We start from the raw sequence: 41119 nt of genomic DNA on the forward strand, positions 1-41119 counted from the left end.
ACGCACCCACCTGCTGAGCCCCGCAATGGCTGCCGCAGCGGCGATCACAGGACGTCTTACAGACGTCCGTGAATTGATGTAAGGTCCGCTCATATCTAGATATTTGAGGGATTGAAAACATGAGTGACTGGGTCAAATGGCTGCTGCTGGGGCTGCTGTCGATTGCGTTCGGCGTCTTTGCGCTGGGCAATGCGATTGCGGCGTCCGTGGCCGTAACGGTGATCACTGGCATATTGCTGCTGATCTCTGGCGCGTTGCAGGTCGTGGGCGGTTTCACCGTCGAAGGCACCGGCAACAAGATCCTGTCGCTCATCATGGGTGCGGTCATGCTGTTTCTGGGCTGGTCCTTTCTGGATCATCCGCTGCAGGGCACGCTGACGCTGGCGACCGTGATGCTGATCCTGTTCATGGCAGGGGGCATCGCGCGGGTCATTCTGTCGTTCCAGATGAAAGGAACGCAGTTTTTCTGGCCCACGATGATCTCGGGCATCTTGTCGATCGTCCTTGCCGGTATCATCTGGACATATGTCGGAAGTGACCCGCAGGTCTTGCTGAGCATTCTGGGGATCTTCCTGGGCATCGAGATGCTGTTCAACGGGCTCGGATTGGTCTTTATGGCGTTCTTCGTCAAGAACGCACCCACAGGCGAAACGAAAGAAGCTTAAACGCGAGGCACGGGCGCGGCCCTACCCCGCAGGAGTGTAGACATGGAAAAGTTCGACAAAGTCCACGGGGTGGCCGCCCCAATGCCGCTGATCAATATCGACACCGATATGATCATTCCGAAAGTGCACCTGAAAACCATCAAACGGTCCGGCCTAGGCGTCGTACTGTTTGACGAAATGCGCTATCACGATGACGGGCAGGAGAATGAAGAGTTCGTTCTGAACAAACCCGCCTATCGCCAGACCGAGATTCTGGTGGCCGGTGACAATTTCGGCTGTGGCTCATCGCGGGAACACGCGCCCTGGGCGATCAAGGATTTCGGCATCAAGGTCGTGATCTCGACCAGCTTTGCCGACATCTTCTTCAACAACTGCTTCAAGAACGGCATCCTGCCCATCGTGGTCGAGGAAGAGCATCACGCGATCCTGATGGATGACGCACACAAGGGTGAAAACGCCCGCATGACCGTGCATCTGGAAGATCAGCAGATCACCACCTCGGATGGCGTGGAAATCACCTTCGATATCGATCCGCACCGCAAGCACTGCCTGCTGAATGGTCTGGACGATATCGGCCTGACGATGGAAAAAGATCACCACATCGACAAATTCGAAGACCACGCAAGTCAAGCCCGCCCCTGGGTATGATTCTGGGGACGAATCTGTGGACACTCAACCTAACGGGGTCGCTTTGGCGGCCCCATTTTCGCTATTGGGTGTAAATCTGCTGAAACCACAATATCTTGATATTGCATTAACGCTCATGTTGGTTTTGCGTCAGAAATGATGCAATCCCGCACCAGTTGCGCCATCTTTTTGCCCGAAATTAAGTGTTTTCTGCGCCGTGGCTTGAGCGAAATGTCGCTTATGGCCAATGTTGGCGGAAACAGGCACCCGTCACCAAGACTTTGGGTATTTTTAGGCTTCCGCCAGAAATAGAATTGGCGGGCACAAGTTGGAAAGACGTCGGCGAAGAACCGATCGCTCCAGTTTGAAAGGGTTCGGATAGTGATTGCGCGCACAACAGGGGCGGCAATTCGGGGACTACTGGTCGCATTGATGGTGCTGACCCCCGCGTTGTACTTGCCCGTATCGTCAACAAACGGCACCGAGATTGTCGTCTTTCTCGCTATTCTCGCGTTTTTTCTGACGTTTGCCGAATACAACTCGGCCTTCCCCAGCTTTATCGAATTCCGCGACGCGCCGCCTGTGAACCGTCTGCGGTTTGTCGGGCTGATGTCGATGATCACGTTTCTGACGCTGATCTGCAAGAACATGTACACGCCGAATGAACTGACCGCTACGGCGTATCGTTTGGGTCTGGGCGTCGCGAATGTCGTCGATTTCCCCTATTCCCCGGTTCGTCTGGTCGTTCTGATGTTGCCGGCAGATGCCAGTGCACCTTTGGTTGAACTGGTGCGAATCGCGGCCGGGATCGCCTATGTCGCGGCGCTCGTGACCATCGCCAGCTTTGCCTATGCGGTGAAACTGCGCGGGTGGCCCACTGGAAACGGTGCATTCAACGTCTGGACCAACCTGCCCCTGTTCGACCCCACCAAGGGCGGAGATGTGGTCACGCGCCTGCAGCGGGACGGTCGTCTGAACATCTCGATCGGGGTGCTGCTGCCGTTTCTCATTCCTGCGCTGATCAAGCTTTTGACCGATTACGGCAATCCGATCTCGCTGAGTAACCCGCAAACCCTGATCTGGACGATGTGCGCCTGGGCGTTCCTGCCGGCCAGCATGATCATGCGCGGCATGGCGACCCTGCGGATTGCCAGCCTGATCGTCGAAAAGCGCCGGGCCTACTCGACTGCCGATTCCACTCAGGCCGCATGATCCGGCTCCTCCTTCTGGTGCTGCTGTTGCCGGTTTTGGCGCAGGCACAGACGGTTCGGATAGCCACCTACAACACTGAACTCAGCCGCGACGGGCCGGGCCTGCTGCTGCGGGATATCCAACGCGGTGACCCGCAGGTGCAGGCGGTGACCGAGGTATTGCTGACCACGCGTCCGGATATTGTCACCTTGCAGGGGATCGACTGGGACTTGAACGGTCAGGCTCTGGCCGCATTGGCCGAGACGTTGCGCGCTGCGGGTCTGGATTATCCTTACGGATTCGCCACGCAGCCCAATGCCGGGATCGAAACCTCGCTGGACCTGAACGGAGACGGGCGCGCCAATGGCCCCGCAGATGCGCAGGGCTGGGGGCGGTTTACAGGTCAGGGCGGGCTGGCCGTTCTGTCGCGCTATGAGATCGCAACCGACCGCGTACAGGATTTTACCGAGTTGCTATGGCGCGACCTGCCCGGTGCTCAGTTGCCCGTAACCGACAATGGCCCGTTCCCGTCCGAGGACGCCCAGCGCATTCAGCGGCTTTCAGCCGTGGCGCATTGGATCGTGCCGGTGGACACGCCCCTGGGCCCGCTTGACCTGCTGACCTTTCATGCCGCCCCACCCGTGTTTGACGGACCCGAGGATCGCAACGGCCTGCGCAACCGCGACGAAATTCGCCTGTGGTCGCTGGTTCTGGATGGCAAGCTGGGGCAAAGGCCAAACGGCCCCTTTGTGATCGCCGGAGATGCCAATCTGGACCCCGACCGGGGCGATGGCCGGACCGAGACGATCCGCGCCCTGTTGCGTGACCCCCGCCTGCAAGACCCGCGCCCCGCTGACGCGTTGGGGGCCGCAACCACTGTTGACTGGAAAGCGGTGGGGAAAATGCGGGTGGACTACGTCTTACCCTCAGCCGATCTGCAGGTGACGGGGTCCGGTGTTTTCTGGCCCGCGCCGGACAATGCTTTGCGCGCCGTCGCGGAAAAGGCCAGCCGGCACAGGTTGGTCTGGGTCGATGTGGCGGCACCCGATCAGCCGTCAAACTGACCTCATCGCTTTGTCACGGCGATTGCCGAAATTTCCGGAACGTGTATTCATTTTTGAATGGACAAAGCACTCACCCATGCCGACTGGTCCCTGATCCAAAGCTTTCTTGCCGTGGCCGAGACAGGGTCGCTGTCGGCGGCTGCGCGGCAGTTGGATCGCAGCCAGCCCACACTGGGGCGCCAGATTCATGCGCTGGAAGACGAACTGGGCGTATCCCTGTTCGACCGTCACGCGCGGGGCCTGAAACTCAGTTCGGTGGGTGCGCAATTGCTGCCGATGGCGCAGCAGATGCATCAGGCCATGACCTCATTCAGCCTTGCGGCGGCGGGGCAGTCGCAGCAATTGGAGGGGTCGGTGCGGATCACCGCCTCGGTCTTTGCGGCGCATCATCTGTTGCCGCCGGTACTGGCGCAGATCCGCGCACAGGAACCGGCCATTCAGCTGGAACTCGTGGCAACGGACGCCATCGAAAACCTGCTGTATCGCGAGGCTGACATCGCCGTGCGCACCCACCGCCCCGAACAACTGGACCTGATTTCGCGCCATCTGGGGGATGTACAGCTGTGTTTTTGTGCCGCCACGACCTATTTGGACCGCGCCGGACGGCCCGAGCGGCCCGAGCAACTACTGGAGCATGATCTGGTCGGCTTTGACGCCAATGAGCAGATGATCACCCGGATGCGGGCGCGGGGCTGGAATGTCAGCAAGGACAGCTTTGCCACACGGTGCGACCTGCAAAGCGCCTATTGGCAACTGGTGCGCGCGGGTTGTGGCATCGGTTTCAGCCAGCTTGAAGTGGCCGAGGCCGACCCCGAGATCGAAATCGTCATCCCCGATCTTGAGATGCTGCCGCTGCCCGTCTGGCTGGCCGCACCGCAGGCCATGCGCCAGACCCCACGCATCCGCCGGGTCTGGGATTTGCTTGTGAAAGGACTGAAAGCCAGCCTTTAGAGCGGGCCGGTATAGGTGCCACGCGCCGGGTAATTGTTGCCGAGTGTAAACTTCAGACCGCCCACAATATCGGACATGGCCGGGCGACCAAAAGGAGTGGTCTGCTGCCATGCGTAATAGAGCGTGCGATCCGGCGCGACATAGAAATGCCCGGGCTCGGCGAACATATCGGGCTCGGCGCTGCCGTCGCGCGCGGTCGAGATGTTCAGGCCCCAATCTTCACGCGCTGCGGCCATAGGCAGGCTGTGGCCCACGCGCACACGCGACACACCGGCTTTTTCGACAGTTTCTGCGGCGCGTTCGGCGGTGTCGGTGGTGATCATGATCACTTCGACACCCAGCGCGGCAAAGTCATCCAGCGCGGCTTCGACCTCGGACATCTGTTTGATACAGATCGGGCAATGCAACCCACGATACTGAATCACCAGCGTGCCGTTTTCGCCCTTGTCCGCGTCCAGATCAAAGGTTCCGTGGCCCACGGTTTCGATTTTCAGGCCTGGGACGGGATTTCCCGGTGTTAACATGTGTTTTCCTCATGATTTGGCGGGATCGTCTCATTGACCCGCTCGGGTGCAGACGCTAGGCCCTGTGCGACGAAACGCAAGGAGATCCTTCATGTCCAACCCCTCGCTCCTCATCCTGCCCGGAGACGGAATTGGCCCCGAAGTTATGGCCGAAGTGCGCAGAATCATCGACTGGTTCGGCGAAAAGCGTGGCCTTCACTTTGACGTGAGCGAGGATCTGGTCGGCGGTGCCGCCTATGACGCGCATGGCAAGCCCCTGTCGGACGAAACCATGGCCAAGGCGCAAGAGGTCGACGCGGTTCTTCTGGGCGCGGTGGGCGGTCCGAAATACGACGATCTGGATTTCAGCGTAAAGCCCGAGCGCGGCCTGCTGCGCCTGCGCAAGGAAATGGACCTGTTTTCCAACCTGCGCCCGGCCCAGTGCTTTGACGCGCTGGCCGACTTCTCGTCGCTGAAGCCGGAAATTGTGTCCGGCCTGGATATCATGATCGTGCGCGAACTGACCTCGGGCGTGTATTTCGGTGAGCCGCGCGGCATCTTCAACGAAGGCAACGAACGGGTCGGCATCAACACCCAGCGCTACACCGAATCCGAGATCGAACGCGCCGCACGCTCGGCCTTTGAACTGGCGATGCGCCGGAATAAGAAACTGTGCTCGATGGAAAAAGCCAACGTCATGGAATCGGGCATTCTGTGGCGCGAGGTCGTGGACCGTGTGGCACAAGACTATCCCGAGGTTGAGCTGACCCACATGTATGCCGACAACGGCGCGATGCAGCTGGTGCGCGCACCCAAACAGTTCGACGTGATCGTGACCGACAACCTGTTCGGAGACATCCTGTCGGATTGTGCCGCGATGCTGACCGGCTCGCTGGGCATGCTGCCCTCGGCGTCGTTGGGTGCACCCATGGCCAATGGCCGCCCCAAGGCGATGTACGAGCCCGTACATGGCTCGGCCCCCGACATTGCGGGTCAGGGCAAGGCGAACCCGATTGCCTGTATCCTCAGCTTTGCCATGGCGCTCCGCTATAGCTTTGAGCAGGGCGAGGAAGCAGGCCGTCTGGAAGCCGCGATCGAAAAGGTACTGGCCGACGGCGTCCGCACCGCCGATCTGCTGGCCGAAGAAGGGGTTGAGCCGGTCTCGACCACCGAAATGGGCGATGCCATCCTGACTGCACTGGATGACAGCCTGTAAGCAGGCACGCGTAATGACAGCAAAGGCGGTGCCCGGCGCACCGCCTTTTTTTGTGGCTCAGTTTCCGAAAATGTTTTTCAGCAGGTTGTTGATGGTGTCCTCGAACCCATTGCCCTGCCGACGCCGCTGTTGCCGGGGCTGGGCCGTCTGTACGGGCGGGTCAGGGGCCAGCATCGGCAGTGGCGTGGGTGTCATCCCTTCGGTCACGCGAACCATCGTCTCTTTCCAGATTTCCGCAGGCAGGCCACCGCCCGTCACGCCAGACAAGGGCGTGTTGTCGTCATACCCCATCCAGACACCTGTCACGTAATCTGCGGTAAAGCCAATGAACCACGCATCCCTCGCAGCCTGGGTCGTGCCGGTCTTGCCCGCCACCTGCCATCCTGGCAGTTGCGCCCGCGCGCCGGTGCCCTCGGACACCACACGCTCCATCATCCAGGTCAGCTGTTTGGCCGCCTTGTCGTTGATCACCCGCTCACCAATACCGGTGCTGGTCTGGATAACTGGCGTGTTATCCCCCAACAGCTTGAGTTCGGACAACCCAAAGGGTTCAACCGCCGAGCCGCCGTTCAGGATACCGGCATAGGCCCCCGTCATCTCGATCAGCGTGCTTTCGGATGCGCCCAGCGCCAGGGCCGGACCTTCGGCAAGGCTGCTTTCGATCCCGAACTCGCTGGCCACGGTGCGCACGTTGTCCAGCCCTACATACTCGGCCACTTTCACGGCTGGCACGTTCAATGAGTTCTTAAGCGCATCCGCCAGCGTCACACGGCCATAGTATTTCTTGGTATAGTTCTTGGGACACCACTGTCCCGAGCCGGGGATGTCCACGCAATAGGGCTCATCCATGACCGTATCCAGCGGCGAATGACCAAGTTCCAGTGCGGTGGCATAGACGAATGGCTTGAACGAGGACCCGGTCTGGCGCAACGCCTGCGTGGCGCGGTTGAACGCGCCCGAAACCCGCGTCTTGCGCCCGCCAACCATGGCCCGCACAGCCCCGTCCGCCGACATGACGACAATTGCGGCCTGCGCCTTGGAGCCTTCGCGCACCTTTTCCTCAAAAATGTATTTCAGCGCCTCTTCCGCCGATGTCTGCAGCCGTTGATCCAGCGTCGTGCGGATCACCACGTCATCGGTGGTATCGGTGCCAAAATAGCTGGGCAGTTCGGTGATCACCCAATCGGCGAAGTAGCCGCCCGCCCGCGCCGCGGCTGCCTCGGACAGCTGGGCCGGATTGCTGCGCGCACGGCTGGCCTGGGACGCGGTCAGATAGTCCTGCGCCTCCATCAGCCCGATCACCAGCTGCGCCCGGTCCTGCGAGCGTTGCAGGTTGTTTGTCGGCGCATAGCGTGTGGGGGCCACCAGCAGACCGGCCAGCATCGCCGCCTGCGCAGGATTCACCTCGGCCGCCGAGATGCCAAAATAGCGCTGGCTTGCGGCCTCAAACCCGCGCGCACCCGCACCCAGGAACGCACGGTTCAGATAGATGGTCAGGATTTCATCCTTGGAGTATTTCACCTCCATCGCCATCGCATAGACCGCTTCCTTGGCCTTGCGCCACAAGGAGCCCTGACGGCAATCGGATTCGTAGGCAGCCTCGGATTCCCACTCGCTGGGCACATAAGGCACGCCCAGACACAACAGTTTCGCGGTCTGCTGCGTGATGGTGGACCCGCCATGGCCGGATAGCGGCCCACGCCCTTCGCTCAGGTTGATGCGTACGGCGCTGGCGACACCGCGCGGGCTGACGCCGAAATGGCGATAGAATCGCTTATCCTCGGTGGCGACCACTGCGTTTTTCAGATGGGGTGAGACAGTATCAGCGGTGATCACCCCACCGAACTGATCGCCACGCCAGGCAAAAACCTTACCCTCGCGGTCCAACAGCGTGACAGACCCACGCGCCCGACCATCCAGCAATGCATTCACATCCGGAAGCGAGGTGTAGACAACCCCAATCGCCAGAGCCAGCAGCATGGCAGCCACCGCACCCACGCGCCACGTGATGCCCCAGATCAGACGCCAGATCCAGCGGAACATCCGACGGAAAAACCCACCGCCACCACCGGATTTCTTACGTGTTTTCTTGCGCGCTGTCTTGCGCGTCGCTGTCTTGCGCGAAACTGCTTTTTTGCCCGCAGGCTTTGCAGCACGCTTGGTCGCCGTGGGCTTGCGCCTTTTCGACGGGTATCTCTTATCCGCCACCAGCGGAGACTTTCGGCGCCTGGACTCAGTCATGCTCAAACTCTGCCCGGTTATCATTTTGAGGCACCATACCCTGACAGGCGCGTGAAGTAGAGGTCAGAAATGCCGTAAATCACCCTCATCATTGCGATTAAAAAATAAGCAAACAGCCCAATTTGTGCAAAAATTGTGCAACTTGCCGCTAAATTCCCCAATGTTTTGCCCCGGAATCGTTCCGTACAGCGTCTGACCACGCTCTTTTTCTGCAAGTGCAAACAAGCCGGACAGACCGGGAAGCAGAGGGGACCAACGTGAAACTGATCATTGCGACAATCAAGCCGTTCAAGCTCGAGGAGGTGCGCGAGGCACTGACCGATGCGGGCGTCCGCGGCATGATGGTGACCGAAATCAAGGGCTTCGGCTCGCAATCCGGTCACACGGAAATCTATCGTGGCGCCGAGTACGCCGTGAATTTCGTACCCAAGATCAAATTGGAAATCGTGGTTCCTGCCACGATGGCCGACCAGATCGTCGAAACCATCACCAACACCGCCAAGACCGGCAAGATCGGCGACGGCAAGATTTTTGTCCTCGATGTCGAGCAGGCCCTGCGCGTGCGGACCGGGGAAACGAACGAAGAGGCGCTCTGAGCGCCGCCACTCAACACTATCCGAGGACGAACAATGAATCTGATGAAATCTCTCATCCCTGCCGCCGCGATTGTCGCGCTGCCGCAGATGGGTCTGGCGCAAGAGGCCGCCGTCGAGGGCGAAGCTGCGCTGCACACCCAGTATATCTTTACCACGCTGCTGTTCCTGATGGCGGGCTTCCTGGTCTTCTTCATGGCGGCAGGTTTTGCCATGCTCGAAGGCGGCCTTGTGCGGTCCAAGAACGTGGCCATGCAGATGATCAAGAACGTGGCGCTGTTTTCCTTTGCCGCGATCATGTATTGGCTGATCGGCTTTAACCTGATGTATCCCGGCGACGGCTGGACCATCGCAGGCTGGCTGGGTCCGTTCTTCTCGACCACGCAGCTTGATGCTGTTGGCGTGGCGCCTGCGGATGCGGCGCTGGACTATGCGTCCGTTGGGTCGGACTTCTTCTTCCAGCTGGTGTTTGTCGCTGCAACCGCCTCGATCGTATCGGGTGCCGTGGCCGAACGCATCAAGCTGTGGCCCTTCCTGATCTTTGTCATCTTGCTGACCGGTGTGATGTACCCGATCTCGGGCTCGTGGCAGTGGGGCGGCGGCTGGCTGTCTGAAGCTGGCTTCTCGGACTTCGCCGGTTCGACCGTGGTTCACTCGGTCGGTGGCTGGGCGGCTCTGGCGGGGTGTCTGATCCTTGGCCCGCGTATCGGCAAGTACAAAGACGGCAAAGTGCACCCGATGCCCGGTTCGAACCTGGCACTGGCAACCCTGGGTACGTTCATCCTGTGGCTGGGCTGGTTCGGCTTCAATGGCGGCTCGCAGCTGGCAATGGGCACCGTGGGTGACGTTTCCGACGTGTCGCGCATCTTTGCCAACACCAACATGGCCGCAGCCTCGGGTGCTGTTGCAGCCCTGATCCTGACGCAGGTTCTGTACAAAAAGCCTGACCTGACCATGGTTCTGAACGGCGCACTGGCCGGTCTGGTGTCGATCACCGCTGAACCGCTGGCCCCGACCCTGTTCGGCGCGCTGTGGATCGGTGCAGTGGGCGGCATCATCGTGGTCTTCGCGGTTCCGATGCTGGACAAGTTCAAGATCGACGATGTTGTCGGTGCCATCCCGGTTCACCTGTTTGCGGGTATCTGGGGCACCATCGCCGTAATCTTCTACGGTGAGGCATCGCTGGGCACGCAGCTGCTGGGCATCATCGCCTACGGTGTGTTCACCTTTGCCGGCGCTCTGATCCTGTGGGGCATCCTGAAAGCTACCCTTGGCATCCGCGTCAGCGAAGAGGACGAGATCAACGGCCTCGACATGGCGGAACTGGGCATGGAAGCCTACCCCGAGTTCTCGAAGGGCTAAGCCTTGAGTTAACCACTCAAAGGTCGGGCGTTCGCGCCCGGCCTTTTCTTTTGCAAGCAAACAAAAAAGCCGCGCTGGATTGCGCGGCTTTATTCGTTCGTGCGTCGGTCGTCAGACACCGACGTCGACAATCGCCTTAGCCAGAATCGGCACTGTGGTCGCATTCAAACCGGCAATGTTCAGACGGCTGTCGCCCACCATGTAGATGCCGTGGTCGTTGCGCAGTTGCTCGACCAGTTCCGGCGCGGCCCCCAGACGCGAGAACATGCCGCGGTGTTGCGCAACAAATCCAAAGCGATCCGAGCCGGTCAGGCGCTGCAGCTCATCTGCCAGTTGTTGACGCAGACCCAGCATGGACAGGCGGATCTCTTCCAACTCGGCCTGCCAATCGGCGCGCAGGGCGTCATCGGTCAGGATCGTGGTGACCACGCGGGCCCCGTGATCCGGCGGGAAGGAATAGTTCTGGCGGTTCAAAAACGCCAAAGTCGCCTGATTCAGAGCCGTCTGCGCCGCATCGTCACTGATCGCCATCAGCAGGCCAGTGCGCTCGCGATACACGCCGAAATTCTTCGAGCAGGACGCCGCAATCAGGCAGCGTTTAACGGATGAGGCCACCAGACGGGTCGCCTGCGCGTCTTCTTCAAGGCCGTCGCCAAAGCCCTGATAGGCAATGTCGATCATCGCCACGAGGCCAAGCGCGTTGATGATGTTCACGACCTCTTGCCATTGCACCATGTTCAGGTTCGCCCCGGTCGGGTTGTGGCAGCAGCCGTGCAGCAACACGACGTCGCCCGCCTTGGCGGTTTTCAGATCGGCGATCATACCGTCAAAATCAACGCCACGGGTTTCGCCATCGAAATAGCGATACGGGACGGCCTCCATCCCCAGATAGTTCAGGATCGACAGGTGATTGGGCCATGTCGGGTTCGATACGAAGACGCGGGCCTCAGGGTTGGCCATGCGGATCATCTCAAACGCCTGACGGCAGGCACCGGTGCCGCCCGGGGTCGCGACGGCGGCGATATTGCCGCGCGGAACCGCCGTGCCAAGGATCAGATCGATCATCGCATCCGCATAGGCCGGATCACCGGCCAGACCGGTATAGGCCTTGCTCTCCTGCTCTTCCAGAATGCGCTTTTCGGCGGCTTTCACCGCGCGCATGACGGGGGTCACGCCTTCGGCATTCTTGTAGACGCCCACGCCCAGATCGATCTTTTGATCGCGCGGGTCGTCGCGGTACATCTGCATCAGCGCCAGGATCTTGTCGGCGGGCTGCGGTTTGAGGTTCTCGAACATCAGGTCTCTCCGGTTGCGACGGGCAGGGTCGGGAAGGCACCCCATTCAGCCCAGGAGCCGTCATAAAGCGAATGGTCTTTCTTGCCCATGCGTTCCAACGCAAGGCTGAGGATCGCGGCGGTCACGCCCGACCCGCATGAGGTGATGGCGGGTTTCGACAGGTCCACGCCCGCCCCCTCGAACACGGCGCGGCAGTCATCGGATGACTTCATCGTGGCGTTCTTGTTCAGAAGTTCGGTAAAGGGCACGTTGCGCGACCCCGGAATATGACCCGACCGCAGCCCCTCGCGCGGTTCGGGCGCGGTTCCGGCAAAACGGGCGGCAGCGCGGGCATCGATGATCTCATGATCGGCCAGCTTGGACGCGGCCGAGACCTGCGTGACGTCCCGCACCAGATGGTTCTGAACCCGCACCGTCATGTGGCGGTCGCGGATCACGGGGGGCAAATCCTCGATCTCGCGCCCTTCGGCCTGCCATTTGGGCAAGCCACCGTCCAGAACAGCGATGTTGTCCTGCCCCATCAGGCGGAACAGCCACCAGACACGCGCCGCAGACATCAGCCCGGCCCCGTCATAGACCACCACCTGATGCCCATCGCCCACGCCCATCGCCCGCAGGCGCGACATGAATTTCTCAACCGGGGGGGCCATATGCGGCAGGTCCGAGCGATGGTCGGAAATCTCATCAATATCAAAGAACCGCGCCCCCGGAACATGCCCGGCATCGTATTCGGCCTTGGCATCCCGGTTCTGTGCGGGCAGATACCACGAGCCGTCCAGAATCCGCAGATCCGGGTCCTTGAGATGGGCGGCAAGCCATTCGGTAGAAACGAGGGTTTTCGGATCGTCCTGCATCAAAGCCTCCCCTGAATACGGTTGGTTTGTCCCTATACGCGCGCGGTTAATGGTTCAAGGCTGGATCAGCCAATCGCGGCCAGCGCATCAAGCTGCGCATAGTGATGCATGTTCAGAAACCTCGCGCCATTTTCGCCCGCACGGTAGCCATGCGGCAGGTCAGCGGCAAAGCGCAGGCCCTGCCCGGCCTGTAGCGGCACCCATTCACCATCCCGCAAAATCTCAAGCGCGCCGTTCAGGACAAAGACCTCTTCGGTCACGCCGGTCGCGTGGGCGGCAGATTCGTGGCTTTGGTTCGGTGCGAGATCGACATGAAAAGTCTCGGCCCGCAGGGCAGGATCAAAGGGAAAGACAATCTTGACCTCGATCGAGCCGGGAAAGGTCACCGTGCGAAACACATCCGGGGTGGCCGTATCGCGCAAAGCGTCAGACCCGATCAGTGCGCTGAGCGGCAACTGGAACCCTTTGGCGATCTTCCACAGCGTCGCGATGGTAGGGCTGGATTCGCCGCGTTCGATCTGACCCAGCATGGCTTTGCTGACGCCGGTCATCTCGGCCACTTTGGACAGGCTCAGCCCCGAGGCCGCCCGCACATCCCGTAGTTTCAGCGTAATGTCGTCAGGTGCCATATCGCTCGTCTTTCGAATCCTCTTGTGCGTTATAGCGCACATGTGGTACGTGCGTTATAACGCACATCTCCCGCATATCGCAACCGGGGCAAAAGGGAAACAGCATCATGCCAATGTACCGATCCAGAACCTCTACCCATGGCCGCAACATGGCCGGTGCCCGTGGCCTGTGGCGCGCCACCGGCATGACCGAAAGCGATTTCGGCAAGCCGATCATCGCCATCGTCAACTCATTCACCCAATTCGTGCCAGGTCACGTGCACCTGAAAGACCTTGGCCAGATGGTCGCGCGCGAGGTTGAAAAGGCGGGCGGCGTTGCCAAGGAATTCAACACAATCGCCGTGGATGACGGCATCGCCATGGGCCATGACGGGATGCTGTATTCCCTTCCCTCGCGTGAGGTGATCGCGGATTCGGTGGAATATATGGTCAACGCCCATTGCGCCGATGCGATGGTCTGTATCTCGAACTGTGACAAGATCACGCCCGGCATGCTGATGGCCGCCATGCGCCTGAACATCCCGGCGATCTTTGTCTCGGGCGGACCGATGGAGGCAGGCAAGATCGACATCGCCGATCTGGACGCCAAAAAGATCGACCTCGTGGATGCCATGGTCGCAGCCGCCGATGACCGGTTTACCGATGAACAGGTCCAGCATATCGAGGAAAACGCCTGCCCCACCTGCGGGTCGTGCTCGGGCATGTTTACCGCGAACTCGATGAACTGCCTGGCCGAGGCGCTGGGTCTGGCCCTGCCGGGCAATGGCTCTACGCTGGCCACGCACTCAGATCGCAAAGAGCTGTTCCTTGAGGCCGGTCGCCGGATCGTCGAGATCACCAAACGGCATTATGATCTGGACGAAAAGGGCTTCCTTCCCCGCGAAATCGCTACGTTTGATGCGTTCGAGAACGCGATGTCGCTGGACATCGCCATGGGTGGCTCCACCAATACCGTGCTGCACCTGCTGGCCATCGCGCATGAGGGGGGCGTCGATTTCGACATGTCCGACATGGACCGCCTCAGCCGCAAGGTGCCCTGTCTCTGCAAGGTCGCACCCAACACCGAGAACGTGCATATGGAGGACGTCCACCGCGCCGGGGGCATCTTCTCGATCCTCGGCGAACTCAGCCGCGCGGGGCTGTTCCACGAACACTGCAACACGGTCCATTCCGGCACCATGGGCGAGGCGATTGCCAACTGGGACATCAAGGTCGCCAACAACCCCAAGGCGCAGGACCTGTTCAAAGCCGCCCCCGGTGGCGTGCGCACCACGCAGGCGTTCAGCCAGTCGAACCGCTATAAAGAACTGGACACCGACCGCGAAGGCGGCGTGATCCGGTCCAAGGAACACGCGTTCAGTCAGGATGGCGGTCTGGCGGTTCTGTTCGGCAACATCGCGCGCGACGGCTGTATCGTGAAAACCGCCGGTGTGGACCCGGCCAGCCTGACCTTTACCGGCTCAGCCTATGTCTGCGAAAGCCAGGATCAGGCGGTGAACGACATCCTGACCGGCAAGGTAAAAGAGGGCGACGTGGTGGTCATCCGCTACGAAGGCCCGCGCGGCGGGCCGGGCATGCAGGAAATGCTCTACCCGACCTCCTACCTGAAATCCAAAGGTCTGGGCAAAGCTTGCGCCCTGCTCACCGATGGTCGTTTCTCGGGCGGCACGTCGGGCCTGTCGATCGGCCATGTCTCACCCGAAGCCGCCGAGGGCGGTGTCATCGGTCTTGTGCATCAGGGGGACAAGATTGAGATCGATATCCCCAACCGCTCGATCCATCTGGCGGTGTCTGATGAAGAGCTGGCGTCGCGGCGGACCGAACAGGATGAAAAGGGCTGGCAACCAGCAGCACCGCGCAAGCGCAAAGTATCTACGGCGCTGAAGGCCTATGCCAAACTCACTACCAGCGCGGCCAAAGGGGCTGTGCGTCAGGTCTGATCTTGGTGGGAACGTTAAGCAAAAGGCCCCGCTGTCTTGCACAGCGGGGCCTTTTTCATTTGGATAACGCAACAGGGGGGCACAGAGGCAGATGACAATCTGGCGACCACGTCAAGGCATTCAGGTCAAAGCAATCGGTTTGCTTTGGAAGGGATCGCGCCTGTTGGCCGCTGATGTCCATGACGACAGTGGCGCAGTCAAGGGCGTACGCCCACTGGGCGGTTCCGTCGAGTTTGGAGAGACGTGGCAAACGGCTTTGCAGCGCGAGTTTGTTGAGGAACTTGGCGTGCGAATTGAAATCGCCGGGAGCCCTATCGTTATGGAAAACATCTATCACCACGAAGGTGAGGTCGGCCACGAGATCATCTTTGCCGCCAACGTAGCTCTGGCAAACCCGTCCTCTCTACCGGATGCTGACATCACCTTTACCGAGGACAATGGCACCCTTTGCACGGCGCGCTGGCATCACCCAGAAAATCTGGGTAGGGCAACTGGCCCTGACCTCTACCCAATCGGCCTGAAAAAACATCTCGGCACAATCTGATTCTATCCAAAAGGCTCCCGCGCCCGATCCGCACCATCGGCTTCGCCGATGCCACGTTCGGTCTTGGGCCCGGCGCCGCGCAGAGCGCGGCGCCGGGCCCAACCAGAAGAGATGTCTTGTCAGAGACATTGACGATGGGCGGGAGATCCCTGCCTTGATCAGTCGCCGAGCTTGGCGTGAACCTCATCCAGATCAATTTCGCCGATTGGCATTTTGTTCGCCGGATTTTCGAAATCGTATTTGAACAGTTCAAAATCCTGTTTGTAGATCTCGTACACAAGATGCATCGACAGATCATCGAAGTAGTCTTCAACCGGATGCGCACGCTTGGGGCCGTGCCCTTCGGATTCATTGAACCGCGGGATATCGGACAAGGTCACCGCATGCGGTACGTCGAGATGATCCAACACGCCTTGCATCCCGTCATTGAACTTCTCGGTCCAGAATATCCGGTCATACCGCCCGCCATTCACGATAAAAGTCGAGACATGGCCCGACATGGCGGACCAATGGATGTCTGGATCCATCGGCCTGCGCCAGCGGATCGTGTCGCGCGCAAACAAAAGAAACCGACGAAAGCTGGCGATCTGGTCGAACTCCCCCTTGCCGTCATCGCCACCGACCTCGATGCCGTAATTGTAGATCAGCGTCGGCACCAGGTTACCGCGATAGCGTTTTCCGTTCCGCTGAATACCGCAGATCTTGTCAAAGAATGAACTCAGAATCCGCGTATAGGGATTGCGCACGCAGGTGAAGGAATAGGACGCATGGTTTCGGATATTCTCTGAAATCGGGCCCTGGCTACGGTCAAACGCCCATTTATGCATCCCGCCTTTTGCATCGTGGATGTCACCGTCGAAAAACTGACCATGATCCGAGTAATACATGATCTGACCAATGGTCGAGCAGGCACATTTCGGCACGACCCGGTATACCATGCTTTCGCTTTCGGTCATCCATGTGCCGGGAAAACCCATATGAAACGCCTCCTTAGCAGGTCAATACACACTCAACACGCCTGCCTTTGTAGCCAAAGAACCAAAAATATTCTGTTTATTCAATCGCTCATCCTCAGTATCACGGTCGACACAGGCAGAAACAGGTGAAGCAGACATAAAATGGCCAGGATTGCCTACATTCTTCTATGCCACAAAGACCCCGAGGCCATCATCGAACAGGCCACACAGCTAACAGCTGCGGGGGATTGCATGGCGATCCACTTTGACGCCCGCGCCAGCGCCGCCGCTTACGCGCGCATTCAAAGCGCGCTGAAGGACAACCCGAATGTCGCTTTTGCGGCCAGGCGCATCAAATGCGGCTGGGGGGAATGGTCTTTGGTTCAGGCAACTCTGAATGCCTTGCAGGCCGCCGTCGATGCCTTTCCCCGCGCCACCCATTTCTACATGCTTTCGGGCGATTGCATGGCGATCAAAACCGCCGAATACGCCCACGGGTTTCTGGACGAAAACGACAAGGATTTTGTCGAAAGCCACGACTTTTTTGCCAGCAACTGGATTAAGACCGGCATGAAAGAAGACCGGCTGATCTATCGCCATTTCTTCAATGAACGCACCCAGAGCAAACGGTTCTACACATCGTACGATCTGCAGAAACGCTTTGGTCTGACGCGTGAGGTGCCCAAGGACATTCAGGTGATGATCGGCAGCCAGTGGTGGTGCCTGCGCCGCCGCACGGTTGAGATGATCCTGGACTTCCTGAAACAGCGCCCGGATGTGATCCGCTTTTTCTCGACCACCTGGATCCCGGATGAGACGTTCTTTCAAACTCTCGTTCGCCACCTGATCCCGAAAGAGGAAATCGAGAACCGCACCCTCACCTTCCTGATGTTCTCGGATTACGGGATGCCGGTCACCTTCTACAATGACCATTACGACATGCTGCTGGGTCAGGATTACCTGTTCGCCCGCAAGATCAGCCCCGAAGCGCATGAGCTGAAAGAGCGGCTGGGCAAGCTTTATGCCAGCGAAGGGGTCGCGTTTCAGATTTCGGGTGAGGGCCGGAACCTGTTCAGCTTTCTCACCGGGCGCGGACGTGTTGGCCGCCGTCACGGCCAAAGGTTCTGGGAGGCCGGGAATACCCTGGGCCCCGAGCGAGAGGTTTTTCTGATCGCCTGCAAGAAATGGCATGTGGCCAAACGGCTGGTCGATCAGATCATGTCTGAAACAGACATTCCCTGCGTTGAATACCTGTTCAACGAAGAGGCCACTCCCCTACCCGATCTGGGTGGCATTGAGACCACCCTGACCAAACGATCCCGCCACCGCCGCGCCGTTGTACGGATGCTGTTTGAGCATTTTGAAACCGACAAGCTGGCGATCTGCGTGGACCCGGCCAATCTTGATATCATTCAGGATTTCTGCGCCGATCAGGCCAAGACCCATGTGCTTGAGATCGAGTGTGAGTATTCCGACGACTATCTGATCGGCCACGCCCGGCGCGTGGGTCTGGCGGGTGAAAACAGCCCCGCAGACAGCGTCGCCCGTCTGGTGCCGACCCTGCTCAATGCGATGGTCTATGAATCCGAGATGATCCGGGGGGCGGGGATAGACGGGTATTTGCGTATCCGCGAAGCCAACCCTCGGCCCGAAAATGAGGCCGCCGTTGCAAAATTCCTGGGGGTTTCACAAGACAAGGCCCAGGCCATAATGCAGCTGGATTACCTGTTTGCGGATTGACCCGGCGATGGTGTTGCGCACCGCCGGGTTCTTGGATCAGATGTCGAACTTGACGCCTTGCGCCAGCGGCAATTCAGCCGAGTAGTTCACGGTGTTGGTCTGCCGCCGCATATACGCCTTCCACGCGTCAGATCCGCTTTCACGCCCGCCGCCGGTTTCCTTTTCACCGCCGAATGCGCCACCGATCTCGGCCCCCGAAGGCCCGATATTGACGTTGGCGATGCCGCAATCAGATCCGGCTGCGGTCAGGAATTGCTCGGCCTCGCGCATGTTCAGGGTGAAAACGCAAGACGAAAGGCCCTGCGGCACGTCATTTTGCATCTCGATGGCGTCGTCGAAATTTTCATAGCCCATGACATAGAGGATCGGCGCGAAGGTCTCGGTTTTCACCGTCTTGGTTTGGCCGGGCATCTCGACAATGGCGGGCTGCATGTAGACGCCGCCCGGAACACCTTCGGTCACGCGCGCGCCGCCGAATACGGTGCCACCTTCGGCCTCGGCGGACTTGAGCGCGGCGGTCATGGCCGCGCCGGAGGCCTCATCGACCAGCGGGCCGATCAGTGTGCCGTCAGACAGTGGGTTGCCGATGGGCAGACCGGCATAGGCTTTCTTGAGGCGGCCGACCAACTCCTCACGGATCGAGTTATGCACGATCAGACGGCGCAGTGTGGTGCAGCGCTGACCGGCAGTCCCAACGGCCGAGAACACAATCGCCCGAACCGCCATTTCCAGATCGGCTGAGGGGCCAACGATCATCGCGTTATTGCCGCCCAGTTCCAGAATGCACTTGCCAAACCGCTGCGCCACCACAGGGGCCACCGCGCGGCCCATACGAGTGGAGCCGGTGGCCGAAATCACCGGCACATCCTCGCTGGCCACCAGTGCCTCACCCAGAGCGGCACCGCCGATCAGGGTTTGCAGCAGATGGTCGGGCGCATCGCCGAACCGGGCCAACGCGCGTTCGAAAATCTTCTGGCAGGCCATCGCGGTCAACGGCGTCTTTTCAGACGGTTTCCAGATCACCGTATCGCCGCAAACCAGCGCAATCGCCGCGTTCCACGACCAGACCGCAACAGGGAAGTTGAAGGCCGAGATCACACCGACCGGGCCCGCCGGGTGCCATGTCTCCATCATCCGGTGGCCGGGGCGCTCGGATGCGATGGTCAGGCCGTACAACTGCCGTGACAGACCCACGGCAAAGTCGCAGATGTCGATCATCTCTTGCACTTCGCCCAGACCTTCGGATGTGATCTTGCCGGCCTCCCAACTGACCAGCGCGCCCAGATCGTCCTTGGCAGCGCGCAATTCCTCACCCAGCAGGCGGATCAGCTCACCCCGGCGCGGGGCGGGCACGGTGCGCCACGCCTTGAACGCGGTTTTGGCGTTGGCAAAGATGGTGTCCATGTTGCCAGCAGGCGTTTCATGCACCTCGGCCAGCAGGCTGCCGTCGATGGGGGATCGCACGGCCAGCGAGCCACCGGTCAGGTCCTCAGCCGTCAGGTCCAGATTGGCAAGGGTGGTTTGCGCAGTCATCACGATGTCTTTCATGTCTTAAGCCGCCTTGTTTTGTTCGGTTACGTCGCCAGCGCGATAGAGCCGGCCAAATTCAGTGTTGAGGAAATCCGAGAGCTTCACCTGTTCTTGCCGGACAAATCCCTTGCCGGGCAAAGCGCCTGTGCGCATCAGGTCAACCACGCCCAGAACGCCTGCGGCGGTGGTGACCTGAATGGCGCTCCAGACCTGACCGTTGAGGGTGCGGGCAAAGCTTTTGTTGATCAGCGATTTCTCACGCAGGGCCCCGTCGATCATGCCCTTGGCGGTGCAATAAACCAGCACCACGTCCTGATCGGTGCTCGGCAGCGCGGTTTCAAAGATGTCTTTCAGCAGATCGCGGCGATGTTCCAACCCCAGATCCTTGAGCAGCAGCTTCAGTATTTCGCAATGGCCGGGATACCGAATCGAGCGATAAGAGACTGCCCGCGCCTTGCCTTCCAGCGTTTCGGGCAACGTGCCCAATCCGCCTGAGGTGTTGAAGCATTCATACTCTACCCCGTCATGTCCCAGCACCTCATAGTCTTCCAGCGGGGCTGTCTTCACGCGTTCACCATTCACGATGGCATCGCAGGGATTGCAGTATTCGTTGATCAGCCCGTCGGTGGACCAGGTCAGGTTGTATTTCAGCGCGTTTGTCGGGAAAAGAGGCAGCGCCCCAACCCGCATATGCAGGCTGTCCAGCTCGTCAAATTCCGCCGCCAGCGCAGCACCGGCAATGCCAACGAAACCCGGTGCCAAACCACATTGCGGCATGAACGCAGATTGGCTGTCCTTGGCCAGTTCGCGCACGGCATTGGTGGCAGCGACATCCTCGGTCAGATCAAAGTAATGCGCGCCTGCGGTCTTGGCTGCCTTGGCGATCTTCGGCGTCAGGAAAAACGGGGCCGCCGAGATCACCGCATCAAACCCGGCCAGACCTTGCGCCAGCTGCGCCTCATCCGACACATCAATCTGCCGGGTCGCGATGCCCAACTGATTGAGCACCGACAAAGCGGCCAGATCGCGGTCGGCCACGGTGACCGAGTAATTGGATGACGATTGCAGCAGACTGGTGATCATCTGACCGATCTTGCCTGCGCCTATGACACAAATATTCCAGCTCAAAACGCGCCTCCTCTTTCGTTTTGTGAAAGTATGAGGCGCAGATTGTTCAATCCGCAGAGGGTATCTTGCCGAAAACGCCGAAAGCTACGTCATTATATCGGATTTTTCGTCAAAACGATCAATCAGGCGATCTGCGCCATGCGAGATGCGACCGCTGCGGCCGGCGGGGCCGCGCTGACGACGTTCATCTGCACCAGCGCCTCTTTCGCCGCTTCGACCACCGCGCGCATCACGTCGGCATCCATCCGTCCGATACAGCCGACCCGGAAGCTTTCGACCTCGGTCAGTTTGCCGGGATAGATGATAAAGCCCTGATCTTTCATCAGATCATAGAACCGGCCGAAATCAAAATTCGGATCCGCCGGACAGAAAAAAGTGACGATGATTGGCGACAACCACTCATCCGACAGCAGGGTTTCAAACCCCAGATTACGCATCCCCGACACCATGACATCACGGTTGCGCTGGTACCGCGCACCACGCCCGGCCACGCCACCTTCGGCGGCATGTTCGGTCAACGCCTGCAGGAAAGCCGCAACCACATGGGTCGGCGGGGTAAAGCGCCATTGGCCGGTTTTCTCCATCGCGTCCCATTGCGCATGCAGATCCAGGCTCAGCGAGGGGCAATTGCCTTTCGCCTCGGCCAGCGCCGATTTGCGGGCCAGAACAAAGCCAAAGCCCGGCACGCCTTCGATGCATTTATTGGCCGAGGAAACCAGCGCCTCGAAAATGTACTCGCCCGGTTGCAGCGAAATCGCACCAAAAGCGGACATGCTGTCGATCAACAGCTTGCGACCGGCAGCCGCCGTGGCCTCGGAAATCTCGGCCAGCGGGTTCAGGATGCCCGAGCTCGTCTCGCAGTGAATGGCAACAACATGGCTGATTGCCGGGTCATCGGCCAGAATCTGCACCACCTCGGCCCCGCGGGGCGGCAGGTAATCGCCCTTGTCCAACACAACATGCGCCCGCCCGGAGTAAGCCAGAGTCTGTGCTGCGCGTTTGCCATAGGCCCCGTTGGCCAGAACCAGCGCTTTACCGTCGGGTGGGATCATCGATGTCAGCATCGCCTCAACCGCGAAACTGCCCGAACCCTGCATGGGCACGCAGTCATACGCGTCTTTGCCATCGCCCAGCAAATCCAACAGACGGGCCCGCAATTCGGCTGTCATAGCCCGAAAATCGCCATCCCAACTGCCCCAATCGCGCAGCATCGCCTGTTTTACAGTATAAGAGGTGGTCAACGGCCCCGGTGTCAGCAGATAGGGCTCACCAAGTTCGGGGCGGGGAAAGGAAGACATGATCTGAAGCCTTGTTCCTGAAAGGGCACATCCAAGGACTATTGATCGAACTCCATCTTATCTATGCCTTATAGCTTTTTTCTATGATGCGGGTCCTGTCAGAAATCCGACATAAACGCCGGTGCCACACGGCACGGCAAACCTGTAATGGCCTGCCGCACCGCTCAAATTCTCTTAGTTAGGCACTGATATTGCACCGGGCGGGCCCTACGCTTCGGGATTTAGACCCTCGGTCGAGAGGTCATCCAGCCGTGGCATCAACCGCAGCAATTCGCTGGCGTATTCGGTCTGCGGATTGGCGAACAGGTCGTTGGTTTCCTGCAACTCGACCACTTTGCCCTGTTTCATCACCGCCACCCGGTCGCACATCTGACGCACCACCGGCAGGTCATGGCTGATGAACAGTAGGGTCAGGCCCAGATGTTCCTGCAAATCCTTTAGGATGTTCAGGATTTGAGCCTGAATGGACACGTCCAGCGCACTGGTGGGTTCGTCACAGATCAGAAAACGCGGCTGCGTCGCCAGGGCGCGCGCGATGGAAATCCGCTGACGCTGACCGCCCGAGAACTCATGCGGGTATTTCAGCCCGGCCTCGGACCCCAGGCCCACCTGATCCAGCAGCTCATCCACGCGGCGTTTGATGTCAGCCCCCTCCATCAGCTTGTGATGGCGGATCGGTTCGGCCACGATGTCATCGACCCGCATACGCGGGTTCAGCGAGGAATAGGGATCCTGAAAGATCATCTGGATGTTCTTGCGATAGGCATCCAGCGCGGCGCGGTTGGTCAGGTCGCTGACTGTCTGCCCCTCGAAAGTGATGGTGCCGCCATCAACTGGGTACAGCCCCGCAATCATCCGCGCCACCGTGGACTTGCCCGAGCCGGATTCGCCTACAACGCCAAACACCTCACCCGCGCGGATGTCAAAGCTGACATCGTCCACAGCAGTGAAATAGGTGCGGTCCCAGGGCAGCAGGCCCTTCTTTTGCAGGAACTTCTTGGTCAGGTTGCGTATCTCGAACACCGGTTTGGTGGTGTCATTGTCAACCTTGGGCCAATGGCGCGCCATGTCTTCGATGGCAAACCGGGTCTCACGCCCGCCATAGCTGATCTGCGGAAAGCGGTGCAGTTTCAACGTCGGGCGCGGCACGGCGGCGATCAGGGATTTGGTGTATTCGTGGCTGGGCTGGCCCATGACCTGAGAGGTCGGGCCGCTCTCAACGACCTTACCCGCATACATCACCGTCACCTTGTCCGTGGTGTCGGCAATCACGCCCATGTCGTGGGTGATCAGAATGACGCCCACCTGACGTTCGGTCGCCAGTTCCTTGATCAGGTCCAGAATCTGCGCCTGAACCGACACGTCCAGCGCCGTGGTCGGTTCATCCGCGATGATCACATCCGGCTCGGTGCACAATGCCAGGGCAATCACCACGCGCTGCCGCATCCCGCCCGAAAACTGGTGCGGGTACTGATCCAGCCGCGTGTCGGGGTCGGGAATACCGACCCGGTCGATCAGATCGCGGGCGCGTTTTTTGGCCTCGGCGTCCGAGCCGCCCAGATGGGCCTGAATCGTCTCAACCAGTTGCTCGCGCACAGTAAACAGCGGGTTGAGCGAGGTCAGCGGGTCCTGAAAGATCATCGAGATCTTTTTGCCGCGCAGCCCACGCATCGCATCCGCATCCAGACCGCTGATCTGATCACCGCTGAGTTTGATGGTACCGCTGGCAATACGGCCGGGGCGGTCCAAAAGGCCCATGATGGCAGCACCGATGGTGGATTTACCGGCGCCGGATTCGCCCACCAGACCGTGGATTTCGCCCGGCTCCACCGACAGGTCCACATGGTCCACGGCAGTGAACAATTGGCGGCGGGTCGGGAATTCGACCGTCAGGTCATTGATCGTCAGAAGGCTCATGAAATCACCGCAGCTTGGGGTTCAGCGCGTCGCGCAGCCAGTCGCCCAGCAGGTTCACAGACAAGGCCAGCGCCAGAAGGGTGCAGGCCGGGAAGAACAAGATCCACCACTCACCCGAGAACAGGAACCCCTGCCCGATACGGATCAGCGTGCCCAGCGACGGCTGGGTCGGGGGCGCGCCCACGCCAAGGAAGCTCAGCGTTGCCTCGGCAATGATCGCCAGCGCCAGCGAAATGGTGGCGATCACCAGAACCGGGCTGAGGACATTGGGCAGGATATGGCGGAACATGATCGGGAACGATCCGCGACCGATCAAGCGCGCAGCCTGAACGTATTCCTTGTTCTTTTCTACCAGTGCCGCACCCCGCACGACGCGGGCAAATTGCACCCAGTCCGACAGGGCAATCGCGACGATCAGCACATAGATCGCCATCGCGTTGCGGTATTCCGGCGGGGTCACGCCCTTGGCGATGCCAAAGATCAGCATGGCGACCAGAATGGCCGGAAAGGTCAGCTGCACATCGGCAACCCGCATGATCAAAGTCTCGATCCAGCCGCCGTAATAGGCCGCCATCAGCCCAAGGATCACGCCGATGATCATTGCCAGCACCACGGCCGAGACCCCGACGAAAAGCGAAACCCGCAGCCCGTACAGGATGGTCGAGAACACATCGCGGCCCTGATCATCGGTGCCAAGAAAGAAGGTTTCCTGCGTGAACGCGTTGGGCGTGCCGGGTGGCGTGAAGCCGTTCATCAGGTTCAGCGAGGCCGGATCGAACGGGTTATACGGCGCGATCAGCGGCGCAAAGATCGCCGACAGCACCAGTACAACCACCACCAGCGAGGCAACAATCGCCACCGGTGAATGCCGGAAGGACCAGGCAAAATCGCTGTCCCAGAACTTGGCAAACCGCGTCTTTTCGGGGGTTTTGGGGGTATCCAGGATATCGGTCATGTGGCCCTCGCGTCGACACGCAGGCGCGGGTCAATGGCATAATATAGAAGATCGACAATCAGGTTGATCGTCACGAACATGACCGAAATCAGCATCAGATAAGCGGCCATGACGGGAATATCGACAAACTGGATCGCGTTGATGAACAGCAGGCCGACGCCCGGCCACTGGAATACTGTCTCGGTGATGATGGCAAAGGCAATGATCGAGCCCAGTTGCAGACCCGTGATCGTGATCACCGGCACCAGCGTGTTCTTCAGCGCGTGGCGGAAATTGATCACCCGGTCCGACAACCCGCGCGCACGGGCAAAGCGGACATAGTCGGCGCGCATCACCTCAAGCATTTCGGACCGGACCAGTCGCATGATCAGCGTCATCTGATAAAGGCCCAGCGTGATCGCAGGCAGGATCAGCGCCTTGAGGCCCGAAGACGTCAGGAAGCCGGTAGACCAATTGCCAATCATAACGGTCTCGCCCCTCCCAAAGCTGGGGAGGAGGTCCAGTTCGACCGAGAATATGTATATAAGCAATATCCCGATCAAAAACGTGGGCAGGGACACCCCGATCAAAGATACCGTCATGATGACATTCGCGGCGATCCCTTGTCGTCGGATGGCGGTGAACACGCCCAGCGCGATGCCGATGGTTATGGCCAGAAAGCCCGAGACAAAGGCCAGTTCCAGCGTGGCTGGCGCGCGCTCAAGCAGGATGGTCGACACCGGGCGGCCCTGACGGTACGAGACGCCAAAATTGCCCTGAACGGCCCCTTGCAGGAACTTGAAATACTGGACAGGGAAGGGTTTATCCAACCCCAGCTCGCCCCTCAGCCGGTCAATATCGGCCTGGGTACGCTCTTGCCCCAGCATATTGTCGATTGGATCGCCGACAAAGCGGAACATGGAAAAGGCCACAAGCCCCACGACCAGCAGCACGATCACGGATTGGAACATCCTTCGGATGATATAAGCGAACATTCGTTTCCCTCGTTGATCGGTGTCTCTAGGCCGTCTTTCAGCGAATGGTCAAGGTATCGCTAACGCACAAACGTTACGTTTTGTCAGTTCACCGTCACCCAGCGCAGCAAAAAGAAGTTATCCGGGCGCTGCGTCAGCTCGATATTGCTGCGTGTTCCCCAGACCAAGGGCTGCACATACATGGGCACATAGACCTGTTCGTCCTGAATGATCTGCGCGACCTCATCCAGCATGGCCTGCCGTTTATCCGCGTCCAGTTCCGACTGGATCATCGGCAACAGCTCATCCACGCGTGGGTTCGAAAAACCGCCGAAATTCCAGCTGCCCAGTTTCTTTTCTTCGTTCGGCGTAGCCACGAGGAACCGCACAGGGTGTTCCGCGTCAAAGGTGCCCGGGCTCCAGCCCAGCAGGTACATGTCGTAATTGCCTTCGCGCAGCTCGGGCCAGTAGTTGCGCACCGGCATCGCGTCGAGTTCTGCGGTGATCCCGATCTGCGCCAGCATCGAAACGACAGCCTGACAGACGGCCTCATCATTCAGATAGCGGTCATTGGGGCATTTTAGTCCGAAAGAAAAGCCATCGGCATAGCCGGCCTCGGCCAGCAGGGCCTTGGCGGCCTGGGTATCAAAGGCCGGACGGTCCGCATTGGCCTGTGAATAGCCGCTCATCGCGGGGCTGACCAGTTGCGAGGCCGGTTCGGCATTGCCGCGCATGATGGTTGCAAGGATTGCGTCCACATTCACCGCCTGCGCCACCGCCTTGCGCACGCGCGGATCGCGGAACGGGTTTGGTTTGCCCGCGTCATCGGTGTATTTCAACGCCTCGGCCTGATGATCAAAGCCCAGCATGATCACGCGGGCCTCGATCCCCTGAATGACTTCGACGTCGGCATCGTTCTGCAGGCGCGCAACATCCTGAATCGGCACCGGATTGATCATATCCACATCGCCCGACAACAGCGCGGCCACGGCGGTGGCCGGGTTCTGGATCGGGTTGAACTCGGCGCGGGTGATGTTGTGTTCCGCCGCGCCCCACCAGCCCTCATGCGGCTCTAACACAGTGCGAAGACCCGGTTCGCGCGCTGTGACTTTGAACGCGCCGGTGCCATTGGCGTTCACAGTGGCAAAGTTGCCCGTTTCCTTATCCGGTACAGTCGCATCGTTGGCCTCGGTCCAGCCCTGATCCATGATCATCCAGTTGGCAATCGAGGACGGAAACAGCGGATTCGGCGCGCTGGTCATGATGTCGACCGTATAGTCATCGACCACAATCACGTCGCTGACCGGCGCAAACCAGCTGCGGGTGTCTGCGGCCTCGCCCGAGGCGCGCTGATAGCTGAACAGAACATCCTGCGCGTCAAAGGTGCTGCCGTCGTGAAAGCTCACGCCCTCACGCAGGTTAAACCGCCAGCCTTCGCCATCGCCGATCGGCTCCCAACTGACGGCCAAGGCGGGTTCGACGCTCATGTCCTTGCCGCGCCGTACCAGCCCTTCGTAGACGTTGTTGAGAAATCCAAGAACCGGGGCCGAGTTGACGGCATGCGGATCCATCGTTTGTGGATCGGTGGTCGAAGCCCAGGTGAATTCTTTGGCTGTGGCGGGCAGCGCCAGCATCGTGCTGGCCACAAGAATAGCACGGATCATGATCGCGTCCTCAAAGTGGTTTCGGGAAAAACATGGAAGACAACTCAACACCCCTGTTCGTATCAGAGGCAAACGGGGGCCGATTTTCGGCCCCCGCTACGCTTAGTTCATGGTGAAGTATTTGACCTTGGGCTGATCTTCGGCATCCACTTCGATGCCCACACCATCCGCCATTCCCCAGTTCAGAACCTGGTGGTGGATCGGGATGTACAGCGCTTCGTCCTGCACCACGCGCCAGATGTCTGCGATGTCGGCATTCCGCGCGTCCAGATCCGTGTTCGAGGCCAGCGACTTGATCTTTGCGTCCAGCGCATCGTCCTGATAGCCGGTGCCATTCCAGGTGCCGATCTCGTCTTCGCGGCCATGCACCAGGAAGTTGAAGATGTATTCCGAGTCATATGTCGGAACACCCCAACCCAGCATGTAGAAATCGGTCTTGCCGTCGGTGATCAGCGGGAAGTGCTGCGCCTTGGGCTTGGCATCCAGATTCACGGTCACGCCGATCTGACCCAGCATCCCGACAGCCGCCTGACAGATTGCCTCATCGTTGATGTAGCGATCATTCGGGCAGTCCAACCGCAGCGAGAAGCCATCGGGATAGCCTGCTTCGGCCATCAGTTCTTTGGCTTTGGCCAGATCAGTTGCGGATTCGCCATCCATGTCAGCGGTCCAGCCATTCACGAAGGGCGGCGCAATCATGCCCGCGGGCTGCGACTGACCACGCATCACGACCTGTTTGATCGCATCACGGTTGATCGCCATCGACATCGCCTGACGCACACGCACATCGGCCAGAGGGTTCTTGCCGTCTACATTGTCCGCTTCGATGTCATCCGAGCCCTGGTTCATACCAAAGAAGATGACGCGGTTCTGCGGCGCTTGCTTGACCATCAGGCCGTCGGCACCATTGACGCGGTCAATGTCCTGCACCGGCATATCCTGAAGGAAGTTCACCTCACCCGACAGCATCGCCGCTACGCGGGTCGCTGCGTTCTGGATGGGGGTATAGATGATCTCGGTCACTTCCATCGGGAACTGGTCGATGCCCCAATAGTCGTCGTTGCGCACCATCACGGTTTTCACGTCAGGCTCGCGGCTTTGCAGTTTATATGGCCCCGTGCCGTTGGCGTTGGTGGTCGCATAGGTGATCTCGCCGCCTTCGAAATCCTGAACGTTGACGGTGTTGTTCGCCTCGGCCCAGCCTTTGTCCAGAATGAACAGGTTGGTCAGGTTCGACGGCAGGATCGGGTTCGGGCCGTCGGTGACCATCTCAACAGTATAGTCATCGATCGCGCGTACTTCGGTGATTGAGCCGATCAGCTCTTTCATGTCCGAGTTCGGCTGCTTGGCGCGCTCAAAGCTGAACACCACGTCCTCGGCGTTGAAATCCGCGCCATCGTGGAATTTCACACCTTCGCGCAGCTTGAAGACCCAGACATTCGGATCATCGGCCTTGGGCCCCCACTCGGTCGCCAATGCAGGCTCAAACGCGCCGGTCACGTCGCGGATGATCAGCGGTTCATACATCTGGTGGCGAATGGTGTGCGACGGACCTTCGTTTTGCGAGTGCGGGTCCAGCGTCAGCGCATCGCCAGCGCGCGCCCAGCGCAGAGTCTCAGCCGAAGCGCCCGTTGCCATCAACGCAGTCGCGCTGGCAGCCAGCATCAGGTTTCTTAGGATCATTTTAGTCTCCCCGGTTATTGTTAGCGCCGCCATTCGGGCGGCAGGCCGCTTGGGCGGCCATGATGTGACAGATCATCCAGATCATTTTGACAGTTGCAACACAAGAATGTGAGATCGTGTGACAACCTTAGGGAAATTCATTCAAATCTGCGGTCTAAGCAGATCAACTCTCACGCAGAATATCTGAACGTTGATGGGCATCCTTCGGGAAAACCCTGCCGGAATGCAGGCATTGAAAGATGTGATGGAACACCAGACCAGCCTCACCCCCTGGCTCTTCGGCTCCGAAATATTTGTGTCCGGTTGGCAGGTCGTAGCGTGTGTTGATGTCATCACAATCGACCTGGAACACATTGCGCGGCGTGCGATCGATATTCTCGGGGCCTGTATGCCCCAAACGGCGTGAAGCGACCTTGTTTTTCAGATTCGCCGCCTTGCTGGCCCGCAGCGCCAGATCATCCGAGGCGAAATAGACCACGACATTACGCGCGGCATGGCTGATCAGCACACCGGGCTCATCCTCGTGCACGGTTTCGTTGACCACATCGGCTGCCACCATGAAGATATTGCGAAACAGCAGCGGCACGCCCGACGCCAGATCGTACCGGTTCCACGCAATCAACGTCTGCCGCAAGACCCGGTTGCCCATCGAATGGGCCAATAGGTTGATCCGTTTCAGACAGGGGGCAGTGTCGGGCTCATTGTCTTCGCTGTTGCGCCATTCCAGAAACCGCTCTAGCACCCGGGCAAAGGAAAACCCGCTTTGGTCCGCTGACTTCTGATCATCCCAGTACTTTTGGACAATGCCCTCTTCGGCATCGCTGGGCCAGATCAGCGGCAAAACCAGCACCTCACCCGGTTTGGCGGCATCGCACAGGCGCTGCAGTTCGGCCGCGTCGTGAAACACGACGTCCGGCAGGTTGTTGAAGCCGTGCAGATACAGCAAAATCTGGCGGCACTGACTGTCACGAACCCGGCGCAACAGCTCTTTGCTGGTGATTTCGGTGTGATTCCCGTCTGCCCCTGTCTCGCAATAAAACACCGAGTTCGACGGCGCGTTATTATTCAGATCAAAGGTAAAACGGCGGCCTTTGCGGGTGCGGATACTTTGGGTTGGAAACCGGTTGGTGATAAAAAGCATAAGAAATCCCTCAGGCGAAAGACTGTTTTGAATGCGATGAGCGTAGCAACCGCGCAACGATCTGTCAGCTTTTGACTGCAAAGGCAGTTGTGCGCCTCAATGCAACTAAACCCAAGGTTGACTAAACGCGTTTCAGGCCCGTATCCACAAAGTGTACGAGCAATAGCACTGCAAAATGGCTGCATCTGAAACGTCGGTTCTTTACCTGTCGCCCTATTTCTGGCCCGAAGATATCGGGTCTGCCCCCTACAGTGTCGATCTTGCGCGCCATTTGTCCAGCGCGGGCTATGCCGTTTCTGCCCTGACCTTCCGCCCGCATTACCCCAGCGCTGAACCCTTTGCAGAATGGTCCAAGGGCGCGCGAGACCATGAGGCACTGGATGACATACGGATTGAACGCGTGCCGGTCAGCCCGCGCGGCTCGGGTGGGTTCAAGGACCGGATCAGGAACGATCTGCGCTTTCTCAGCCGTGCGCTTGGCCGTGCGATCCAGGGAAGCTATCGGCAAACGGACCTGATCATCGCCTATGTGCCCAGCATTCTGACCCTCTACGGGGCCGCAGCCCTGAAACTGCGCAGCGGCGCGCGGATCGTGGCTGTTGTACATGATATTGAAAGCGGTCTTGCGGAATCTCTGGGCCTTTCAGCCCATCCCTTGATCTTTAGGACCATGCGTTTTGCCGAACGTTTGGGTCTGAATTTTGCAGATGAAGTCATCGTGCTGACCCAAGGGATGAAGACTGAGCTTGAGCGGATCGGCTGCACAAAACCTGTGACCGTATTACCGATCTGGTCCAAGGTCGCCGCGCAGGTCCCGATTGATCCGACGGGTCCACCGCGGGTGATGTATTCGGGCAATTTCGGCAAGAAACAGAACCTCGATCAGCTTCTGCCGCTGTTGGCTCATCTGTCCGACACCACACCCGAGGTCGAGATCATTCTGCAAGGCAACGGGTCCGAGCGAGCAAGGTTTGAGGACGAGATCCGCCACCGGCGCATAGAAAGCGCCCGTTTTCTGGATCTCGCACCAGCCAAGCAGTTTATCCAATCCCTACAGAGCGCCAATGTACATCTGGTGCCCCAAGCGCTGAACGTGGCGAACTATGCGCTGCCCTCAAAGCTGTTTTCGATCATGTCCGCCGGGCGACCGTTTGTCTGCATCGCCGAACCGGGCAGCCCCCTGGACCAACTGGCCCAATCCTCGGGCGCGGGTCTCTGTGTTCATCCCGGGGATGAGTCCGGCCTGTGTCAGACGGTGTCTGATCTGCTTGCCGACCCGGTTCGACAACAACAGATGGGCGATGCCGGTCGCTTGTTTGTACAGCAAAACATGAATCGCGATACGATTCTGGAAGCATACCGCTCGGTTTTTCAGCGCGTGTTTAGCGCCAGACCACAGGGTTAATTCGCGCTGTGGTTGTTCGCGTTAACCATTTATTCAGATTTCTGGCATTTCCCTCAACACAGGACAATGAACACAACAGCTAGCATGATCGCTTTGGATGCACGGGCCGCCGCCCGCTTTGACGCGCGGATGCGCATGGTGCTTTGGATTGGCCTGATCCTCAGCGTGCTGCTATTTGCATTTCAGCTGGCCCTTCAACCCGAACTCAGCCTGTTGATTCATTTGTGCTGCGCCTTGATCGCAACCGCCATGGTGGCTTTGCACAAGGACGGATGGCGCGCGTTTTTCTACTCGTCCCCCTATTGGACTTTCAGCTTTATGCTGATGATGAATGCTTCGGTGCGGCTGGTATCCATAGATTTCAATATCCTGGGCCCGGACCGGGCGGCGATGATTGTGCTGGTGTCCCAAAGTGCTGTGGCCCTGATCGGCCTGCTGGACGCGCTTGTGCCCAACAGATCACGACAGGCAACCATTGCTGCGGCCCGGCGCACAAACAGCCTGTTCTATGTCTTCCTGATCAGCTCGGTTTGCGTCCTGGTGCTGCGCTATACGGGGGGTATATCCGCGATTGTCGCCACCAGCTTTTTCTACCTGCTGCCCATTCTTGTGGCGCTCAGCTTTCTTCGGACCGGAGCACGGGCGCTTGACCCTTGTTTTCTGGGGCTTTTCGGGGCCTATAGCGTTCTGGCAGTGATCGACAACAGCCGGACTGATCTGTTGTCCTTTATTCTGCTGGGCCTCGTCTTGCTGATGATTTTTGGCCGTCGTTTCATCACCTGGCAGCGCGTGGTCGTGGCCTATTTTCTGGTGCGGTTTCTGACGGTTTTCTCGGCGGTCTCTATTGCGGTGCGCCCGCTGCGAGAAACCCCAGACCTGATGATACGCGAGGCTCTTGCCCGCCTGTTTTCCACCGAGACACTGATCACGCTGATCAACCCGTTCCACACGCACAGCGCCTCTTTCGTCTATGCCGAGCGTCAAACCGGCGTCAGCCTGTTCCGGTCGTATTTCTTTGGCGGCGGCGACACGTCGATATTTGATCGCCTGACCTTGTTGCCACAAATGGACATCGTCACCGGCCGTATCGTTGTGCCAACGGGCTTGGATTTCGCCAAACTGTGGCAGACCACCATACCCAGCGCGCTGCCGAATTTCGGGCAGCAGAAGATCACCATGCTGGGCGATGAACTGGTCTGGGAGCTGGCCCTGCGATCCCGCGAAAGCGTCGGCCGCCCCATGATCACCTCACAGGCCGAGGCGTGGGCGCTTGGTGGCTATTGGGGCGTATTCCTCATTTCCACCTTTGTATTCGCGTGCTGGGCTGTGACCTACCGCCTGATGCTGCGCTATTTCGGCCTGCGGACCGTGGTGCAGGCGTTCAACGCCCTATTGGTCGGCTATGGAATTCTGACCACAACCATTCTGGGGCAAACGCTGACCATGTTGCGGGCCCCGCTGCAGGTTTTGGCCCTGTGCCTGCTGGTCGGTCTGGGCCTGCGGCTTTTGACGATGTGCGCCCCGACCCCTGCACTCCGACCCGCCGCGGGGCACCCGGAATGAGGCTGCTTTACGTTGGATCGAAATCCGGAACTTCTTTGCAGCGGGCCGAGGCCGCAAAGCGCCTGGGGCACGAGGTTGTGCATATCGCCCCGGACCGCGCCCTGCCCAAACACTGGAAGCTTTGGCTCAATCGTCAGGGCGGGTTTGGCATCGATCTTCTTGTTTCGCGGACCTTGAAGCACGACATCAATGGCGCGTCATTCGATCATGCCCATGTCGACGGCGGCGAGGTGATCGGCCCCAAAAGCATGACCCTATTGCGGGGTGTTGCCCCCAAGATCAGTCACTATACCGGGGATAATCCCTATGCCACACCCACGCCCGAGCGGAAACGCTGGGCCCTTTTCCAGAAGGTGCTGGGCCAATACGACCTGACTGTAACGGTTCAGCGAGACGGTCAGGAGAACGCCATGCGCGCCAAAGGCGCGCGCAATCCGCGCGCCGTTCTGCAATGCGCGGATGAGGTTGTGCACAGACCGTTCGACACCCCCATGGACCCGCAGTGGCAGTCAGAGGTCGCCTTTGTCGGAACCTGGATGCCGGGCCGCGAGGCTTTCATGCAAACACTGATCGAGGCCGGGTTGGATCTGGCGATCTATGGGCCGCGCTGGCACAAAGCGGTGAATCATGCTCTGCTCAAACCCTATATTCGCAGCAGCTATCTGGAGGGGCGCGACTATGCCGCCGCCATCGCCGGTGCCCGGATTGCGCTGGTTATTCTGAACACCAAAAACTGCGATACGCACACCAACCGCAGTATCGAGATCCCCGCCATTGGCACAGCGATGTGTGCGATCCGGACCCCAACCCATGCACGCCTGTACGACGGCACCCGCGAGGCCCTGTTCTTTGACACCGCCGAGGATTGCGCGGAACAGTGCAAACGCCTGCTGGCCGAGCCTGACCGTCTGCGGGCCGTTGCCCGCGCCGGACAGGCCCGCGCCCGGGCAAACGGCACATTCAACGAGCCCCTCATGTCCAGCATTCTGGAACATGCGAAAGGCGCGCAAGTATGAGCGCGCCCGAGAAAATCGTCTTTCTGGGGCTTGAGACCTACAGCTTGCTTGGCGGGCTGCAGCAGTTCAATCGCCGCTTTGTCAAAGCGCTGGCCAATCGGGCGGTGGAAACAGGTGGGGCGCGTCCGCAGATTATACTACGGCGGGATCAGGTATCGGACATGCCCAAGGACATAGCCGCTGACTTCCATCCCTGTGGCAGCCCTGCCCCGAGGATGTTTCGCGCGGCAGTGAAGGCCGCGCGGGGGGCCGATATTCTGATTGCGGGCCACGTCAATCTGCTGCCGGTCTTGAGCGCATGTTCCATGGTTGCACCCCGGGCACGCCGAGTCCTGGTCGTCCACGGGGATGAGGTTTGGGGCGACCCCGTTTATCGCGCGCGACAGCCGCTGGACGCAGCGATGATGCGGCGTCTGGATCGGGTTATCTCGGTCTCGCAATTCACAGCCGACCGGATGGCGCAGGCGTTTGGGCTGTCGCCTCAGCTGTTCAGCGTCTTCCGCAATGCGGTGGATGATTTGCCGCTGCCTGATCCAAGTGATGACGAACCCCCGAACATTCTGTGCGTGACCCGATTGGCCGCACATGATCACGGCAAGAACGTTGACAAACTGTTGCGGGCCTTCGCCCTGCTGAAACAGCGGCAGGTGGATGCGACCCTGACGATCGTGGGTGGTGGTGTCATTCGTCCCGTATTAGAGACACTTTCAAATGAACTTGGCCTATCCTCCAGCACTCGGTTCACTGGTCGAATTTCGGATGCGGCACTTGCCGCCGCCTATGCGCAAGCCAACGTATTCTGCCTGCCCTCGGAAAAAGAGGGGTTCGGAATTGTGTATCTCGAAGCGTGGTTGCGGGGCCTGCCGGTGATCTGCGGGGACCGGGATGCGGCGCAGGAAATCGTTTCGGACGGGAGGGACGGCTATGTCGTCGACCCGTCAGACACGCAGGCTTTTGCCGACCGGCTGGAAACCCTTCTGAGCGACCGGATACTGGCGCGGCAAATGGGGGCAGAGGGCCGCCGAAAGGTCAAAACACAGTATCTAATGGCGCACTACGAACAGCAATTGCAGAGCATCCTGAATGCGGTGGCCGCATGAGAGTGCTGCGCGTGATCCCGACCGTTGATCCGGCCTATGGCGGCCCGGTGCACGGCATGAATGCGAGCTCGGCAGAAATGGCCCGCGCGGGCTGGCAGAACGAAACCGTCACACTCGATACACCACAGGCGCCGTGGCTGGCACAAAGCCCGGTTCCGGCCACCGGAGTGGGGCCAGGTGTCAGTTCGGTCGGCTATACCCAAAAGCTGGCCCGCTGGATTGCAAATAATGCGCATCGTTTCGACGTGGCCGTGATTCATGGCGTCTGGCACTGGGCCTCGGTCGGTGGCGGGCGCGGCTGCCGCAGGGCCGGGTTGCCCTATGTTGTCTATACGCACGGTATGCTGGACCCGTACTTTCGGCAGGTGAAACCGGTCAAACACTGGGTCAAACAGGCGTTTTGGGCCGCGCAAGGCCCCGTTTTGCATCATGCCCACCGCGTTCTTTTCACCGCAAGACAAGAGGCTGACGCTGCACGCGGCGGGTTCATCGGCCCGCCCTACACCGAAGCGGTTGTCGCTTATGGCGCGAGCGCACCGCCAACGTCGGACTCTGCGGCAAGAATTGGCGCGTTTCGGAAAAAACTGAACCTGACAGCGGATCAACGGTACATCCTGTTCCTCAGCCGGCTTCATCCAAAGAAAGGGGCCAATCTGTTGATCCGGGGGTTTGGACAGGCCGCTGTGGACGATCCAACGTTGCAACTAGTGATCGCAGGGCCGGATCCGGGAAACATGGTGCCGGGCCTGCGCGATCTGGCACGCGTTACCGGGATCGAAGGCCGCGTGCATTTCCCCGGGCCGCTGTCAGGCGACCAGAAATGGGCCGCGCTTGAGGGGGCCGAGGCGCTGACCCTGATCACCCATCAAGAAAACTTCGGCGTGGTTCTGGCCGAGGCGCTGGCGTGTGGAACGCCGGTTATCACAACGCGGCAAACAAATATCCATGCCGAGCTTTCGGACACGGGCGCAGCCATCATTTGCGACAACACAAGCGCCGGTGCGGGCCGGGCGATTGCAGAGTTTCTTGCCCTATCCGCCCCTGAACGCGCGGACATGAAACGTGCAGCGCGCACCGGATATGAACAGCGATTTACCACGCATGCGGCGGCGCAGGATCTAATGGGCGTGCTGCAAGACGCAAAAAGGTGCGCGCAGTGACACGGCCTTTGGACGCGCAGCACAGTTCACCGGTGACAGGCGGCCCGAATTTCAGTGCGCGACACCGGCTTTTGCGGCTAATCTGGGGGCTTTGGTGGTACCTGCTCTGTCGGTGGACGCCGCCACCCCTGCATTTCTGGCGCATTTGGTCGTTGCGCCTGTTTGGGGCAGATGTTCATTCCACAGCGCGCGTCTATGGCTCAGCCCGTATCTGGTACCCGCCCAACCTGACGCTTGAACGATATACTGTTCTGGGCCGCCGGGCGAATTGCTACTGCATGGACCGGATCGTGATCGAGGAATTCGCCACAATCTCGCAGGATGCAGAACTGTGCGGAGGAAGTCATGACATAGATGACCTCCACGACCAGTTGATCACGCGCCCCATCCGCGTCGGGCGGCAGGCCTGGGTGGCCGCCGGTGCCTTTGTCGGGCCGGGCGTCGAGCTGGGCGAGGGGGCCGTTCTTGGTGCGCGCGGCGTTGCGATGACCTCATTGCAGCCCTGGGGCGTTTACGCCGGAAATCGTGCGCAGTTCATTCGCACGCGCGCGAAATTTGATCGGTCGGACTTGGTGGGGAATTAGATCGGTTTCATTGTCCGGTAGGCCACGGGTTTCATTGTTTGTTCCACGCCTGTTGCCGGGCCACCGTGCGCTCACCTAAGCAAAAACAAACGTTCGGGCGAAATTTTTGTCGCTGACGAAATCGGGCCTGAGACAGCGCGCCACAGGACAGGCTTTGTGGTCGACCCTGCGGGCCTGTGACCACCTGATCCCGTTACGAACACATCCCGGGGCCGCCAGAGGTTGGCCCTATTCATTCAACATCACGGAGATCTGGCATGATCAGTTCTGGCATTTCCATCCCCAGCTTGTCTGTCCGCAGGCGCAGCGCGGGTTTGCTGGCCTTCAACCCGCTGGCGCTGTTTGACCTGACGGACAGGTCCAGCCTTTCGCAGGATCTGGCAGGCAACGTCCCGGTCAACGACGTGCAGCAGGACGTTGGCCATGTGAAGGATACAAGCGGCAACGGGCATCACCTGTCCGCACCCAGTGACAGCGCACGGGGGTTTTATGTGACGGGCTATCCCAATACCCTGTCCGTTGGCACCTCGTCCGCCCCATCGGCACCTTATGACGGTTTGACGCAAAGCCACCTGATTCAGGATGGCGCAGAAGACGCCGATCTGCGGGGCGGATGGTTCCATGATTCCAACTATTTCGGCCTGATGGGCCGACAGTTCCCATCTGCCACCCGCAACAGCGGCAACATCCCGGCGGCAAATGGGCATAGCGTGTCGTGGAAGGCCTCATTTATCGTGGATCGCGACTTTGCGATCCGCATTGACGGCGGCGACAACCTGCTGGACCGGTATCGTGTGACAATCAATGGCGTGGCACATAAACCCGTCAATCACGCAGGCGTCGGACCCGGACGGCGCTGGTGGGCCTTCAAACTGCCGGCAAAAGCTAACCGCGTTGTCGTCGAAGGGTTCGGCGATGCCCGCTGGTTTGGGTTCAAGACCCGACCGGGCGCATCCGTCAGCGCCAGCGCCCCGGGGTGGCGGACCATCGTATTTGGCGACAGCTTTACCGCAGCCGCGGGCGCCAGTGCGCCCTGGAACGGGTGGGTCAACCTGCTGCGCCCGCACGAAGAGTTCAGCTCCGTCGCTAGCGGAAATGGCGGCACCGGCTATGTCAACGACAGTTCGGGCGCCGAGCGAACACTGGCCGACCGCATCGTAGATGACTTCAACCGTATTTCGGCAGCCTCCGGCGCGCCGGACGAGGTGGTCATCGCCCTTGGACTGAACGATGTCGGCCAAACCGGGGTCGAGGCGGGCGCCAATGCTGCGTTCAACGCCTTGCGAAGTGTCTATTCCGGGCCGGTTTGGGTGATCGGCCCATGGGACCACCACGCCCCCAACACCCCACCCGCTGCCTGGAGCCAAACGCGCGACAGCATCCTGTCTGCCACACAGGCCCGGCCCGGGTTCACCTTTGTGGATATGGAGGGATTTGCTTTTACCAAGGCCGATTCTACCCACCCGGACGATGCCGGGCACAAGGCAATTGCCGAACACCTTTTGCCGCGCCTTGCAGATACAGACGCGATCCCGGTCGTTCCGCAGATCTCAAACAGCAAAGGGCGCGTCATGGGCAATGGCAGCGCGCTCTTTCAGGCTGCAACCCGGTTTGGGCTGGGAGAAAACCCCGGGCTTACTGTTGTTGCCGCCCTCAACACCGGCCCGGCCCTGTCTGCGCTGGAAAGGATCTGGCATCTGGGCGATGTTGGCGCAGGCAGTCTGTCGGGGGGCGTGGACGACGATGGCATTGTCTGGAACCATTCCGACGGCGGCAGCCGGTTTGGGACGATCAGCAATGGCACCAATGTGGTCATCGCGTGGCGCAGGCCTGCCGGTGGCAGCTACGGCGACAGCGACGTGTTTTTGAACGGGGCCGCGCAACCCCGGACCATGATCGACAACCCGGCTTTGCTTCCGGCGGACGCAACGCCGCTTTTTCACCTGTTTGGTGGGGTTGGCGGGCTGGAGCCCTTCGCCGGAGAGATTGCCGCATTGGGCATCTTTGATGCGCTCTCAGACACGGACCTGACCGCCGTCATGACTCAGTTTGCGGGTCGTTACTTGCCTACCGTATCGAACTGAATAGACTCTAATTAAAGGTCAATTCGACTGAGTCAAAAAAGCATCAGTCTTCAAAACTCAACCATTGCCCGGCCCCCAAAGCCGGGCATTTTGTGTTTTGATCTGGCCCATATCACAATGACATGTAACGTGACGGCGTTCTTGCCGAATACGTCAAAAGCCGGACCCCATGCAAAGAAACGCCAAGGAGTTTTTCGCCAATAGCGGCGCGCAGGTTTATGCCCGCGGTGTGACGGTAGGCACACAATTACTGTTGATGCCCATAATGATCTCGACCTGGGGGCTAGAGGTTTACGGCGGCTGGCTGGCGATTGATTCTTTGCGGTCCGTGTTCTCGCTGGCTGATCTGGGGCTGGCGCAGATCGCCGCGAATGAAATGACGCAATTGACGGCGGCAAAACGCACAGGCCGGGCGCGGGTCGTCAATGCCTCGGCCTGGGTAATGCTGATCGGAGTCTGCGTTCTGTTGCTGGCGCTGGGTACGGCGGCAAGCATGCTACCACTTGCCGATTTCCTCAGAATCTCGCAATTCGCCGATCAGGTCCCGCTGACCTTTTTCCTGCTGACCATGGTGGCCGCCGGTTCGATCCTGTTCGGGGCTGTGGGCGCAGGGTTGCGGGCCAGCGGGCTCTATTGGCTGATGGTCGCTACCACCGCAACCTATCAGCTTGGCGTCGCAATCGCCCTTGCCTTCTGGGGACTGGCCGGAGGAGGGTATCTTGCCGTCGCGGTCACGATTGTTGCGCTTCAGATCACCCTGTTTTCGGTCGCGACCACGATACTCTGGGTCAAGCACCCCTGGACCCGCCCGAATGTGCGCCTGATCTCTTTCACCAAGATTCGCAACATGCTTGGGCCGTCGCTGTCCTACATGCTGTACACGATCACCAATCTGGTCACGATTCAGGGTGTGAATATTCTGGTTTCAAGCCAGCTTGGGCCGGACAAGGTCACGATCCTCTCAGCGATCCGCACCCTGACGCGGGTTGGCCGTATGTGCGCCGCCATTTTCATCTATGCGCTTGAGCCGATTTTCGCGCGCCTCAGCGGCGAACAGGACCGGCAGACCGGCGCACGGATATTCAGGTTGATGGTCTGGTCCGGGATTTGCGGATCGGGGCTTTATTGGGTTGGCATGATCACACTAGGGCCCGGTTTTCTGGCGTGGTGGACGCGTGGAGCCGTCGCAGGCTGGACCCCGCTGCTGTATCTGATGACCACGGCCATCGCGGTTGAGATCGTGTGGTTCACCCTGCAGACCCCTTATGTGTCCACAAACCGCCATTCCCTGCTGGCCATCTGGGTCGCTACCGCCGGTGTTCTCAGCACATTTGCGACAGGGTTTTTACTGGCCCCTTTCGGATTGATCTCGGCGGGTGCAGCGCTGCTGGCGATGCACCTCTTCATTCTGGCCACGACACTTCGGGTTATGCGACGCCACCCGCCATTTGGGTGACGAGGCGCCTTACCCTTTAGCGCCTTGTCCTCTTGCGTAGATGTCTTCGTATCTGACGATGTCGTCTTCACCCAGATAGGTGCCGGTCTGGACCTCGATCAGGACCATGG

At 59.7% G+C, this 41119-nt stretch carries 36 protein-coding genes (1 of these 36 only partly in view); 20 read left to right on the forward strand and 16 right to left on the reverse strand.

What is annotated here, in order from left to right; genetic code table 11:
* The 6 genes from leuC to ACR0J5_RS20170 form a co-directional block, all read left to right on the forward strand.
* Positions 1–82, forward strand: partial view of a 3-isopropylmalate dehydratase large subunit gene (leuC, locus tag ACR0J5_RS20145; protein WP_480656604.1) — the end only. Its footprint begins 1322 nt before the window's first position; the window shows 82 of its 1404 coding nt (coding positions 1323–1404); the start codon falls outside the window, past its left edge; it ends in the stop codon at positions 80–82.
* 37 nt (positions 83–119) lie between these two features.
* A complete protein-coding gene (locus ACR0J5_RS20150) occupies positions 120–665 on the forward strand; it encodes an HdeD family acid-resistance protein (RefSeq protein ID WP_480656606.1) in 546 nt (181 codons plus the stop codon).
* Between the two features lie 42 nt (positions 666–707).
* The gene (leuD, locus tag ACR0J5_RS20155; RefSeq protein WP_480656607.1) at positions 708–1313 is read left to right on the forward strand and encodes a 3-isopropylmalate dehydratase small subunit; all 606 of its coding nucleotides are present in this window, start codon (positions 708–710) and stop codon (positions 1311–1313) included.
* Between the two features lie 360 nt (positions 1314–1673).
* Positions 1674–2504 (forward strand): hypothetical protein, encoded by an 831-nt coding sequence (locus ACR0J5_RS20160; RefSeq protein ID WP_480656609.1) that lies wholly within the window; start codon positions 1674–1676, stop codon positions 2502–2504.
* Complete coding sequence (locus ACR0J5_RS20165) at positions 2501–3547, forward strand: endonuclease/exonuclease/phosphatase family protein (protein WP_480656611.1); 1047 nt, start codon at positions 2501–2503, stop codon at positions 3545–3547. The genes ACR0J5_RS20160 and ACR0J5_RS20165 overlap by 4 nt, the downstream gene beginning before the upstream one ends.
* Positions 3548–3604: 57 nt before the next feature.
* On the forward strand, positions 3605–4498 hold the full coding sequence (locus ACR0J5_RS20170) for a LysR family transcriptional regulator (protein WP_480656613.1): 894 nt from the start codon (positions 3605–3607) through the stop codon (positions 4496–4498).
* Here ACR0J5_RS20170 and ACR0J5_RS20175 read toward each other — a convergent pair.
* Entirely contained in the window at positions 4495–5022 is a 528-nt protein-coding gene (locus ACR0J5_RS20175; RefSeq protein WP_480656615.1) for a redoxin domain-containing protein, read from the reverse strand. The two genes, ACR0J5_RS20170 and ACR0J5_RS20175, sit on opposite strands and share 4 nt — an antisense overlap.
* A gap of 91 nt (positions 5023–5113) precedes the next feature.
* On the opposite strand from ACR0J5_RS20175, the gene leuB reads away from it, so the two are divergent.
* Positions 5114–6217 carry a 3-isopropylmalate dehydrogenase gene (leuB, locus tag ACR0J5_RS20180; RefSeq protein ID WP_480656617.1) on the forward strand — a complete coding sequence of 368 codons (1104 nt, stop codon included), beginning with the start codon at positions 5114–5116 and terminating at the stop codon, positions 6215–6217.
* Between the two features lie 57 nt (positions 6218–6274).
* Here leuB and ACR0J5_RS20185 read toward each other — a convergent pair whose 3' ends face one another.
* Positions 6275–8458, reverse strand: coding sequence for a transglycosylase domain-containing protein (locus ACR0J5_RS20185; protein ID WP_480656619.1), 2184 nt, complete (start codon positions 8456–8458; stop codon positions 6275–6277).
* Between the two features lie 257 nt (positions 8459–8715).
* On the opposite strand from ACR0J5_RS20185, the gene ACR0J5_RS20190 reads away from it, so the two are divergent.
* The gene (locus ACR0J5_RS20190) at positions 8716–9054 is read left to right on the forward strand and encodes a P-II family nitrogen regulator (protein ID WP_480656621.1); all 339 of its coding nucleotides are present in this window, start codon (positions 8716–8718) and stop codon (positions 9052–9054) included.
* A 33-nt stretch (positions 9055–9087) separates the two neighbouring features.
* A complete protein-coding gene (locus tag ACR0J5_RS20195; RefSeq protein WP_480656623.1) occupies positions 9088–10413 on the forward strand; it encodes an ammonium transporter in 1326 nt (441 codons plus the stop codon).
* Positions 10414–10524: 111 nt separating this feature from the next.
* On the opposite strand, the gene ACR0J5_RS20200 is transcribed toward ACR0J5_RS20195, so the two are convergent.
* From ACR0J5_RS20200 to ACR0J5_RS20210, 3 genes are all read right to left on the reverse strand, one after another.
* Positions 10525–11709 carry an amino acid aminotransferase gene (locus tag ACR0J5_RS20200; protein WP_480656625.1) on the reverse strand — a complete coding sequence of 395 codons (1185 nt, stop codon included), beginning with the start codon at positions 11707–11709 and terminating at the stop codon, positions 10525–10527.
* On the reverse strand, positions 11709–12563 hold the full coding sequence (sseA, locus tag ACR0J5_RS20205; RefSeq protein ID WP_480656627.1) for a 3-mercaptopyruvate sulfurtransferase: 855 nt from the start codon (positions 12561–12563) through the stop codon (positions 11709–11711). Before sseA ends, ACR0J5_RS20200 begins: the two co-directional genes overlap by 1 nt.
* A 65-nt stretch (positions 12564–12628) precedes the next feature.
* Positions 12629–13192 carry a helix-turn-helix domain-containing protein gene (locus ACR0J5_RS20210; protein ID WP_480656629.1) on the reverse strand — a complete coding sequence of 188 codons (564 nt, stop codon included), beginning with the start codon at positions 13190–13192 and terminating at the stop codon, positions 12629–12631.
* Between the two features lie 107 nt (positions 13193–13299).
* On the opposite strand from ACR0J5_RS20210, the gene ilvD reads away from it, so the two are divergent.
* Positions 13300–15132, forward strand: coding sequence for a dihydroxy-acid dehydratase (gene ilvD / locus ACR0J5_RS20215; protein ID WP_480656631.1), 1833 nt, complete (start codon positions 13300–13302; stop codon positions 15130–15132).
* 91 nt (positions 15133–15223) lie between these two features.
* Positions 15224–15676, forward strand: coding sequence for an NUDIX hydrolase (locus ACR0J5_RS20220; protein ID WP_480656633.1), 453 nt, complete (start codon positions 15224–15226; stop codon positions 15674–15676).
* A gap of 158 nt (positions 15677–15834) precedes the next feature.
* Here ACR0J5_RS20220 and ACR0J5_RS20225 read toward each other — a convergent pair whose 3' ends face one another.
* A complete protein-coding gene (locus ACR0J5_RS20225; RefSeq protein WP_480656635.1) occupies positions 15835–16653 on the reverse strand; it encodes a sulfotransferase family protein in 819 nt (272 codons plus the stop codon).
* Positions 16654–16794: 141 nt separating this feature from the next.
* Between ACR0J5_RS20225 and ACR0J5_RS20230 the strand changes: the two genes are divergently transcribed.
* On the forward strand, positions 16795–18372 hold the full coding sequence (locus ACR0J5_RS20230; protein ID WP_480656637.1) for a DUF5928 domain-containing protein: 1578 nt from the start codon (positions 16795–16797) through the stop codon (positions 18370–18372).
* A 36-nt stretch (positions 18373–18408) separates the two neighbouring features.
* Here ACR0J5_RS20230 and amaB read toward each other — a convergent pair whose 3' ends face one another.
* The 9 genes from amaB to ACR0J5_RS20275 form a co-directional block, all read right to left on the reverse strand.
* The gene (amaB, locus tag ACR0J5_RS20235) at positions 18409–19920 is read right to left on the reverse strand and encodes an L-piperidine-6-carboxylate dehydrogenase (RefSeq protein WP_480656639.1); all 1512 of its coding nucleotides are present in this window, start codon (positions 19918–19920) and stop codon (positions 18409–18411) included.
* Between the two features lie 3 nt (positions 19921–19923).
* Positions 19924–21030, reverse strand: a complete 1107-nt coding sequence (locus ACR0J5_RS20240; protein ID WP_480656641.1) for a saccharopine dehydrogenase family protein — start codon at positions 21028–21030, stop codon at positions 19924–19926.
* Positions 21031–21152: 122 nt separating this feature from the next.
* Positions 21153–22328 carry a 2-aminoethylphosphonate--pyruvate transaminase gene (locus ACR0J5_RS20245; RefSeq protein WP_480656643.1) on the reverse strand — a complete coding sequence of 392 codons (1176 nt, stop codon included), beginning with the start codon at positions 22326–22328 and terminating at the stop codon, positions 21153–21155.
* Between the two features lie 207 nt (positions 22329–22535).
* Positions 22536–24245, reverse strand: a complete 1710-nt coding sequence (locus ACR0J5_RS20250) for an ABC transporter ATP-binding protein (RefSeq protein ID WP_480656645.1) — start codon at positions 24243–24245, stop codon at positions 22536–22538.
* Between the two features lie 4 nt (positions 24246–24249).
* On the reverse strand, positions 24250–25200 hold the full coding sequence (locus ACR0J5_RS20255) for an ABC transporter permease (protein ID WP_480656647.1): 951 nt from the start codon (positions 25198–25200) through the stop codon (positions 24250–24252).
* On the reverse strand, positions 25197–26174 hold the full coding sequence (locus tag ACR0J5_RS20260) for an ABC transporter permease (RefSeq protein WP_480656649.1): 978 nt from the start codon (positions 26172–26174) through the stop codon (positions 25197–25199). The genes ACR0J5_RS20255 and ACR0J5_RS20260 overlap by 4 nt, the downstream gene beginning before the upstream one ends.
* Before the next feature lie 83 nt (positions 26175–26257).
* On the reverse strand, positions 26258–27817 hold the full coding sequence (locus ACR0J5_RS20265; RefSeq protein WP_480656651.1) for an ABC transporter substrate-binding protein: 1560 nt from the start codon (positions 27815–27817) through the stop codon (positions 26258–26260).
* Positions 27818–27919: 102 nt separating this feature from the next.
* Complete coding sequence (locus tag ACR0J5_RS20270) at positions 27920–29500, reverse strand: ABC transporter substrate-binding protein (protein WP_480656653.1); 1581 nt, start codon at positions 29498–29500, stop codon at positions 27920–27922.
* A gap of 163 nt (positions 29501–29663) precedes the next feature.
* The gene (locus ACR0J5_RS20275; protein ID WP_480656655.1) at positions 29664–30641 is read right to left on the reverse strand and encodes an alpha/beta hydrolase; all 978 of its coding nucleotides are present in this window, start codon (positions 30639–30641) and stop codon (positions 29664–29666) included.
* A 175-nt stretch (positions 30642–30816) separates the two neighbouring features.
* On the opposite strand from ACR0J5_RS20275, the gene ACR0J5_RS20280 reads away from it, so the two are divergent.
* The 8 genes from ACR0J5_RS20280 to ACR0J5_RS20315 all read left to right on the forward strand — a co-directional run bounded on the left by ACR0J5_RS20280 (position 30817) and on the right by ACR0J5_RS20315 (position 41009).
* On the forward strand, positions 30817–32046 hold the full coding sequence (locus tag ACR0J5_RS20280; RefSeq protein WP_480656657.1) for a glycosyltransferase family 4 protein: 1230 nt from the start codon (positions 30817–30819) through the stop codon (positions 32044–32046).
* A 66-nt stretch (positions 32047–32112) separates the two neighbouring features.
* On the forward strand, positions 32113–33609 hold the full coding sequence (locus ACR0J5_RS20285) for a hypothetical protein (RefSeq protein ID WP_480656659.1): 1497 nt from the start codon (positions 32113–32115) through the stop codon (positions 33607–33609).
* A complete protein-coding gene (locus ACR0J5_RS20290) occupies positions 33606–34625 on the forward strand; it encodes a glycosyltransferase family protein (protein WP_480656661.1) in 1020 nt (339 codons plus the stop codon). Before ACR0J5_RS20285 ends, ACR0J5_RS20290 begins: the two co-directional genes overlap by 4 nt.
* Entirely contained in the window at positions 34622–35725 is a 1104-nt protein-coding gene (locus ACR0J5_RS20295) for a glycosyltransferase family 4 protein (RefSeq protein WP_480656663.1), read from the forward strand. The genes ACR0J5_RS20290 and ACR0J5_RS20295 overlap by 4 nt, the downstream gene beginning before the upstream one ends.
* Entirely contained in the window at positions 35722–36885 is a 1164-nt protein-coding gene (locus ACR0J5_RS20300) for a glycosyltransferase (protein WP_480656665.1), read from the forward strand. Before ACR0J5_RS20295 ends, ACR0J5_RS20300 begins: the two co-directional genes overlap by 4 nt.
* Positions 36882–37469, forward strand: coding sequence for an LbetaH domain-containing protein (locus ACR0J5_RS20305; protein ID WP_480656667.1), 588 nt, complete (start codon positions 36882–36884; stop codon positions 37467–37469). Before ACR0J5_RS20300 ends, ACR0J5_RS20305 begins: the two co-directional genes overlap by 4 nt.
* Before the next feature lie 257 nt (positions 37470–37726).
* The gene (locus tag ACR0J5_RS20310) at positions 37727–39553 is read left to right on the forward strand and encodes an SGNH/GDSL hydrolase family protein (RefSeq protein ID WP_480656669.1); all 1827 of its coding nucleotides are present in this window, start codon (positions 37727–37729) and stop codon (positions 39551–39553) included.
* A gap of 169 nt (positions 39554–39722) precedes the next feature.
* Entirely contained in the window at positions 39723–41009 is a 1287-nt protein-coding gene (locus tag ACR0J5_RS20315; RefSeq protein ID WP_480656671.1) for a lipopolysaccharide biosynthesis protein, read from the forward strand.
* A gap of 9 nt (positions 41010–41018) precedes the next feature.
* Here ACR0J5_RS20315 and ACR0J5_RS20320 read toward each other — a convergent pair.
* On the reverse strand, positions 41019–41119 hold a 101-nt coding region (locus tag ACR0J5_RS20320; RefSeq protein ID WP_480655235.1), incomplete at its 5' end, for a hypothetical protein.

This window comes from Ruegeria sp. BE1 (assembly GCF_056538885.1).

What these genes read in the sequence shown, in the direction of transcription:
- ACR0J5_RS20150 (WP_480656606.1), top strand. Translation starts at nt 120, where the DNA reads ATGAGTGACTGGGTCAAATGGCTGCTGCTGGGGCTGCTGTCGATTGCG.
- leuD (WP_480656607.1), top strand. Translation starts at nt 708, where the DNA reads ATGGAAAAGTTCGACAAAGTCCACGGGGTGGCCGCCCCAATGCCGCTG.
- ACR0J5_RS20165 (WP_480656611.1), top strand. Translation starts at nt 2,501, where the DNA reads ATGATCCGGCTCCTCCTTCTGGTGCTGCTGTTGCCGGTTTTGGCGCAG.
- ACR0J5_RS20170 (WP_480656613.1), top strand. Translation starts at nt 3,605, where the DNA reads ATGGACAAAGCACTCACCCATGCCGACTGGTCCCTGATCCAAAGCTTT.
- ACR0J5_RS20175 (WP_480656615.1), bottom strand. Translation starts at nt 5,022, where the DNA reads ATGTTAACACCGGGAAATCCCGTCCCAGGCCTGAAAATCGAAACCGTG.
- leuB (WP_480656617.1), top strand. Translation starts at nt 5,114, where the DNA reads ATGTCCAACCCCTCGCTCCTCATCCTGCCCGGAGACGGAATTGGCCCC.
- ACR0J5_RS20185 (WP_480656619.1), bottom strand. Translation starts at nt 8,458, where the DNA reads ATGACTGAGTCCAGGCGCCGAAAGTCTCCGCTGGTGGCGGATAAGAGA.
- ACR0J5_RS20195 (WP_480656623.1), top strand. Translation starts at nt 9,088, where the DNA reads ATGAATCTGATGAAATCTCTCATCCCTGCCGCCGCGATTGTCGCGCTG.
- ACR0J5_RS20200 (WP_480656625.1), bottom strand. Translation starts at nt 11,709, where the DNA reads ATGTTCGAGAACCTCAAACCGCAGCCCGCCGACAAGATCCTGGCGCTG.
- sseA (WP_480656627.1), bottom strand. Translation starts at nt 12,563, where the DNA reads ATGCAGGACGATCCGAAAACCCTCGTTTCTACCGAATGGCTTGCCGCC.
- ACR0J5_RS20210 (WP_480656629.1), bottom strand. Translation starts at nt 13,192, where the DNA reads ATGGCACCTGACGACATTACGCTGAAACTACGGGATGTGCGGGCGGCC.
- ilvD (WP_480656631.1), top strand. Translation starts at nt 13,300, where the DNA reads ATGCCAATGTACCGATCCAGAACCTCTACCCATGGCCGCAACATGGCC.
- ACR0J5_RS20220 (WP_480656633.1), top strand. Translation starts at nt 15,224, where the DNA reads ATGACAATCTGGCGACCACGTCAAGGCATTCAGGTCAAAGCAATCGGT.
- ACR0J5_RS20225 (WP_480656635.1), bottom strand. Translation starts at nt 16,653, where the DNA reads ATGGGTTTTCCCGGCACATGGATGACCGAAAGCGAAAGCATGGTATAC.
- ACR0J5_RS20230 (WP_480656637.1), top strand. Translation starts at nt 16,795, where the DNA reads ATGGCCAGGATTGCCTACATTCTTCTATGCCACAAAGACCCCGAGGCC.
- amaB (WP_480656639.1), bottom strand. Translation starts at nt 19,920, where the DNA reads ATGAAAGACATCGTGATGACTGCGCAAACCACCCTTGCCAATCTGGAC.
- ACR0J5_RS20245 (WP_480656643.1), bottom strand. Translation starts at nt 22,328, where the DNA reads ATGTCTTCCTTTCCCCGCCCCGAACTTGGTGAGCCCTATCTGCTGACA.
- ACR0J5_RS20250 (WP_480656645.1), bottom strand. Translation starts at nt 24,245, where the DNA reads ATGAGCCTTCTGACGATCAATGACCTGACGGTCGAATTCCCGACCCGC.
- ACR0J5_RS20255 (WP_480656647.1), bottom strand. Translation starts at nt 25,200, where the DNA reads ATGACCGATATCCTGGATACCCCCAAAACCCCCGAAAAGACGCGGTTT.
- ACR0J5_RS20260 (WP_480656649.1), bottom strand. Translation starts at nt 26,174, where the DNA reads ATGTTCGCTTATATCATCCGAAGGATGTTCCAATCCGTGATCGTGCTG.
- ACR0J5_RS20265 (WP_480656651.1), bottom strand. Translation starts at nt 27,817, where the DNA reads ATGATCCGTGCTATTCTTGTGGCCAGCACGATGCTGGCGCTGCCCGCC.
- ACR0J5_RS20270 (WP_480656653.1), bottom strand. Translation starts at nt 29,500, where the DNA reads ATGATCCTAAGAAACCTGATGCTGGCTGCCAGCGCGACTGCGTTGATG.
- ACR0J5_RS20275 (WP_480656655.1), bottom strand. Translation starts at nt 30,641, where the DNA reads ATGCTTTTTATCACCAACCGGTTTCCAACCCAAAGTATCCGCACCCGC.
- ACR0J5_RS20280 (WP_480656657.1), top strand. Translation starts at nt 30,817, where the DNA reads ATGGCTGCATCTGAAACGTCGGTTCTTTACCTGTCGCCCTATTTCTGG.
- ACR0J5_RS20285 (WP_480656659.1), top strand. Translation starts at nt 32,113, where the DNA reads ATGAACACAACAGCTAGCATGATCGCTTTGGATGCACGGGCCGCCGCC.
- ACR0J5_RS20290 (WP_480656661.1), top strand. Translation starts at nt 33,606, where the DNA reads ATGAGGCTGCTTTACGTTGGATCGAAATCCGGAACTTCTTTGCAGCGG.
- ACR0J5_RS20295 (WP_480656663.1), top strand. Translation starts at nt 34,622, where the DNA reads ATGAGCGCGCCCGAGAAAATCGTCTTTCTGGGGCTTGAGACCTACAGC.
- ACR0J5_RS20300 (WP_480656665.1), top strand. Translation starts at nt 35,722, where the DNA reads ATGAGAGTGCTGCGCGTGATCCCGACCGTTGATCCGGCCTATGGCGGC.
- ACR0J5_RS20310 (WP_480656669.1), top strand. Translation starts at nt 37,727, where the DNA reads ATGATCAGTTCTGGCATTTCCATCCCCAGCTTGTCTGTCCGCAGGCGC.
- ACR0J5_RS20315 (WP_480656671.1), top strand. Translation starts at nt 39,723, where the DNA reads ATGCAAAGAAACGCCAAGGAGTTTTTCGCCAATAGCGGCGCGCAGGTT.